Origin of the sequence: Humidesulfovibrio sp., from assembly GCF_030689645.1 — a bacterium.
Taxonomy (GTDB): domain Bacteria; phylum Desulfobacterota; class Desulfovibrionia; order Desulfovibrionales; family Desulfovibrionaceae; genus Humidesulfovibrio.
This window is the reverse complement of the sequence record NZ_JAUYFU010000099.1, coordinates 1-54,583: the sequence shown is the minus strand read 5'-3', so window position 1 is coordinate 54,583 and position 54,583 is coordinate 1. Positions and strand designations below refer to the sequence as shown.

Genomic DNA, 54,583 nt, shown 5'->3' with positions numbered 1-54,583 from the left:
AAGAGGCCCTTTTCGTCAAAGAGGGTGTATTGCTTTTCCTTGGCGGCAGCGTTCTTTATGGCGGCGTCGGTGAGCTTCATTGGTATCTCCATCCGTCGTTTGGCGGGTGTCTCGGAGCGAGATACCAACGGAGATACCACTTTTATAGCGGATGTCAACGGACCTTACGGGAACCATAGGGAGGCATAAGCAACAAAAAACCCCGCGTTTGCGGGGCTTTGTGGGACTCTTGGGACTCTCTGGGAAGTTCTTCTGGTGGAGGCGGAGGGAATCGAACCCTCGTCCGAGAATGCTTTGCGCGCGGCGTCTACAGGTTTAGAACAGGTACAATTCTCGTCGTCTCATTGGCCCCTGTTCAGGCACGAAACGACACGTCTGCCTTGTGCCGCGTGCATACGGCAGACACCATTTGCACGCCGTCCCGATGAGGTTTTGTCGATCCTAAGGACGTATCGGACGTCGGTCAGAAGGATCGTGACTGGTTATTAAGCAGCCAGAGCGTAATCGTAGTCGTTGGCACTTGAGTGCTTGCCGCTTTTTACGAGGCCAGCGGCGCCTCGACCTGCAACCACGGCATCGACTGTCCCCGTCGAAACCGGTGCGCCCCCATCTCAATGATCAATCTAGACTCTTTAGAGATAAGTCTGGTTAACTGCTTGGCAAGGGGTGTCCCATCCAAGATTCTGTAATCTTGCCCTTGGGCTGGACGGGTGTCAAGGACGGATGCGTCTAATGTAAAGCACGGGACTGGTCGGACTCCACGCGATTGCGGCCTGATTCTTTAGCCCGGTAAAGTGCTTCATCTGCGCGGCGCACCAGGAGATGGATATCGTCGCCCTCCTGAGTGGCTGTAACGCCAAAGCTTGAAGTCACTTGGCCCACTGCGCCGAAATCGCTGCGCTCCATCTCAATGCGGTAGCGTTCGGCCAGGGCCGTTACCACCAGCAGGGTGGTTTCTGGGCAGATGACGAGAAACTCCTCACCGCCCCACCGGCCTACGATGTCCGTTTCCCTGGCGTTGCGGCGCAAAAGATCGGCAAGATGCTTTAGAACCTCATCGCCCGCCTGGTGCCCGTGGGTGTCGTTGACGGCTTTGAAGCGGTCCACATCGAGCATGATGATGGAGAAAGTCTTGCCGTACCGGCGGGCTCGCAGGAGCTCTGATTGGAGTGAGGCCTCAAGCTTGCGGCGATTTGCTAGCCCGGTGAGCCTGTCGGTTACGGACAGGATCTCCAGGGCTTGGTTCTTCTCGTCCAGTTCAATGACCAGCGTTTCAAGGCGGTCTCGGGTATCGGTGAGTTCCGCCGTGCGCATCTGTACCATGTGTTCGAGGTTGCCCACCAACTGTTTCATGCGGCTGGCCATCTCGTTGAAGCTTGCGCCCAACACCCCCACCTCGTCGCGGGCTTCGGTTTCTACTCTGGCGTCCAGATGCCCGGCGCGCATCTGCTCCGCAGAGCGAGTAAGCGCTACAAGTTTGCGGGTCACGCTGGCGTGAATGATGGCGGCCACCAAAAGGACAAAGCACAATCCGGTTAAGGCCGTGGCTACGATGATGGCGGTGGAGACTCTGCTGGCTATGGCGATTCTTGCGCGGGCCCTGTTCACCTCATCGGTGGCCAGGGTCTTGAGATTTGCGGAAATGGGGTCAACGGCCCTGGCTTGCAAATTGAAATCGTTGAGTTTGCTACGGATGGCCACGTCGATGTCTGGAATCTGTCGCGCCACTTCCACGTACTGCGCAAGGAGCATCGATACGTTTTCTTTGTCTGCGTTGGCTTGTCCACCCTGGGCTGTGAGCGCGGAGCGCAGTTCCAGGCAGGAGTTCATGGCTGACTGCATGAAGGGCCGTTGTCGGGTGACCATGTACTGGCGTTGGTGCAGCGCCATTTGACGGAATGCTAAAAGGGTTGCTGGAGATTGTTTGGAATGCTTTTCAAGTTTTGCTTCCAACTCGTTCAATTGGCTTTCCAGTCCAGTGGCTGGCGCGGCCAGCACCGTGACCAGGGAAACGAGTTCCCGGAATATGTCAGAAAACCGCCGTGCCGTGGTCAGGTAAAGGGTCAGGTCATTGTTGCGTTCGCGCAGGGCGTTGCTAACCTGGGAGCCTTCGATAAGACGTTTGAGTTCCTCACTGGAGGCCACCACATTGCTTATGATTTCCGTTGATGGCTTGAAGTAGAGCTCCTGCGCGGCCATGAAGCCTATGTGCGGGTATTGCAGGAAGAAATCACGATGAAGTCGGCGCGCCTTTTCCAGTTGACCGTCCATTTCGAAGACCCGTTGCCGGATCTCAACACTGGTCAGGATGACGGCTTCCGCTTGGCGCACATCTCCCAGGGCCAATAGGCTCACAGCAGCCTCGACCAGTATCATGCTGAAAAGCAGTGTGAAGGACAAAGCAAACTTGGCGGTGACGCCGAGGTTCTGCCAAGAGCGGATCACACGGCCAAGGATGTTCATGGCACAGGGCTGTAAGTGAATTTGACGTTGGATTTAAGCCCTTCAACTCCAGCGGCGGGGTCCATGAGTTGAAGCACGTTGAATTTCGGCGAGGCGCAGTCGCCAAATTCGTCACAGCTGATGCGCCCGGTTATGCCTTCATGGTTGCGCGTGGCGTAAAGCGCATCGCGCAAGGCCTTTCTGCCGATATGCACAGTGCCGTCTGGAGCCGGTTGTCCAGCTTTCTCAATGGCGGCGAAGAGAATCTCTGCCGCATCGAAGGCGCTGGTGTAATAGTAGGTTGCAGGTGGTGTCTGAAAGCGCGCCAGGCACTCGCTTCTCAGTTTGTCCAGGGCGGGGCCATTTTGCGGCGGCGTGGGGCCAACAAAGTACATACCCACGGCATCGTCTTTCATGGCTTCGATGAAGCTCTGCTCAATCAGGGAACCGTCGCTCATAAGCACCGTCTTTTTCAAAGCCGGGTCGCGGCGCGCCTGAAGCAGGACATGGTTTCCCTCGGGCTGGAACAGGGGGAAGAATATCAGGTCAGCCTTTGCGTGCTTCACTGCGGTGAGCACTGGTCCCATATTGGTGTCCTGCTTGCTCACAGTCGCGTTCAATACGACCTGTCCGCCAAGTTCCTTGAACCGTTTGGCGAACCCATCAGTAAGACCTCTTGTGTAGATGTCGCCATCGTTGATGGTGGCGGCCTTGCGGATGCCGAGCTTTTGGTAGGCGTAGGTGGCTGCTGCTGGTCCGGATGACTCTTCGTTGGGCGCTGTGCGGAAGTAGCCCTCCTGCCACCTTGGTGCTCGCTGTCCGCCGATGGCTGTAAGGAATGGGGCAGAATTGTTGCCGGAAATCATTGTGAGCCCGGCCTTTGTCATTACTTCCGCGGCGGTTGCCGCATCGCTTGAGCAGGTGGTGCCGAAGATGGCGACCACTTTGGGGTCGGCCACGACCTTGAGCGCCGCGTTGGCCCCGCCCTCGGGCTGGCAGCCTGTGTCCTCCACTTGGAGGGCGACCTTGTGCCCCAGCACTTTGTCGCCTCTGCGTGCCAGGGCCAATTCAAACCCGCGCACCTGCTCTTGTCCAAGCGCAGCGATTTTTCCGCTTAAGGATTGAATGACCCCAAGCTTCAACTCTTCCTTGGGAGCGATGTCTACGCACCCTAGCGGGTCCGTGCAGGTTTTAGGGCTTGTGTCACGTGAACAGGCAGAGCATAATATAGTTAAGCATGCCAGGGTGATAAACGTTGAGTGGCGGCTCGGTGTGCGCATGGTTCCCTACAGGAAGAGTCTGGCTAGGTTGCGCTCTCTATCGGGGGGGGAGAGAGCAGGGAGTTTAATCATTAGATAAGTTTTCAAATCAAAGCCTGTTCACAGTAACCTGTTGAACGTGTGCAGTCAAAGGAGATGGTGAAGAAAAACTAATGAACGGGTGACAATCTTGCGTACCGGAAGGTGGCGGGGGGAATAAAAAAACCCCTGCCTAAGCAGGGGTTTAATTTCTGGTAGCGAGGGAGGGAATTGAACCCCCGACACTGCGGATATGAGCCGCATGCTCTGACCGACTGAGCTACCTCGCCAGGTTTCCCTCAACGGGAAGGGCCTTATAGCTATTCTCTGGTGGCTTGGCAATAGCTCTGTAGGGGTGACGGCTAGAGAATTTCGACTTTTTTTCGATCTTGGCTCTGGGGCATGACCTTCGTTGCCAGTCTGACGTCAGTGGTGTAGGAATTGCAAAGACATTCCGGTCCACTGAACAGCAAGGAGACGGATATGGCCACTGTAGTTCCACAAAGCGAATTGGTCCGCCGGGCCGTTGATTGGATCACCGAGAGGCTTGGGCAGGGCGAAACCTCGCAGGAATTGTCCCGACTGGTCGAGTCGGCTGCTATGCGCTTCAACCTCGGGCCTTTAGAGGTTGAATTTTTGGAACGATTTTATAACAAAAACACCACGGGTGAGAAGCAGTCTTGAAGATCATTCATCGACAGATCCTGAAGGAACACATACATTTGTTCCTGCTCATTGGTTCTTGCCTCCTGGGACTTATTCTGGTGGGACGCATGCTCCAATTGCGGGAAATGCTGTTGTCTCAGAATCTGGGCGTGCTCGATATCTTACGCCTTTTCGTTTATTTAAGCCCTTTTTTCATGCTGCTGCTTACGCCTATTGCCTGCATGTTGAGTGTTTTTTTGACCTTCCTTCGCATGTCGGCGGATCGCGAGCTTACTGCTCTCAAGGCCAGCGGTGTGAGCCTGTACCAGCTTCTGCCCGCGCCAATCGTGTTTTGCAGCCTGTGTACGCTATTTAGTCTGTACATCTCGCTCTTTGGCGTGGCCTGGGGCATGGAGCACTTCAAGCTCTCGCTCATGGAGTTTGCGCGCACAAAAACCAAACTTTCATTACAAGCGGGCGTCTTTAATCAAGAATTTCCTGGTCTGACCATTTATGCCCAGCAGGTTGACCTGGACTCAGGTGATATTCGTTTTGTATTTGTACAGGACAAGACCAGCAAGAATTTCACCACCACAGTTGTCGCGCCTGAAGGCTCCGTCACCACGGATCCCGTGAAGGAGCAGATCAAGGTTGTGTTCAAAAATGGCAAAATCTTCAGGCGTGAGGGGGAGAAGCTCGACGTTCTGCACTTTGGCAGCTATGCTGTGAGGTTGCCACTAGGGAATATGCTCCGAAAAATGGGGTTTGAGCGTATTTCGCCCAAGGAGTTGTCTTTTGAAAGGCTGCTTGAGTTCGATAACAACCAGCAACTCATGCGCGAGACCTTTGACTTGGACCGCGAGCGAAAGATCAAGGTGGAGATACAAAAGCGCTTGGCTCTGCCTTTGGCCTGCGTGGTTTTGGGGCTCTTTTCCGTGCCCATCGCCTGCGTGTTCCGTGCGCTGAAGCAGCAGCACGGCCTTGTGCTGGCCCTCGGTGTGTTCCTTGTATACTACTCCATGCTTTCCGTGGCCGAGAGCATGGGGGAATCACGCCTCGTGCCGCCAGTGATTGGCATCTGGGTTCCAAACATCTTGTTCTCCGTCATGGGATTTGTCTTTCTGCGACAGGCCGTGCGCGAGCGTGTGCCTTCTGGGGTGCTGTGGGTGCTTCAGAAGCTTCAGAAAAGGAGCCCGGCATGACCTGGTCCTGGCCTCGCCTTGGCGCGTTGAGCGGCTATCTTGTGCGCCAGAATCTGTTTCTTATGGCCACCTGCCTTGGGGCTGGCGTATTCATTTATCTGCTCACAGATCTCTCTGACCGGCTGGAGGCTTTTCTGGACGCCGGTCTTGGCGCGCGGCAGATTCTTACCTATTTCATGGTGAAGATGCCGCTGATTTTTTCGCAGATTCTTCCCGCTGTGTTCTTGCTGGCCGTGGTCATTCAGGTGGGGCTCATGGTGCGCAACCGCGAGATGATGGCCTTGCGTGCTGGCGGCATGTCCATGGGCTGGTTCATCCGCTTTTTTGTGGTCTACGCCTTGGTGTGGAGCCTTGGGCAGCTGGTGTTTTCCCAGTTTGTCGCCTCATATGGTGAGCAGGAGGCCTCGCGCATCTGGCGCGAGGAAGTCCGCAAACGCCAGTTGGACAAGCGCGTGGTGAAGAACCTCTGGTTTCGCGAGGGAGCGTACATCGTCCATGCCACCGAGGCCCAGCCGACTCAGAGCCGCGTCAATGATGTGACGGTGTATGAGTTCGACCGTGACTCCATGCGCCTGGAGCGCATCATGACGGCCAAAAAAGGGTTGGTGGACGAACACGGCTGGGGGCTGCTCGACGTATGGGAGATTGAGACCAAGGATTTCATGTCCAGCAAGCTGCTGACGCACTTCATCCCGCTGCGTCAGGACATGCGAAGCTTCCTGAACGCCGATGTGGCGGACCGGTCTGATCTGCCTCTGTGGCACCTGGCCCAGGTCATCGACGAGCTTAGGGAGTCGGGGTCTAATGTTGAGCGGTTGCGTACGGCCTGGCACGGCAAGTGGTCGTACGCCTTTTCCATAGTCACCATGGCCTTGCTTGCCTTGGCTCTGTGCTCGTTTTTCGAGAACATGTACATCAATTTGGTGTTGAGCCTGCTTGTGATCTTCAGCTATTACGGGCTATACGTGTTGGGCATCACCGCTGGTCAAAAGGCGATTCTATCTCCCATGCTCGGTGCTTGGCTTGCCAATGCTGTCTTCAGCGGTCTGGCGGCTATGCGATTGGCTTGGATTACCGCCCCCAGGTTCACGGCGCGGGTGCACCGCTGGCGTGCTGGGTTGGCGCGAAGTTTCACTCGTTCTGAAGCATAGGCTCCTGGGGCGCGCCTGCGCACTCGTCAAGTGCTGCCCAGAGGGCGTCACGGCCCTGTTTTGTCACGCTGGAGAAGCAGATGGGCATGGTGCCACCGCCGAGCAAATCGCGCCATTCGCGCTGCCGGGCCGCTTGTTCACGCTGATTCACCTTGTCACATTTGGTAAGTACCGGCAGGATGGGGATGTTCCCGTGCCGCAGCCAGCTCACCATTTCCAGGTCGCTCTGCTGCGGGGTGATGCGGACATCGATGAGCACAGCCACAGCCTTGAGCCCTGGATTGTTCTTCAGGAAGTGCTCGATGAGCTGCCCCCATTTGGCGCGCTCGGTCTGGGAGCGGCGAGCGTATCCGTAGCCTGGCAGGTCCACCAGGGTGTACCCGCCGGGATTGATGCGGAAGTAGTTCACGCTCTGGGTTTTGCCCGGCGTGGAACTGATTTTTGCCAGCCCTTTGTGGTTGGCCAGGCAGTTGATAAGCGAGCTTTTGCCCACGTTGGAGCGGCCTGCAAGAGCCACCTGCGGCTCTTCCGAAGTTGTAATCTGGCTGAGCACATAGGCGGTTTTGACTAAGTCGAAGCTTCGATTCATAATGCTCCAGGGCGGGTTTTCGCGCACTGCGTGTGCGGCGCCTCCATTGATGTTGGCTTTTGGCCCCCGCGTCAAGCCTCACCCGTGACCTTAAACATATAGGTGGCAGCCATGAGCACCCGCAAGTACCTGATCCTGAACGGTCCCAACCTCGGGCACATCGGTTCGCGCCAGCCAGAAATTTATGGAAGCGAAGGCCTGGACAGCCTGCCAGCTCTGCTGAAACCCATGCTGGGAGATGCTGGGGACGAGGTCGAGCTGCTTTTTCACCAGTCTAATTTTGAGGGCAATCTCATTGACCGCCTGGAAAAAGCCCGGCACGAGGAGCTGGACGGCGTGGCCTTCAACGCCGGGGCGCTTACGCACACAAGTCTCGCTATTGCCGATTGCTTGGCCTGGATCGGTGTTCCTTGCGTGGAAGTCCACCTTTCGAACATATTCTCCCGCACGGACGAACCCCTGCGCCAGAAGAGCCTCATGGGGAAAAGCTGCATCGGAGTTGTTGCCGGTTTCGGCATTCTCGGGTATGCGTTGGCCGTCCTGGCGCTGGAACGACATGCCGCAAAGCTTCAGGATAAAAAATAATTAGGCGCGACAGTGAGTTGTTCGCCAGTATGCCCCGGAGGTTGAATGTATTCCACGTCTGATTTCCGTCGCGGTCTTAAGATCGAGATGGATGGCAAGCCTTACGAAATTGTCGAGTTCCAGCACGTGAAGCCCGGCAAGGGCGGAGCTTTTGTCCGCACCAAGCTGAAGCACATCCTCACAGGTCGCGTCCTTGACGAAACCTTCCGCTCCGGCGAAAAGGTAGGAAAGCCCGACATCGCAGTTCAGGACATGCAGTTCCTGTATCGCGAGGGAACGGACTTCGTATTCATGGATCTTGAGAGCTACGAGCAGAAGAATATTCCGGCTTTGCAGGTGGGCGAGAAGGGCGGCTACATTAAGGAAGGCGAAACCATCAAGGTGCTGCTGTACAACGGCGAACTTTTCGACATGGATCTGCCAGCCTCTGTGGTCATGGAGGTTGTGGAGACTGAGCCCGGCGTCCAGGGCGACCGCGTCACCGGCGCCTCCAAACCCGCCAAACTCGAAACCGGCATTATGGTCAATGTGCCTCTGTTCATCACTCAGGGCGAGCGCATCAAGGTGGACACCCGCACGGGCGAATACCTGAGCCGCGAGTGATCGTTTAGGCGACTGACGGAACATGTCCGAATCTCAGAAGCCCGCCCCCAAGCGGGGCGGGCGCAATGCCAAGGCGAAAGCCAGGGCGGAGGGTAGACCAACGGACACCGTAAAATTCCGCATGGAGATTCGAGGGCTGGCATACCTCTTTGTTGCAGCCTTTCTCTTTCTGTGCGTCTTTTCCTTTGATCCGCTGGACCCCACCTTCAACCAGGCCGTGAGCGTGGCCCGCAAGACAACCAACCTTGCAGGGGCCGTTGGTTCGTATACGGCTGGCATCCTGGTAGAACTCTTCGGCATCGGCGCGCTGGCCTGGCCCCTTGTGCTGGCCTACATCGGTTTTGCCCAGTTTGCGGAACGCCTGCGCCTGGGCCTTTTCCGCTGGTTCGGCGTCGGCGTGATGGTGCTCTGCGTCATGGCTTGGGCCGCCAAGCCTTGGGCACTGCCTGTCAGCGGACAGGCCCCAACCCTTGCAGGGGGCGGAGCGCTCGGCAAGCTGGCCGTGAGCACCTCCTTCACGCTGCTGAATCCCTGGGGCTCGGCGCTGTGCTGGCTGTTCCTCACCGCCGTATCTTTGCAGGTTGGCTTCCAGGTGAGCTGGGGCGCCATCTTCAAACGATTCCGTTCATTTCTTTATGACCAGTGGTGCAAATATCGCGAGCGCTCTCTGCGCCGCAAGGGCGTCGAGAACAGCAAGGCTGCCCAGCAAAGCGATCCCGCCCCATCCCGGCCATCCATTCGCCTGCTGGAGCGCTTGAGCGAACGCTTGAGCGACCGCGCCGACAAGGCTCAACAAGGCAGCGCCAATTCTTCCGCCTCCGGCTCTTCCGGTGCTGCAGGCAAAACCGTGACCTTCGAACCGGGCTCCACTTCCGGCACCGATCTGGTTCTCAAGCCTTTCGAGGCTCCTGCGCCACCCAAGAAGCCGACGGTGAAGCATGAGCCCAGCGCCGATCTTCCCGGTGCGGAGCTGCTGCGCGAGGCGCCTCCCCAGCAGGCCACCTCAGATCCCAAGACGCTGCAGGCCAAGGCCCGGCAGCTTACTTCATGCCTGGCGGACTTCAACATTCAGGGCGAGATCCAGCAGGTCATCCCCGGCCCTGTGGTCACAATGTTTGAATTCAAGCCTGCTCCCGGCGTCAAGATCAGCACCATCGCCGCTCGCCACGACGACATCGCCTTGTCCCTCAAGGCGCTGGCAGTGCGCATCGAGGCTCCCATACCGGGAAAGGACTCCATCGGGGTTGAGATTCCCAACGAGCGCCGCCAGACGGTGTCCCTGCGGGAGATCATCGAGCACCCGGTGTTCACCATGGCGAGATCGCCGCTGACTCTCGCGCTAGGCAAGGATATTCAGGGAGCTCCCCAGATCGCCGACCTTGCCACCATGCCGCACATTTTAGTGGCCGGCGCCACGGGCGCGGGCAAGAGCGTGTGCCTGAACGGTTTCCTTGTGTCGATTTTGTTCAAAGCTTCGCCGGAAAAGGTAAAGCTGCTGCTGATCGACCCCAAGCGCATCGAGCTGGCCATCTATTCTGATTTGCCGCACCTGGTGCACCCGGTGGTGACGGACATGAGCCTCGCCAAGAGCGCCCTGGAATGGGCCATGTGCGAAATGGACTCCCGCTACGAGATTCTGGCGCGCATCGGCGTGCGCAACATCGAGGGCTACAACCAGAAGCTGGCCGAGATGGGCGACAAGCGCCCGGACGAACTGGCTGATCTTGCACCCCTGCCGTATCTCGTCATCGTCATTGACGAGCTTGCGGACCTGATGATGACTGCGGCCAAGGATGTGGAGACCTGCATCGTGCGCCTGGCGCAGCTTGCGCGCGCGGCTGGCATCCATATGATTCTGGCCACCCAGCGCCCCAGCGTTGATGTCGTCACGGGCCTCATTAAGGCGAACTTTCCCACGCGAATTTCCTTCCAGGTGACCAGCCGCCACGACTCGCGCACCATTCTGGACACCGTCGGCGCTGAACGCCTGCTGGGCAAGGGCGACATGCTCTACAAGTCCGGCGGGTCCAAGCTGCGCCGTCTGCACGGCGCCTATGTTGACGAGACCGAGATCGAGGCTGTGGTGGCTTACTGGAAGGCCCGCCAGCCTCAGCAGTTCGACCTGGACTTCAGCGAATGGCGCAAGGAAGGCGAGGCCGCGCCTGGTTCCGGCGGCGGCGAGGGCGGTGGCAACGGCGTGGCCGACGATCCCATGTACGCCGAGGCTCTTGAATTCGTCACCGGCCAGGGAAGGGCGTCCATATCCCTTATCCAGAGACGTTTCCGCATCGGGTTCAACCGCGCAGCCCGATACATCGAGCAGATGGAGGCCGACGGCCTGCTGGGCTCGGCTGACGGCAGCAAGCCCCGCGTGGTCATCAAGGGCCGCGACTAACGGATTTCCTTCACCGCTCCAAAGAATAAAAGCCCCCGCGACGCATCGCGGGGGCTTTTTTTTCTTGGACGAAACGACGTTGTGTCGCTATTTCACCTTGGCCATTGTCAGCGGTTTGGCGCTGTTCTGGGCCGACTGCTCGACCACATTATCAGACCACCCGCCGCCCAGGGCCTTGTACAGGGTCATGGTGTTGGCCAGGCGCGAAAGCCGTGTGGCGATGAGTCCCTGGCGAGAGGTGGCATAAGAACGCTGTGCGTCGAGCTTGGACAGGTAGGAGTCCACACCGGACTCGTAGCGCAGGGTGGAGAGTTCGTAGCTTTTGCCAGACGCCTTGACCAGCGAGGTCTGGGCCGCCACCTGGCCTTCCAGGGACGCGCTCTGGGCCAGACAGTCCGACACCTCGCGGAAGGCGGTCTGCACGGCTTTCTCGTACTGCGCGAGCATGATGTCGCGCTCGGCCTCTGAGGCCTTGACCCCGGCTCGAATGGCTCCGGCGTGGAAGATGGGCAGGGTGAGCTGTGGCGAGAACGCCCACATTCCAGAAGCCGCCTTGAACAGGTCGTTGACCTCGTTGCTGGCGAACCCATAGTTGGCGGTGATGCCGATGGACGGGAAGTAGCGGGCGCGGGCTGCGCCGATGTCGGCGTTGGCGGCCTTGAGCTGGTGCTCTGCGGCGAGCACGTCGGGCCTGCGGGTCAGCACTTCGGAGGGCAGACCAGCAGGCACGGGGTTCAGCGGGGCCACATCTGCAAGGGATTTGGCTGGCAACAGCTCCGCAGAAAGCGGCATTCCAACCAGCACCGACAGCAGGTTCTCGTCCTGCGTCACCTGAGAGGCATACTTGGCCATCTGGACCTTGGCGGTGTCCACTGTGGTTTGGGCGCGGCTCAAATCCAGTTCGTTGGCCACGCCGAAGCTGAAGCGCTGCTGGACTATTTCCAGGGAAGCCAGTTCGGTTTCAAGAATCTCTTTGGCCAATGAAAGCTGTTCCCGGTCCGCCGCCAGGGTCAGATAGGCCGTGGCCACTTCGGCAACCAGGCTCAGCTCAATGCTCCTGCGCGACGCCTCGGTAGCCAGGAACTTCTCCAGAGCTTCGTCCTTCAGACTTTGGATGCGGCCGAAGAGGTCGAGCTCAAAGGCGCTGAAGCCGAGGCCCACGCTGTACGTGTGGCTGGTGGACGCCTTGCCGGTGCTGGAGAGCTTGGCCGGTGTACGTTGATTGTTTGCTCCAGCCGTTGCGTCGATTTTTGGGAACAGATCGGCGCGCTGGATCTGATACTGGGCCTGCGCCTTTTCGATTTTGAGGGCCGCCACGCGCAGGTCGCGGTTGTTGATCAGGGCCAATTCCACCAGCCGCTTCATGGGTTCGTCCGCAAGGATCTGCCGCCAGTCCTGGGTCTTTGCGCCGGGCGTTGATTTCATGACGCCGCCGCTGGTCCATTCCGCTGGCAGTGGCGGCGCGGGCTGGGTGTATTTGGGGGCCATGGTGCAGCCCCCCGCGAACACTGGAAGCAGTGCGGCCACAAAGGCTGCGGCCAGGGCGTGTTGTTTGGAGCGCATTACTTTACCTCGGGGGTGTTATCGGTGCCAGTCCCGGCGTCCTGAGCCGCAGGAATGGACTGATTCTCTTCTGTTGCGGCGGTTGCATCGGCCTGGGCCAGGGGCTTGTTCTTTCCGCGCATGGCGAGGCGGTACACGATGACGAAGAACACCGGCACGAAGTAGATGCCGAGCACCGTGGCGGCAGTCATGCCGCCTATGACGCCGGTGCCGATGGCTTTCTGGCTGCCGGAGCCCGCGCCTGTGCTGATGGCCAGGGGCAGCACGCCAAGGATGAAGGCCAGGGAGGTCATGAGGATTGGGCGTAGGCGCAGGCGCGAAGCCTCAATGGTCGCCTCCAGCAGGCCATGGCCCTTTTCCACCAAGTCTTTGGCGAACTCCACGATGAGAATGGCGTTTTTTGCTGCCAGCCCGATGGTGGTGAGCAGACCCACCTGGAAGTACACGTCGTTGGTGAGCCCTCGCGCTAGGGTGGCCAGCACTGCGCCGATGACGCCCAGGGGCACCACAAGCATGACCGCTGTGGGTACGGACCAGGATTCATAGAGCGCCGCCAGGCACAGAAACACCACCAGGATTGAGATGACATAGAGGATCGGCGCCTGGGAGCCGCTCATGCGTTCCTGGTAAGACAAGCCGGTCCACTCGATGCCGATGCCAGGGGGGAGCTTGGCAGCTATTTCTTCCATGGCCTTCATGGCCTCGCCCGAGCTTTTGCCAGGGGCGGGCATGCCGAGAATTTCCACCGAAGGCATGCCGTTGTACCGCTCAAGGCGCGGCGAACCGTAGGTCCAGCGTCCTGATGAGAAGGCCGAGAAGGGCACCATGTCGCCCTGTTTGTTGCGGACATACCAGCGGTTGATGTCCTCAGGCATCATGCGGTAGGGCGCATCGCCTTGCACAAAGACCTTCTTCACGCGGCCACGGTCCAGGAAGTCGTTGACGTAGGAGCCGCCCAACGCAGTGGACATGGTGTTGTTTACTTCAGCCATGGACAGGCCGAGCGCTCCGGCCTTGGCCTGGTCGATGTCGATCTGGTACTGCGGGGTGTCCTCCTGTCCGTTGGGGCGAACGGCCATGAGCGAGGGATGCTTGGAGGCCATGCCCAGCATCTGGTTGCGCGCCTGCATGAGAGCCTCGTGGCCCAGGCCCGCGCGGTCCTGCAGGAACAGGTCGAAGCCCGAGGCGTTGCCCAGCTCCATGACCGCAGGCGGCGTAAAGGCGAAGACCATGGCGCTCTTTATCTTGCTGAAGGCGCCCATGGCGCGGTTGGCTATGGCGCCTGCGCGCGAGGCTTCACCCTTGCGCTCGTCCCAGGGCTTTAGCTGTACAAAGGCCAGGCCAGCGTTCTGCCCGCTTCCCGCAAAGCTGAAGCCGGCCACGGTGTAGATGGAGCTGACCGTAGCCTTCTCCGTCTCCATGAAGTGCTGCTCCACCTGCTTCAGCACCTCGATTGTGCGCTCCTGGGGAGCGCCTGCGGGCAACTGAACTAGGCCGAAGATGATTCCCTGGTCTTCCTCTGGCAGAAACGAGGACGGCAGGCGCAGGAACAGTACGCCCAGGGCCACGAGGATGGCCACGTACACGGCCATGACCCGCTTGGGCCGACCCAGCAGGCCGGTGACGTTGCTCTTGTACTTGTGGCTGCTCTTGTCGAAGGCTCGGTTGAACCAGCCGAAGAAGCCGTGCTGCGTATGGGTGTGGTGCTCGCCCTTGCGGATGGGCTTGAGGAAAGTGGCGCACAGTGCCGGTGTGAGCACGATGGCCACAAGCACCGAGAGCGCCATGGCGGAGACGATGGTCAGGGAGAACTGACGGTAGATGACGCCGGAGGAACCGCTGATGAAGGCCATGGGGATGAACACTGCAGAGAGCACCAGGGCGATGCCCACCAATGCGCCGGTAATCTGGCTCATTGATTTTTTGGTTGCCTCCTTGGGTGACAGGCCTTCCTCGGTCATTATTCGCTCCACGTTTTCAACCACCACGATGGCGTCGTCCACGAGAAGCCCGATTGCCAGGACCACGCCGAACATCGTCAGCGTGTTGATTGAGAATCCGAACGCGGCCATGACTCCGAAGGTGCCCAGGAGAACCACGGGCACGGCGATTGTCGGAATGATGGTTGCGCGCATGTTCTGCAGAAACAGATACATGACCAGGAAGACCAGGATGATGGCCTCTATGAGCGTCTTGACAACTTCCTCGACGCTGACGCGCACAAAGGGGGTTGTGTCGTAGGGGAACACCACGCTCATTCCCTTGGGGAAGGTCGAGGACAGCGAGGTCATGGCCTTCTGGACGTTCTTCACTGTGTCGAGGGCGTTGGCCCCGGTCGCCAGCTTGATGGCCAGGCCGGTTGCGGCCTTGCCATTGAAGCGCGTCAGGGCTTCGTAGGACTCGCTGCCCAGCTCGCAGCGCGCAACGTCGGACAAGCGCACGACGGAGCCATCGGTGTTGACGCGCAGCAGGATTTTTTCGAACTGCTCCGCCGTCTCCAGGCGGGCCTGAGAGAGGATGGTGAAGCTCATCTGCTGGCCGGGAACCGAGGGAGTGCCGCCGATTTGTCCTGCGGAGATCTGCGCGTTCTGCGCCAGAATTGCGCTCGAAACGTCAGCCGGAGTGAGCTTGTAGTTGTTCAGCTTGTCCGGATCCAGCCAGATGCGCATGGCGTACTGCGATCCGAAGATGGTGGCCTCGCCCACGCCGTTCACGCGGCTGATGGGGTCCAGCACGTAGGCTGCGGCGTAGTCGCTCAGGTCCCTGCCTGTCATGGCGCCGTCTTCGGACACGAAGCCGATGATCATGAGGAAGTTCTTGGCGGTCTTGGCCACGGTGATGCCCTGGCGCTGAACCTCAAGGGGGAGAAGCGGAGTCGCCAGCGCGAGCTTGTTCTGCACCTGCACCTGGGCGATGTCCGGGTTGGTGGACGAATCGAAGGTCAGGGTGATGACCGCCGCGCCGGTGGTGTCGCTGGTTGAGGACATGTACTGCAGGTTGTCTATGCCCTTCATCTTCTGCTCAATAACCTGGGTGACTGTGTCCTCCAGGGTCTTGGGCGAGGCTCCGGGATAGGCGGCGGTGATGCTGATGGCCGTGGGCGCGATGGCCGGGTACTGCGAAATTGGCAGCTTCAGGATGGAAAGCACGCCGCAAAGCATGATGATGATGGCGATCACCCAGGCGAAGACCGGGCGATCGATGAAGAACTTGGCCATGATATGTGCTCCCGGTCCCTGTTACTGTTCGGACTTGGGTTCAGAATTGTTGCCGGGTGCTGCGGAGCCCGTGGAGCCGGGCCAGGGTTGATCCTTGGGCGGCGAATAGACGATGCTTCTCTTGTCGTTCTGGACTTTGGCCGTTGGCGCGTCCTTCATGACTTCCTTCATGATCTCTTTCATAGAGCCTTTGGCCGATGCGGGCTTGTCGGACTGGGGGGCCATCTGCGGGGCTTCGCTCTTGGGCGTAGCTGTCGCGGAAGGATTCGCGTCCTTGGGCTTTTCAGTCTTGGGGGCTGTTTCCACCTTGGGCGCGGCCTCGGTTTTGGTGACGGGTTGATCCGCAGCGGCAGGAGCCGGGGCGGTGGCGTTTGCTTCTGGCGTGGCGGCTGGCTGCGAGGCCTGTCCGGCTTCCACGGCCTTGGCCTTGCCGCCCGGCCTCACCTTCTGCAGTCCGTCCACGACGACGCGATCGCCTGCGGCGAGGCCGGATGACACCAGCCATTTGTCGCCCACGACTCGGCTCACCCCGATGGGGCGCATCTCAACCACGCCATCGGCCTTGACCACAAGGACCTGGGCCGCGCCCTTGCTGTTGCGGCTCACAGCTGCCTGCGGCACCAGAATGGCATTTTCCTCCACGCCCTCCTCGAGCACCGTGCGAACATAAAGCCCGGGAAGCAGATCCTGGTGCGGATTGGGGAACAGGGCGCGCAAGGTGATGACGCCGGTGTTCTGGTCAACGGTGATGTCTGAGAACTGAAGCGAGCCCTCAAGGGGGTAGGGGGTGCCGTCCTCGAACAGGAGTTTCACTTTTGCTCCGCCTGCGCCAGCTTTCTTGAGCTTGCCGCTGGCAAGGTCGCGCTTCAGTCGCAGCACTTCGCCGCTGGACTGGGTGACGTCCACATACATTGGGTCGGTCTGTTGCACAGTAGCCAGGGCGTTCGTCTGGCTTGCCGTAACCAGCGCGCCTGGAGTGACGCTGGACTTTCCAATGCGGCCGCCGATAGGCGAGGTGACGTGGGTGTATGAAAGGTTGATGCGGGCTGTTTCAAGCGCAGCACGAGCGGAGACGACCTCTGCCTCGGCCTGGAGGTGCAAAGCCTGGGCATCGTCGTTGTCCTGCTGGCTCACGGCGTTGACCTTGGACAGGTTGCCGTAGCGGTCGCCTTTGAGGCGAGCGGGCAGGGCGTTGGCCTCAGCCTTTGAGAGCGTAGCCTTGGCGTTGTTGTAAGCGGCCTGATACGTGGAAGGGTCAATCTGGTAGAGTACTTCGCCAGCCTTGACGTCGGACCCCTCCCTGAACAGGCGTTTCTGTATGATGCCGCCCACCTGGGGCCGCACGTCTGAAACCTGATAGGCCGAAGTGCGCCCGGCAAGAGTTGTCGTTAGTATGACTTTTTCTGGCGCGATGGTGTGAACCGTGACCTCCGGCTCGCCGGCCTGGGGCGGCCCGCCTGCCTGTTGATTTTGTCCACAGCCGGAAAGGGCCGTCAGAAGAACGCCTACGAGAAGCAGAGAACCTGGAAGGAATTTAGCAATGCGCATGTGTGTGTCCTGACCTGTTTATATGTGAGCTGATGGCAAGGGACGGCTAATGCTGGTGAGCCAAGCGAATGCGCTCTATGCCGCCCAAGGAAAATTGCATGATGAACTCGGTGATGTGTTCGATGTTGCTGGCCTTGAGCGTCAATTCTGGGTTCATGCGGGTGAGGGCCTCTTTGGCGAAATCGAACAGTACGCATTGGCCGATGATGCTTGAGCCGCAGCGCGACACCACCACTTCCTCAACTCCAGGTAGCATGTGACGTAGAATGTCGAGCAAGTACGAGTGTTTCGGCCTGCAGTTGCGCTCGAAAATCTCGCCAAAATGAGGAGAGGGCTCAATAAACTCCTGCTTGAGCAATTTTCCCAGACGTTCATTTTCTGCGGTTCCATCCCCGAGGGTTTGCGCTAAGAAGCTTTGCACGTAGGCACGCAGACGGTCTTCCGAAGGGCTGTCCTTCGTCACGTTGAGGTCGTGCGGGTGCCGCTTGGCCTCACGCTCCATGTAGTCCTGGAGTACCGCCACATAGAGTTTGTCCTTGCCGCCGAAATGATAGTTCACAGAGGCGACGTTGGCCCCCGCGAGGCTGCAAATGTCTCGAACTGTGGCGTTCTTGATTCCTTGCTCCGCGAAGACCTTGCGGCCTGCTTGCAATAGCCGGGCCTTAGTGCCGGTTTCCGAGGGTGCTGACATCATGTGCTCCTGAAGACGAAACAATGTTTGCAATATAAATTTAAACAGCATTTAAATTCTTGTTTTGCAGTTGTCAAGCCCCTTGTGACTTGATTGTCAAACAAACGTTTTAACGATGGTGTTGCAGACGGTTATGATCCATCTGGTGCAGTGCGAACAACGCGCAAGGGGTGCTGCAAGGATGAGGTCGAGGGGATACGGATGGAGTATGCTGCGGAGTATCAGTCTCAAATTGATGAAAGAATTTTTTGAAGAGAACTCTTTGCACATTTTTCAACCAGGGAGATCATTTCCTGGGCGTGTTGCTGGCGGCGCATGATGGCTTCGCAAGCAGCTTCATCGTGTGCGAAGTGGTCCAGCTTCTCCTGGAATCGCTGTGCGACACCAACGAGCTGAGGCCCGCGCACGAGTTTGTCTGCCAAGTATACCAGTTCGCGTTCCGTGGGCCGCGTCAGGCCTGCGGGATCAATGTCCCGGTGTGCGGCAATAATTGCCGCCTGATGCGGGTACCCTAGCTCGTACAGTAACGCACCGCCAATTTTTTCATGTTCCGAATGGCCCTTGGCGATGTCGTGAAGCAGCGCCGCAGACTCCATGAGCTCCAGGTCGAGGCCGTATCCGCAGGCGTTGAGCGCGCGCCCCAAGGCCAGGGCGACATCGGCGACACCGCGTGCGTGTGCATGGCCGCGTTCACCTGCGTCATGCAGATCAAGCAGGGCGAGCGCTTCGGCCGGCGTCGCAACATCCTGTCGCGTGACGCGGGTCATTGCCTCGGCAAAGGCGGCATCATCGTCCACATCAAAGAGAATATGCCTGTCGGCTACTGGAACCTCCTCATAATCAATGGCGGTTAAGGCGCCAGCCAGCCCGTTTTCTCCCTTCCAGTCCCTGATGCGAGGCAGCGCCATTGTTCGCAGGAGCGGCGGATGCCCTGGCTTGGTGTGGAAGGTGGGAATGAGCGCCTGCGCCTGGGTGTGGCGCATCCGTTCCGCCAAAGCGCGAACTGTTTCCGTCCGGAGCAGCGGCATATCCACGGGCAGGACGAAGACGGCGTCCGTGTCCAGGGGCAGGGCCGCCAAGCCGGCCAGCACGGAGGAGAGCATGCCGTCCTCGTAGTGTGGATTGAGCACTGGGCGAATCCCATTTCGCAAAGCTTCGTCTTTGACCTCGTCGGCACGGTAGCCTGTGACGGCAATTATATCATTCACGTTGGCTGTTCTGAATAAATTGGCTGCCCGGGCCAGCATGGTCATTCCGTCTAGAGGCAAGAGCGGTTTGAAGCCTGGCAGGCGTGAAGACCGGCCTGCGGACAGGATGATCGCCGACAGCTGCATCAGCAAGGCACCTTTGTGTGAGAGAGCAAGGTTGCTAGTTCTGCTGCAGGCATAGGCGGGAAGTTTAGGGCGCGCAGAAGGGGAGTGGGCGTGGAGAACTCAAGGGCGCTTAGGCCCGCGTAGTCCTGCCCTATGCTGAAGATATTGCTTAGGGGCAGGCCGAGGGCTTGGCAGATGAGGGCCCGGTTGATGCCGGCATGGGCCACCACCAGCGCCAGGGCGTTGTTCAGCCCGGCGGTCTGCGCGAGTATGCCGCTGAGGGCGATCCAGGCGCGGCGCTGGGCTTGTGCGAAGCTTTCACCTCCGGCTGGGGCCACGTTGGCAAGGTCTGATCCACGTCGCTCGAACTCGCCAGGATAACGCTGGCGTACCTCAGCCTCGCTTAACCCTTCCCATTTTCCTAGGCTGATTTCGCGCAGGCCGTCCAGGGGCAATGCCTGGATCGGCTGTTTGGACAGAGCCAGTTCCGCCGTCTCGCGACAACGCGAAAGACTGGAGCACCAAGCTCCGACCAGCGGTAGTCCGGACAGGGGCTCGGACCAGCTGACGGCTTGGCGGCGGCCCCGGTCCGTGAGCGGCAGGTCGCTTTGCCCCACGAACCGCCGTGGGCTGGATTGGGTGATCTCTCCGTGGCGGAGCAACAGCACTGTGGTCATGCGGTAGTGTAGGATCAACCTGTCCGGTCTGTCGAGTGGGATGAAGTCGAAACTCTCGTCAGGGGGGCGCGCTGTGTTTTGTCGACAGGCAATGCAGTGAAACGAAAAAGGGCTTACGGTTTACGCCGTAAGCCCTTATCATGTACTGGTCGGGATGAGAGGATTTGAACCTCCGGTCTCCGCGTCCCGAACGCGGCGCTCTACCAGACTGAGCCACATCCCGTTGTTGAGACGTCGGCTTTTAGCTGAATCGAAAATAAAAGGCAAGCGTTTGAGTAGTCCTTGTCCCATTTAGGGGGAACTCCCGCGCAAGTCCTTCTGGTTGGACAACTATAAGAAAATATGCGAATCTCACTTAGGTTTGGTACGATGAAGTCGGACTTTTTTTAACGTCCCTGTTCATCATGTAAAGGAGTGTTTTGTGATCAAGGTTGTAGTTGTCGACGACTCTGCGTTCATGCGCAAGGCCATCAGCACCATGCTGGCAAAGGACCCGGAGATCGACGTGGTGGCCACGGCTCGTGATGGCGTGGAGGGGCTTGAGCTCATACGCAAGCACAACCCGGACGTCGTCACTCTGGATATCGAGATGCCCCGGATGGACGGCCTCACGACTTTGCGCCACATAATGATGGAGATGCCCAGGCCCGTTCTCATGGTGAGCTCCCTCACCAACGAGGGCGCAGAAGCTACCCTCAAGGCCTTGGAGCTCGGCGCCGTTGACTTCATCCCCAAGCAGCTCTCCAAGGTCTCTCTCGATATTGTCAAGATCGAGGCCAGCCTCATCTCCAAGGTAAAGATCGTTGCTTCGCGCAAGCTCATGCATACTCGCCCGCGTGCGGCAAGCATAGCGCGGCCAACTGCGCCGGTCACCACTCCCCTTGCGGCTCGCGCCATCGCCAGGCCCGCCAGCAACGGCACGACGGCCGCCATGGTAACCCCCAACGGATCCGCCAAGCGAGACGTGGTCGTGATCGGCGTTTCCACTGGCGGACCACCTGCTGTGCAGAAGGTGCTTTCGGCACTTCCCGCCGACTTTCCCGCCAGCATCATCATCGCCCAGCATATGCCGCAGGCTTTCACCGGTCCCTTCGCCAAACGATTGGACGGGTTGTGCAAGATCAGCGTGAAGGAGGCGGAGCCCGGAGATAGGCTTAAGCCCGGCTGCGCCTTCATCGCCCCCGGCGGCAAGCACCTGCTGCTGAAGCAGATGGTGAGCCGTGTTGATTTGGAGATCAGCGCCGAGCCTGTCAGCGCTTTGTACAAGCCTTCAGCCAACGTGCTCATCACCAGCGCCGCAGAAGCCGTGGGCCGACGCGCCCTGGGCGTTATCCTCACCGGCATGGGCAATGACGGTATGGAAGGCATCCGCGCTCTTAAGTTGAAGGGGGGCCGTGCTTTGGCGCAAAGCGACGCCAGCTGTGTTGTGTATGGAATGCCTAAAGCAATCGTTGACGCTGGACTTTCAGACGAGATTGTGGATATTGATGAAATGGCCCAAGCCATCATGAATAACCTGTATTTGTAAGCTGCGCGGAGCGCGGCGGATGGAATGCCTGCCGTTACCACTGGTTGGACAAGACCCTGGAGGGGTTCAAGCCGATGACAGACTGCAAAGAAATCCTGGCGATGCTCAAAAGTGCCGAGACGGATGTGCTGCGCGAGGGGGCCTATCTGGCCGGCGAAGAGCATTGTGAAGACGCGGTGCCCTTTCTTGTGGGGATGCTCAAGAGCAGCAATATTGGTGTTCAGGAGTCCGCAGATAATGCGCTCCGGAAGATTGGCGGCAAAGAGGCCGTTACTGGAGTCATACCGCTGTTGAGCTCTGATGAAGCCCCCGTGCGCAATGGGGCCATGGACATACTGCGTACCTTGGGCAGTCAGGAGCTCCAGTCCATTATCCCGCTTTTGAAGGAGGAAGATGTGGATATCCGCATCTTCGCCACAGATATTTTGGGCTCCGCAGGCAATGTCATGGCTGTTGCGCCTTTGTGCGAGGCCCTCTTGAAGGACCCCGAGGTCAACGTGCGCTATCAGGCCGCTGTGAGCTTGGGCAGCCTTGGGCTGCCCGAGGCCGCCAAGTGCCTGAATCAGGCCATGCGCGACGAGGAGTGGGTTCAGTACTCGGTCATCGAGGCCTTGGCGAAAATTCGCCACTCCAGTTCCGTTGACGCCATGGTCAAGGCCATGAGCCACTCTTCTGAGCTTGTGGTCTCCATGATTATCGACGCTCTGGGTGAAATGGGCAACGTCAAGGCCGTTTCGCTTCTGCTCAGCCGCATGGAGTCATCGCCCACGGCCCTTCGTAATAAAATCGTCAAAGCCATCGTAAAGATCCTTGGCGCCAAGCTGGTAAACCTGCTGCCCAAAGACGCGCGTGAGAACTTTCGCGACTATCTTCTTGTGGCACTTGAGGACGAAGAAGAAGAGGTTCAGGACGCCGCCATACTCGGTTTGGCGGTTATGGGCGGCGACGATGCCGCAGCCGGTGTTTTCGCCATCGCCCTGAAGCTTGATCCGGGCAAGGACCAGGACCGTCTGGACAGCATTCTCGCAAGCCTTTCCCAGATGGGGGTCACTGCGGTTCTGAAGAATGCGCTTCGCAATGATGACGTTCACAGCGCATTGCTGGCCGTCGAAACCCTCGCGCGCATCTCCGATCCCGAGGTGGAGAACGTTCTGGTCAACTCCTTTTGGCAAGGCTACATCACGGTGCAGCGCGCCATCGTGGTCGTTCTTGCGCGCATCGCCGGACCGGGCAGCGTCGATTTCTTCATGGATCTTTTGCACAAGCACAACGATGGCAAGGTGCTGAAGTCCGCCGCCAATTTCCTTGGGCAGAAGCTGAAGCATCCTCCTGCCGCTGAAGCACTCTTCGACCTCTTGGACCACCAGTACGACGACGTTAAGGAAGCCGCCCTGGACGCCTGCGTGGCCATTGGTGGCGCAGAGATGCAGGAGCGTTTTAAGGCGTTGTTTTCGGGGGAGGATCAGGTCAAGCGCCTTATGGCTGTATACGCCTTGGGCCGCATTGATGCAGCCGCCAACCTTGAACTACTCAAAACCGCTCTTGAGGACGCCAGCCCAGACATCCGCAAGCATGCGCTGGAGGCCATCAGCTCCCTTTGTTATCAAAATGACGTGTGGGTTGAGCTGCTTGCTCCGCGCCTGCTGGATGAGAATCGCGATGTGCGCCAAACAGTGGTCGAGATTATGGGCAAGTGCTTTTCGCAGCAGCTTGTCCCCCATTTGTTGCACGCTTTGAACGACGACGATGACTGGGTGAAGGTGCGCGCCCTTGAGGTGCTGGGCCAGCACCGTGTGGTGGAATCCATTCCTGGGGTTATGAACCTTCTGGAGTACCAGAACAAGCTGGTCGCCATCCGGGCCATTGAATGTCTTGGCAGCATTGGCGGCACCGCTGCTTTCCAGGCCCTGCTGTCCATCTCGAACAGCGAGGACTACGAGTTGATGGAGGCCGCCGAAGCCGCCATCTCCAGGATTCAGGAAGAACAGGAAAGGGAACTGTAAATGGCTGCGCTTTTTTCTCCATCTGGGGCCGTCGGGGCAGAGCTGAAGATCAGCGACGCCGAATTCGTTCAGCTTCGTGACTTCATCTATGCTCAATGTGGCATCTATGTTGCTGATAACCGGAAGTATCTCGTTGAGAATCGTCTTGCTAACCGCTTGAAGCTGCTGAGTTTGAAGAATTTTGGAGAATACTACCACTATCTCCAATACGACTCCAACAAGAAGACCGAGCTCACGAAGCTTTTCGAGGTCATCACAACCAACGAGACCAGTTTCTACCGCAATCCCCCGCAGTTGAAGGTGTTCCAAGAGAACATCCTGGCCGAGGTCATCGCCGAGCTGAAAAAGAAAGGCGACAAGCGGCTCAGGATTTGGTCTGCTGGCTGTTCCACAGGTGAAGAGCCATACACCATCGCCATCATAGTGGCCGAGGTGCTTCGGGGCGAACTTCCGGCCTGGGACGTGCGCATCACCGCCAGCGATCTTTCGGAGCGCGTGCTTGAAACAGCGCGCAAGGGCATATACAATGAGTACACCCTGCGCACTACGCCCAAGGAGATAGTCGCCCGTTATTTTGAGAAAGATGGCGAAAACTTTCGTGTAAAGCCCGAGCTCAAGCGTCTTATCTCCTTTGGACAGCTTAACCTTTCCGACCGCGTGGCCCTCAAACGGGTGGAGCGTTCGCAAATAGTGCTCTGCCGAAACGTCATCATTTACTTTGACGATGAGATGAAGCGCAAGGTCATTGGGGCCTTCTACGACAACCTTATGCCGAGCGGCTACTTGCTTATCGGGCACTCTGAGTCTCTGCACAACATCACGCGCTCCTTCAAGCCCATCCACTATCCAGGGGCCATTATGTATAAGAAGGAGGCCTGATGCGCCGGAGAACGGGTTCGTACGGCCAACGGTTCGGGTGATTTTTTGAGTACGAGGGTCATCGCCATTGCGAACCAGAAGGGCGGGGTGGGCAAGACCACCACAGCGCTGAATCTGGCGGCCGCCCTGGCTCGGTTGAACAAGCGGGTGCTGGTCATCGACCTTGACCCCCATGCCAACGCCTCGGTACACCTATCTTTTTTTCCGGAGACCCTTGAGGCCACAGCGTACGATCTTTTCCAAGCAGAGACTGCGGACGGCGCGCTCTTTACGAGGATCCTGAAAACAGGGCTTTCCAGCGGGTTTGATTTTGTTCCTGGCCACATTCGGCTCTCAGAGTTGGAGGTGGACCTCAAGGAGCGGCGGAATAAAGGGCTCATCCTCACGGACGTTTTGGCAGACAGGCGCGAGGACTACGACTACGTGCTTGTGGACTGCCCGCCGCATGTGGGGATTTTGTTGGTCAACGCCATCGTGGCCTCTGACATGGTGCTCATCCCCATACAGACGGATTTTCTGGCCTTGTACGGGATACGATTGTTATTTGACACCATCCGGCTTCTCAATCGGGTGCTGCCCCGAAGCGTGCGCTACATGGCCCTTGCCACCATGTATGATCAGCGCACTGCGGCATGTCGGCGCATTTTGCGCCTTATGCGCGACAAGCTGGGCGAACGGGTTTTTGAGACCGTGATTCATTTTGACACCAAATTTCGGGAATCGAGCGCAGGTGGCAAGGTTATTTTTGAGGTGGACCCGAGGGCTCGTGGAGCTGTGGAATACATGCAACTGGCAAAAGAGATAGACGCACATGAAAACGCCTGAGCAATATTTCGTCGATGATGTCCGCCTGCCGGACGTAGACGACGCGGGCCGTGCCCTCACAAGCGCGGAGCAGGCCTTCCTGGACAAGTACCTTGGCGCCGAGCGCGAGAAGGTTCTGGCCCAGGCCGCACGGCTTGATCCCCGCAGCGAGGACGTGGTGTCCGGCATCGTCGGCACCGAATCTGGCGGCTCTGCTGAAGAGCACTCCGACGAGAAGATGCGCAGCCAGTTGGAAATCCGATTGGTGAGCTTTTCGCTTCTGGAGCGTGAATATGCGCTGCCCATTACGGTAATCCAGGAGGTCATTCGCTACGTCAAACCGACGAAGCTGCCCACGGCTCCCGCCTGCATTGCTGGGATCATCAACCTGCGCGGACGGGTGACGCCGCTGGTGAGTTTGCGCACGCTGCTCGGCATTCCAGGTGAGCAGGATGACCGCTTCATCGTCGTTTGCCGCCATCGGGGCCTTCAGATCGGGCTCATGATCGGCGCAGTTTCCACGATGTACAAGGCCGGCGGGGACGATCTCGAGTGGAACGTAGAAGGTAACATCGGCGTCAGCGCACACCTGCTCATGGGGCTCTATAAGTCTGGCGAAAAGCTCATCAGTATCCTGTCCATCGACAACCTAGTCCAGGTAGTGCTGCAAGGGGGAAGGACGCATGCCTAAACATATTCTGATTGTGGACGATTCTAAGACTGTAAGGAATCTTGTCGCCTTCATCATGAAGAAGGAAGGCTTCAAGGTCACCACAGCTGAGGATGGGCTCGACGGCCTGGAAAAGCTCTACGCTGCGGAACAGGTGGATCTCATCGTGAGCGACGTGAACATGCCGCGCATGGATGGGTTCACCTTCATCAAGAACGTCCGCGAGCAAGAGGCCTATCGGGATATACCGATCATCGTCCTTTCCACCGAAGGCCAGGACAAGGACATTGAAACCGGGCTGACCCTGGGTGCGAACCTTTACATGGTCAAGCCCGCACAGCCCGAAAAGATGGTACGAAACGTCAAAATGCTTTTGGGGTGATTCCGCAGTGCGCGGGATCTGGTTTTATCCACCCCGCATGATGGTTGTCGGGCGGCGGAAACACGAGAGCAGGCAGGTAACTGAATGAGCCAGGATTACCTTGATCCAGAAATCCTCACTGACTTCTTTGTGGAAGCCAAGGAGCATCTGGAGACCATCGAGCCCAATCTGCTCCAGTTGGAGAAAAGCCCGGACAATCTTGGGCTTTTGAACGAGATCTTCCGGCCCATGCACTCCCTCAAAGGAGCGTCTGGCTTTCTTGGGCTGCACAAAATCAACGGGTTGGCCCATAAGGCCGAGAATATTCTGGACGAGTTGCGCCAGGGGGCCATGGGCGTTAATTCCGGCATCATGGACATCATTCTGGCCGCCACCGATGCCCTGCGCACTATGGTGGAGAACCTGGAGACAACGGGGCAAGAAGGCGACGTCGATACTTCTGGTATTATCGCGCGTATCGAGAACGCTTTGGCTGGCGAATACGCCACGTCACCCGCTGATGCTTCTGATGCTCCTTCCATTGAGCCGGAGCCTCTTGTTGAACTGGGGCCTGAGCCCGTGGCCGAGACTTACGCCGACCTTGTGGATGAGGCGTCTGTTCCTCTCGCCGGGCCGCTAACCATCCGCTGGCAGAACGTTGTCTACGAACCCAGCCCAGATTTTGACGCCACGCCATACGTTTTGACAACCGTGGGTGAAGGCCACTTGAATGACTTTCTCGAGGAAGCCCGCGATTTGGTGGGAAACCTCAATCAGGGCCTGCTGGAGTTGGAGAAGAATCCTGACGGCAGCAGCGAACTCGTTAATGATATCTTCCGCTATTTCCACAACATTAAAGGCAATAGCGGCATCATCGGCTATCGTGAGCTCAACGCCCTGACCCATGAGGCGGAGACTCTGCTGAACCGCGTGCGCAAGGGCGAGATGCACACCAGCCGGGGCACCATTGATCTGCTCTTGGCGGTTGTAGATCTTATCGAAGAGCTCCTCAGCCGCATCGACCTTGAAAGCGGCAAGGCGACGCCCAAGGACATCATCATGATGGCCGCCGTGCTGCAGGCCACCACCGAGGCTGGTGAACTCTCCGTGCCACCGCAGTATCTCCCTGTGCTGGCTCCAGAATTCGAGGGTTTGGCTTCTCCGGTTGCGTCTTTGGGGCAGTCCGAGTCTGAAGTGCTCGTTACCGAGGATGTTTCTTGGGAGGCCGATCCGGAGACCGCTTCCGCTCCTGAGTCCGAAATCGCGGCTCCGGCTGCTCCTGTCGCCTCAGCACCTCCATCCTCCGACTTCGATCCCGAGGATGTGTCGATCTTTGAAGATACCGCCCTGCATCAGCACAAGAGTCTTGATATGGCCATTGAGATGCTGCGCAAGGATCCTGATCAGCGCGATCTCATCGATGGGCTGTTCCGCAGTCTGACCACGTTGCAGAACTCCTGCGGCTACATGGGCCTTGCCGATGTGAAGGGCTATGCCGAACGCACCGCAGGTCTCGTTGATCAGGCCCGAAAGTCTGGCGTTGGCTTTGAGCTCATGCTCGACATTTTGTCCCAGGAGATTTCCATCCTGAAGGACATGGTCCTTGCTGCATTGGCCCGCATCAAGGGTGAATCGCCAACCGGAGCGGCTTCCGCGCCAGCAACAGAGCAGCAGCCTGCCCCAGCGCCAGAGCCTACGCCATCGACCAAGCCGATGGCGGCTTCTGCTCCGAAGCCGGAACCTGCGCCCAGGGTAGAAGCAAAGCCCCAGCCCGAAGCGCCCAAGGTCGAGGCCGCAAAGCCAGTTCCAGACCCAAAGCCGGCACCTAAGGCCGAGGCTCCGAAGCCCGCCCCAGCGCCCAAGCCTGCTGTTGTTACGCCAGCTCCGCCGACGGCGGCGCAGGCGGCTTTTGAGGCCGGCCAGGCTCCTCCGCAGAAGGGTGCAACCACCATACGAGTCGACCATGAAAAGCTCGACCATCTGATGAATCTCATCGGCGAGCTGATCATCAACCGCAATCGCTACTCCATGATTGCCCGCGCCCTGGCCGAGGGGCAGGACAATGTGCCCGATGTGGCCCAGCAGTTGACTGAGACCACCTACGCCATGGCTCGCATCTCCGATGACCTGCAGGACACCATCATGAAGGTGCGCATGGTCCCCGTTCACACTGTTTTCTCGCGCTTCCCACGCCTGGTGCGCGACCTTTCGCGCAAGAGCGGCAAGCAGGTGGAGCTCATCACCGAGGGTGAGGAGACCGAACTGGACAAGAGCGTGGGCGAGGAAATTGGCGATCCGCTGGTCCACCTTATCCGCAATTCATTGGACCACGGGCTTGAACCTGAGGATGAGCGCGTTGCATCAGGCAAGAACCCCAAGGGCAACGTTTGGCTGCGCGCGTATCATAAGGGAAATTCCGTCGCCATTGAGGTTGAGGACGATGGCCGCGGCATCGACCCGGAAAAGATGCGTCAGGTCGGCGTAAAGAAGGGGCTGGTCACGGCTGAGGAAGCCAAGCTTCTGGATGACCGTCAGGCCATTGATCTGATCTTTGCTCCGGGCTTTTCCTCTGCTGAAAAGATCACCGATGTGTCTGGACGCGGCGTCGGCATGGACGTAGTCAAAACGAACATCAAGAATCTCAAGGGCAATATTCAAATCAATTCCGAGGTGGGGCGCGGCACGCGTTTCACCCTGACTTTGCCGTTGACCCTGGCCATCATCGACGCTCTCATGGTTCAGGTTGGCAAGGACGTCTATGCAATCCCTCTCGATGCTGTAAGCGAAACCACAAAGATCGAGGTGGAGCGCTTAAGCGAGGTGAACCATCGCAAGGCCCTCACTTTGCGCGGAGAAGTTCTTGGAATCATTGAACTCTCCGAGCTCCTTGACCTTCCGCCGAACCCGGTTGAGCGCGAGATTCTGCCCGTTGTCATCATTCACGACAATGACCGCAGGCTGGGCATTGTCGTGGACCGTCTGCTGGAACGCCAGGAGATAGTCATCAAGCCGCTGGGGCAGTACCTCAACACCTTCGAGATTCGCGGCATTTCCGGGGCAACCATCATGGGCGACGGCAGTGTGGTGCTGATCCTCGATCCCCATGAGGTCTATCGTCTGGCTACCGCGACGACCAAGCAGGGAACGCTTGATTAGATACTGGTTGTGAATTGATCATTCGAGGCGGTCTGCGGGCCGCCTTTTTTTTGGGCAAGGGGGGGACGGGGTTATGCGGCGTAGAAGTTGAACAGCACGATGCTGAGCAGGGCCGTAAGCCCCATCCAGAGGGCTAGAAATTCCAGATGGATTGCCAACGAGTTGGCCCAGGGCCTGCTGCTTCGTGTTACCATTCCGGCGCAGAAGCACAAAGCAATCGAGCAGGCGCCAGCGACGACGAGCAATAACTGTGCGGAGCTGTGAACACCTGGCTGGGCCGATATTTTTGCCAGGTGCAACCAGATCATTGGCAAAAAGGCCATTGCAAGCAGTGTGGAGCGTAGGGTGCTGCGGCTCGCTATCCGCAGCATCTGGGCCAGGGCTTCGCGCCCAAAGGGGTCGCGGTCACGAAGCATGAGTATATACTCTTGGCTCATGACGCTTGCGCAGGCTATGCACAGGGGCACGAGGGCAGCGAGGGCTGCCCAGATAAACGGGGGGAGGGCGGAAGCGTCCGGGGGGATGAGGGGAGCAACGCTGATACCACCCGCTGTGGGGGCTTGAAGCACTGCTTGAGCCTGCTCCATCAAGCCAATAGTCAGGGCTAGGCTCAGACAGAGTATGATTATGGCGAGGAGTGACAGGATGAAGGCTTGGGTCAGGGGGGAGCTTTGCCGCCCGTGCCGAGCCGCTGGACGAGACTGGCGCAAGGTCAGTAGAGACGCGAAGAAGGCCAGGGCGGACACGACGAAAAGCCCAGGGCCAAGTGGTGCTGAGTGGACCCAGTCCACCATCCATGGGGCCTTTCGGGCTGCAAGGGCGGTTGCCACGGCAAATGCCAACAATGCAGGCAGAGCTGCGGTGAGCGCCATGCGCAGGAGCCGTCTTGCATAGGCTTCGATGTATTGCGTGCTGCGAAGCTGGCTGACCGCAAGGCACAACATGGCGAGCAACGGTGACCCGAGAGAGGCCAGCGCGAAGATCAGGAAGAAAGCCGGGGCGCTTAATGCTCCGGCAATGAGCAGCATTTCGGCTAAGGGCATAGAGGGAAGCCTCGCCTTTGCGGTTTGAATACTCTTTTTGTGTGCCGTATTTATGTAACGATGGCAAGGTTCTTGTCGTTGATCCACAGCTAGGGTATTGTTGCAAAATTACTCGCAGTAGCCTAATGAGATGCGAACAGGGAGTCTCTGATGCGAAAGCCCGGAATCATCATTGCGTTGTGCGCGTTTGCCCTTGCTGGTTGCGCGGGCAAGATGGACGCCCAGCGCGGCTTGAGTGAGGAATGGCGCTTGCGCAGCCTGGAGGAGAACTTTCTTAACTTTAAGGAATCACAGCGGGAACAGGAAGAGAAAGCTCGGGATCAACAGCGCAAGCTGTTGGACCGTGTGCGTGCTGTGGAAGATTCCCTGGCTCGCATGCATGAGCAGTTGGGCGTTGGAGTTGTAAAGCCTTCCGCCGCCCTGGCCTCTGCCCCACCTATCGCGTACGCCTCCCCGGTTGCACCCGCTGACCCGTCTACTCAGTCTTCCATGCCGCAGCATAGTCCCGCGCCAACCGCTGCTCTTGTCCCGCAGCCGAGCGCCTCCGCCAACGCTGGAAAAGGTCTCTACGAACAGGGCATGACCCTTGTGCGCGCCGAAAAGGGTGTTGAAGGACGCGCGATTTTGAACCAGTTCCTTGAGACGGATCCTCAGAGCGGCCTGGTTCCCAACGCCATTTACTGGATAGGCGAGAGCCACTACCTGGACAAAAATTACCCTCAGGCTATCCTTACCTTCAAGGACGTGACCCGTCGCTTCCCCAAGCATCATAAAGCCGCAGCAGCCCTGCTCAAAATCGCCATGTGCTACCAGATGATGGGTGAAAAGGACAACGCCACCCTGTATCTGCGCGCCCTTTTGAAGAGCCACCCCAAGTCCGAACCCGCTCCGGCAGCGCGCAAGCTCCTTGTGGAGCTGGGCGGTTAGCCCCCCGCCGCAGGGACGCCCATGAGCCTGGATGCGGCCAAGGAATTTTTCTCCTGTCTGGCCCTGCGGCATACGCCTGGTCTTGGCCCACGTTCCTGGAAGAGCATACTCTCCGCCTATGAAAGCGCCTTTGAAGCCGTAAGCGACGCCCGCAACTGGGCGGGGCGCAAGGTCTTGCCTCGAAATCGCGTCGATGTGTTCATGCAGGAGCCCTGGCGTCCCGCGGCTGAGGCTGAGTATCGCGCTGCCCGCGCGGCAAAACTGCGAGTCCTCACCTGGTTTGATCCCCGTTTCCCCAAACGTCTGCGCGAGATACCGGACCCTCCAATCCTGCTTTATTTTTGCGGCGACATGAGCCTGCTCAAAAATCCGGCTGTGGCGGTGGTCGGGGCAAGGGAGTGTACGCTGTTGGGGCTGCGGAGTGTGGAGCGCATCAGCGCTGATCTTTCTCGCTTCGGCGTTACGGTTGTTTCCGGCCTGGCGGCAGGCATTGACCGGCAGGCGCACCAGTCGGCCCTGACCGGCATAGGCAGCTCCATCGCCGTGCTGGGGGCCGGGCTTGATATCCACTACCCGCCTGAGAATGAGGATTTGCGTCGCGCCCTGGAGGCGCAAGGCTTGGTGGTGACGGAATTTGGCCCTGGCACACGGCCAGAAGCACGCAATTTTCCCTTTCGCAACCGTATCATAAGCGGTTTGTCACTGGGCGTTCTGGTGGCCGAGGCTGCATCGCGCAGTGGCAGCCTTATCACCGCGCGCCTGGCCACGGAGCATGGCCGTGAGGTTTTTGCACTACCGGGTCCGCTGGGGCAACCCACTTTTGCCGGGTGTCACAAGCTCATCAAGCAAGGCGCTGCGCTGGTGGAAAACGCTGAGGACATCATTCGCACCCTGCGCTACCAGTTCGCTGCGGAACTCTCCGCCGTACCTTCGGCCCTGCCAGTGCAGGAGGTTCCGCAGACGCCGTTGCGCGCGACCTCTGTGCGCCCCCTGCCGACGGTTTCTCCGCAGCAGGTCGTACGTGAGTTGCCAGCCAATCTCACCGATGACGAGCGCATGCTTCTCTCGTCCCTTTCTGCCGATGGCAAGCTGCACATCGACAGTCTTATTCAGACCCTGGACGCTGACTGTGCCGCTGTCAGCAGGCGGCTTTTGGTGCTGGAACTGCATGGGCTTGTCCGCCAGTGGCCGGGCATGTACTATAGCCTCGCGTAGTTGATTTCCCCCCTCCAACGTACAGGACGCCACATGCAAAAGATTCCCCTTTCCTTGGCCAAGCCGGGCATGAAACTGGCCAAGCCCATCACTAAATCCAACGGCATGCCCATCATCGCCGCAGGCGTGGAGCTCTCCGACTCGCTCATCTCCCGGCTTGACGGTATGGGCATCGACAAAATCCATGTGGTCGGCGACGCAGTGGCCGCCAGTCAGAACCCGTCTGAGCGCGTCACCCGGCTGGACCAATTGTTCCGCCGCCTGGAGGGGGAGCCTTTTCAGGGAAAGGTGAAGGGCTATCTTCGGGAATACTTTACAATCAAGGCCGCTGCAGACGCTGCTTCAGGTTCTGCGTCCGCATCAGCGGAATGCAAGGGGTAGCTTGTGGAAGAGGATCTCAAAACCAGCGCCAAGGGACAGATTCTGTCCATCCGCGACCTGCCCACCCTGCCAAAGGTGCTGGACGAAGTATCAAGGCTTGTTCAGAATCCGAACACCTCCATCGAAGCCATCGCTAAAGTCATTTCGCGCGATCAAGTGCTTTCGGCCAAGGTGCTCAAGATGGTCAATTCGCCGGTGTACGGCTTTCCCGGCCGCATCAGCTCCATCCAGCACTCCCTTGTGCTTCTTGGCTTCAATGTCATCCGTGGCGTCATCATTTCCACAAGCGTGTTCGACATCATGAGCAAGGCCATGGAAGGGTTGTGGGAGCACAGCGTGGGTTGCGCCCTGGCCACGGGCCTTGTGGCCAGGCAAGCCAAGCTCAAGGATCCGGAAGAATTTAGCGTGTGCGGGCTGTTGCATGACCTGGGCAAGGTGGTTGCGGCAGTGCAGCTGCCGGAACTGCACAAGGCCGTGGGCGAAGCCGTGCGGACTCAGGATCTGCGTTGGTTCGAGGCCGAGAAGGCCGTGCTGGGATTCGGGCATGACCGCATCAACGCCTGGCTGGCTCAGCACTGGCACCTGCCCCCCACCATTAAAGAGGCCATGAGTTCGCACCACAACCCGGAGCGGGCCCAGTTTTATCCGCAGCATGCAGCCGCAACCCATGTTGGCGACTTCATCGTGCGTGTTTTCGAGTACGGCAATGGGGGCGATGACCAGGCTGTTCCGCTCTCCGAGTCGGCTCTGAAAATCCTGGGGCTCAAGCTCACAGACCTTGACTGCATCCTGGACGGCTTTTCCGACAACCTGGGCGAGGTTTCGGGCGTCAACTTTGCCCCCGAAGACGCAGCGCCGGGCAAAGGCAAAGGGAACTAACCGAGGCGCAATGTGGATCTGAAACTCTTCTCTCGACAACAGCGCGGCATCCTGCTTACGCCGGACACCGAGTTGGCTGCTCTTTTTAAAAGTCTGTGGAATCCACAGGAGATAGAGTGGACCGTCATCGCCCAGGGGCGGCGAGCCATGGAAATCATTTTCAACGAGCCGCCAGACATTCTGGTGGTGGACAACCGCCTGGAAGACATTCCCAGCGCTGAAGTTGCGACCATAGTGAAGAGCGAGAACGTGTACCGGCAGTTGCCGGTGATTCTTTGCCTGGATAACCACGACTTGGAGCGCGACTGGGATTGGAATGAAATCGAGGCAGACGACTTTCTGGTGCGCCCCTTCTCCACGCGGGAAGCCAGGGAGCGCGTTCACCTGACCTTGTGCCGCGCATCGCGCGCCATGGATGCCAACCCTCTGACGAAATTACCGGGAAACACCAGCATTATCCAGCGCATTCAGGATCTCATTGACCGCAAGGATGATTTTGCGCTGGCATACTGCGACCTGGACCATTTCAAGTCCTTCAATGATAAATATGGCTTCTCGCGCGGGGATGAGGTTCTCATGATGTCTGCGCGGGTCATCGTCAACACCATCCGCAGTTTTCCGGGCGTGCGCAGCTTTGTGGGGCACGTTGGCGGAGATGACTTCGTGTTCATTGTTCCAGCCGATATCGCTGAGGAGGCCTGCAAGCGCGTTGTCGCCGCCTTTGACGACATTGTGCCGCACTTCTATGACGGCGGAGACCGCGAGAAGGGCTGCATCATCTCCACCGACCGCCAGGGCGAGGTGCGCACCTTCCCGCTCATGGCCGTTTCCATTGCCGTTGTCTTCAACACCGGCGGGCGTCTCAAGCACTATGGCGAAGCATCGGCCATCGCCATGGGCCTGAAGAAAAAGGCCAAGGAAAACCCCAAGAGCAGTTATGTCCTCGACAGGCGCACTGAGTAACAGTCAAAGGTCCGGGCCGGAGCCAGGCGGCTCATTGCCCGAGGTCTGCCGGGGTTTTTTGGGGTTTCTGGCAGTGGAAAAGGGCTACAGCCCAGCCACTGCTCGCGCCTACGCCGCAGATTTGGATCAGGTTGAGGCGTTCCTTCATCGCCGGGGCAAGACTCTTGGCGCCTTCGAAGCCATCAGCCGTGAGGACGCCACAGGGTTTTTGGCCGAACTGCACCGCCAGCGCCAGAAGAAATCAAGCATGGCGCGCAAGTTGTCGACTTTGCGTTCGTTTTTCCGCTACCTCATTCGTCACCGGATGCTGGCGCAGAGTCCTTTGGCTGGCCTGCGCAACCCCAAGCAGGAGAGCCGGCAGCCTCGAGCCCTTAATGTGGACCAGGCCACGGCGCTCATGGATGCGCCTGCCCGTCCTGGCCCTGAGGGCATCCGCGACCTTGCGCTTGCCGAGCTTTTGTACGGCTCGGGCCTGCGCATCAGCGAAGCGCTTTCCCTTACTGTGGATGATGTGCGTGCGGACCGCGGCTTTGTTCGGGTGCGCGGCAAGGGGGGCAAGGATCGTCTGGCTCCTTTGAGCGAGGCTGCACGGCACCGTTTGAAGGAATATCTTGACGAGCGTTTTGCCCTGCCGCACGCTGAGGCTGAGCAAGCGCTGTTCCTGGGCGTGCGGGGGGGACCCCTCTCTCGGCGCGAATCCCAGCGCATCATTTCTCGCCTTGCCTTGCTGGCCGGTGTCAGCCAGAGTGTACATCCTCACACCCTGCGCCATAGCTTCGCCTCGCACCTGCTTCAGGCTGGCGCGGATTTACGCAGCGTGCAGGAGTTGCTCGGACATTCGCGCCTATCCACCACTGAGCGCTATACTCACCTGGATTTGCGGCGCATCATGGAAGTGTATGACCGGGCGCACCCCTACTCGGAAAAGACAGGCAAAACCGCACAGGGCGAGGGCGAAGCCGAGATTCTGCCTGATGGCGGCAAGGACCGCAGAAGCCCAAAGGCAAAGTAGCGGGCATGGACCGCTGTTGGCTGATCACGGCGCTTGCCTTCGCCTTCGTGGTCATCAGGGGCTCGGGAGCTCCCACGGGAGAGTGAACACTTCATGAGCGCACAAAAAAACGGCGCGCCCCAGGTTGGGACGCGCCGCGTTTCTTTGGTCTTCAGCGACGCTAGGCTTCGAAGCGGCGGATGCTGATGATGGTGATGGGGTCGGAGGGCACGTCGCCGTGGCCAAGATAGTTCTTGGTCTTGACGTTGCTGAGTTTCATCGCCACGTCCTGGCCCTCGGTGACCTTGCCGAACACGGCATAGCCGTAGCCCTGGGCGGTGGGAGCGGTGAAGTTCAGAAAGGCGTTGTCCTTCACGTTGATGAAGAACTGGCTGGTGGCGCTGTGGGGGTCCATGGTGCGCGCCATGGCCAGGGTGTATACCTCATTGGGCGTATCGGCCCGGGCCTCGTTCTTGATGGGCGCCTTGTTCTTCTTTTCGCGCATCATCATATCCATGCCGCCGCCCTGAACCATGAAGTTCTTGATGACGCGGTGGAAGATCAGCCCATCGTAGAATTCCTCGTCCACGTAGGCGAGGAAGTTGGCGACAGTCTCCGGGGCTTTGTCGGGCCAGAGTTCCACAAGCATCTCGCCCATGGGGGTCTCGATCAGAACAGTGGGATTGCTCATTCTTTCTCCTGATTGCGCCGGTTTGACGGCCTATTTATTAGCGAATTGGGCCATTTTTTGCGCCCAGAATTCGTCGAATTCCTGCTTAAGTCCGCCAACGAGCTCTTTTACGCTCATGATCTTGTCCACGCGCCAGACATTCTCTCCGCAGAAGGCGAAGCCGTGCTTCATGATGCCCTTCTTGGCGCTTACCAATGCCTGGGAGATGCAGTAGGGCGTGTTGGTGATGTCGCAGGACTTGATGCAGTGGAACGGGCACTTGAAGGGCTTTTTGCGGCCCTCGCGCACGGCCAGGAGGAAGTCGTTGAAGATTGCGCGGCCAGGCATGCCGACCGGGCTCTTGATGACGGTGACATCCTCGCGACGGGCGTTGACGAATGCTTCTTTGAACGCCTGATTCGCATCGCACTCGTGGGTGGCTACGAAGCGGGTGCCCATCTGCACGCCGGAAGCGCCCATTTCAAGATATTTTGCGATATCCGCTCCGGTGTAGATGCCGCCAGCGGCGATGACCGGAATGCGCCGACCGCTTTCAAGTTCAAAGGGCTTCACTGCCTCGACAACTTCGGGCAGGATTTTCTCAAGCTGGAACTCCGGGTCGTCGATTTCCTCAGGCTTGAAGCCAAGGTGTCCGCCAGCCTTGGGGCCTTCCACCACGAAACCGTCAGGAAGGTAGTCGTAGCGTGACAGCCACTTTTTGCACAGCACGCCGGCAGCACGGCCAGAGGACACTATGGGCACCAGCTTGGTGCGCGCCTTGTCGGCCAGCTCGCCGGGGAACTCCTCGCGCAGGTACTTGGGCAGATCAAGGGGAAGCCCGGCGCCAGAGAAAATGACGTCAGCTCCCTCGCGGATGGAGGTGCGCACAAGATCTGTGAAGTTGGTGAGGGCCACCATGATGTTGACGCCGAGCAGACCTTGCGTCATGCGCTCTTTGGCTTTGCGGATTTCATCGCGCAGGGCGCGCATATTGGCTTCGGTAGGGTTCTTGCCCACATCGGACTCGTCCATCCCGATCATGGCGGCGGCAATTACGCCAACTCCGCCCTCATTGGCCACAGCCGAAGCCAGGCCGGAGAGGGAAATGCCAACGCCCATGCCACCCTGGATGATGGGCAACGTGGCGATCTGATCGCCGAAGCGAAGTTCTGGAAGTTTCATCGAGAGACCTCTCATTTTTGTTGACGCCTTGTTTCGCGTTTTACCACTCTTGTCAAGACGTCCGCAAGGGGACGACTACTAGAGCTTGGCGAGCTTCGGCGCAATATACTTCTTGAACAACATCTCTGAGAAGAAAAGAGAGCTTGTGAAGGCGGGAGAGATGGAGTTCAGCACATGCACACTATTATAAGTACCCTCTATGACGAAGTCCATGACCAGCTCGTTTTTCTTTATATCCACGAGCTGGGGCCGGATTCCTGCCTTGGGTGTGGCCTCGATGTCATCGGGTGAGAGATCCTTGACCAGTCTTTTGGCATCATTGAAGAAGTAAGTGAAGGAGTACTTGCGGGGCTCCTCAAGGGCCACCTCACGGAATTTTTTGTTGCGGAAGAACAGCACCGCATCGCGAAGCAGGATGGAGAAGGCCTCGGAATCGATGCCCGACAAAATGCCGTAATTTTCACGGCCAAGAGCCGGGATGGCAGTGGGGCCGAGGTAGACATCGCCGTGCGCTCCGCGTGTGAAGTGAACCCCGAGGAATGGGTTCTTGATGTTCGGCACCGGGTAGATGCTGCCCCGGATGGTGTGAGCCTTCTCTTTCTTGAGTTTCTTGTAGATGCCCTTGAAGGGGATGAGTTGGTAGTCCTGTCCCAGTCCAAAGCTGTGGGCCACTACGTCGCCGTAAGCCCCGGCAGCATTGAGAAAGAAGGCGCAGGAGATTGGCCCGGCGGTGGTCTGCACGAGCAGACGCTTGCCTTCCTGCTTTCCCAGGCCGGTGAAGCGCGCTCCGAAATGAATCTTCACTTTGCCTGTGGCGAGCAGCTCGGCCTGAATGCTTCTAAGGATGGCCTTTGGGTCCACCACCGCAGTGTAGTGGGAGTAAAGGGCCTGCCCCGCGCTCTTGGCGTTGGGCTCGATCTCGGCCAACTGCTTGTCATCGATGAGGTCCACCTTGGCGCCGTTTTGGGTTGCGCGGGTGTAGAGCTCGTTCAAGGTGGGCAGTTCGGATTCGTCGCGGGCCACGATGACCTTGCCGGTTTTGAGCATGGGCAGGCTGCGTTCTTCGCAATACTGCTTCATGCGGAAGTTGCCCTGGAGGCAGGACTGGGCGCGCAGGGAGCCCGGGGCATAGTAGATGCCCGCATGAAGCACGCCGCTGTTGCGGCCGGAAGCGTGCATGCCGGCCTCCGGTTCTTTGTCAATGATAAGGATGTCATCGTAACCTGCGGCGACGAGGTCGCGGGCGACGGTGAGGCCTACGATGCCTGCGCCGCAGATGAGAATGCTTGCTGTGGTCATTATGGCTTCCTGATGGTTATTTCGGGGCGAGCAGCTCAAAGCCCGTGGCTGCATCGCGCTTGCGTACAAGGTCCAGACCGGTGAGTTCAATAAGGACAAATTCGCCTATGGTCCAGATGTCGATGCCGGGCCGGATGCAGCCGGTTTTGACCTCGTCGCCCCTGCCAAAGGTGGCGTGCATGTGCAGTTTGGGTTGACCAGATTCATTAGGGAACAGGGTGCCCACGGCTGCGGCCTCGTGCGCGCCAAGAAGTTCTGTAAGCACTGGCACCGGTGGCATGGCGGACGCGTCTTCAGGTCCGACCACTATGCGGCCGGAGCCCACGCCGCCGACAAAAGCGCAGAATCCTTGGGCCACGCCTCGGCTGGCCGCGAAGGCCTCGACGCAGTCAGGAAGACGGTCGCCGTCCTCAAGTCGAAGCACGAAAACCCGGCCTATACGGCCTTCCGCAACCTTCATTTTAAGATCTCCGTGAAATGTTCTGTTTGATGCTTCACGCGCTGCATGGACCCTGGAAATCGCACCACTGGCAGTGTTTGCCGCTGCGCGCTGGCAGCGCCTCTGCCGCCAGCATGTGCTCCAGCACGAAGCGCACAAGGTCTGGGGCGCGTTGTCGGATCACTTCGGTTCGCTGGTCTGGCTCGACCTTGGCCGAGAACAGAGGCATCTCGTCCCCGCTGTTCTCGAGCTCCACCCAGGCCGCATTGTCCGGCCTGTAGTCGTTGTCCGAGCCCAGCAAGTGCAGATAGAGCGGCAGCTGCACATCGAGGCCGGTGTTTGCGAGCTCCTGGAAAAGCTCTGCCGCCATCGGAGTGCCGGGGCGGTCAATGTCCGCGCTGCCGGAAAGGCATTCAGACATGCGGGCGAACAGGGACTCGTCCAGCCAGCCTTCCGCTCCGCCGGTTTTGATGCCGCCGGTTTTGTAATCCAGCACCATGTGCGCGCCTCCGCGCTCGTCCACTCGGTCGATGCGCCCCTGCACGTTCACGTCCAGCACCGCGTCATCAATGCCCCTGAGAGTCAACTGGGTCAAGACCGGAAGCTCCAGGGCCCGCACTGTGGTCGTTGGCAGGCTGTACACAAAGCGGGTCATGCGTTCGCGGCCAGCGGCCAGCAGCGCAACGCGGCCGTCGTAGGGCATCTGGAGAGCAAAGGATTCCTCGGCCAGGGCGAGTTCAAAGGCAGCAGCCAGCGCCAGGGGGTCCAGCATCTCGCCCGAAATGGGCTTTCCCAGGTGCGGGGTCAGGAACTCCTTGAGCACGCGGTGCACGATTTCTCCGAAGCGGGCGCGGTCCCCGTTCTCCGCCACCTTTTGCATGGGGCGCAGACCAAGAACCTGGGAGAAGAACGCCTTTTTGGAGCAGGTGAGCCAGACCTCCAGACCGGAGGGCGTGATGCCTTTGGCCTTGAGTCGTTGAGCCAGTTTGGCGCGCAGAGCAGGGGTCAGGGTCACGTCGGGTCTGCGGAGCAGAATGGGGCACACCGGGAAGCTGACCGCTTTGAGCGGCGCTTCGACAACGGAAGACGGCTGCGGTTTGACGAGGACGCCTTGGCGCTGCTCCAGTTCCCAGAGCATCTGCTCCACGTAGCGGCTGCGCTCGCTCTTGCCTTCCAGTGCCCCGGGCCGCACTCCGGCCTGGTAGAGCACCGTAACCTCCCGCGCGCCCATGAGCAGGCGGAAGAAGTTGTGGGCGGCCACGCTGTCGCGTTCGCGCCTGCCGGGCAGGTTCAAGGCCTGGCGCAGGGGATCGGGCAGGAGGGGGTCCGGCGGATTTGCGCCTGGCAGTTTGTCCTCCGTGGCGTCAAGGATGAACAGGCGTACGAAGGTTAGGAGGCGCGTCTCAAGCATGCCGAGCACCTGCATCCCGGCCAGCGGCTCGGGTTCGAAGGATACCCGTTCGGCATCGATGAGGTGGCGCAGGATGAGAAATAGGAGGCCTTGGTCATACTCTTCGTCGGCCAGGATGCTGCCAGTGAGTTCCGGCACTACGGATTGCCACAGGCGCAGCAAACATTCCGCGTCGATGAGGTTGCGATGCCAGGTGTCGCCGCCGCGGCGGCGCAGCAGCTCGCAAAGAGCGTCCAGGGCTTGTCCGGCCTGTCTCAGGGTGGTGATGCCTCTGAAATTGCGGAAGCAGACTGAGAGCACCTCGGAGTGCAGGACGAGAATCTCCGATTCAGAGGCTGTCGTCTCCTCGGCGTTGTAGGCGAAAAGCCATTCCTCCGGGGCCTGGAAGGCTCCATTGGCGCGGATGTGCCGCTCCCAGGCCACGTAGGCGCTGCGCAGCGGCATTTCGTCGTTTTCGCCCGCGCGGAGCATGCGCAGCAGAGGGTGTCGGACCAGGGCCACCAGATCGCGCCACGCATAGCGTCCAGCGCTGTCTGTATTCTCGTGCAGGGTCAGCACCGTCTCAACCAGCTGGGCCAGGGCCGAGCGCCCCAGAGGGTAGCCCATGCTGATGTTGGCCTCAACAGCGGGCAGATGGTGCATCACAGGCACCAGCGCGCCTGGGTCGGGCAGCACGATGGCCGTGGACCCGGTATCCGGCAGGGCGGCCAGTTTGCGCTCCAGCACTGAGAGCTGGGAGTGCAGGTCGAAGCCCTCATAGAAGCGGCGGATCTGCGGGCCGGATGCGGGGACATCCTGAGTGAGCACGGCGCGTGCGCGCCAGCGCGTGAGCCAGCGCCGATGCTCCTGCGCTGCCCAGGAGGATTGACCGCCAAGGGCCAGGGCCGGGTCGGTGTGCCAGAATATCTCCGCACCCTCCTGCCATAGTCTGCGCAGAATGGGCTCCTCTGTGCCGCTCAGTGCGTGGAACCCTGCAAAGAAGATCTGCTGGCCGGACAATTCTTCCGCCACCTTGTCCAGCCTGTCCGCGAGCCACAGGCTGTCGAGCCCCGGCGTTGTCCAGCCGCGCTCGTTCAGGGCCGTGTGGTAGGCTTCGCCGATGGCGTCCAGCTGGCCCAGCAAGGCTTCAGCCCAGGGGCTCACTTCTCCGGAAAGATTGTGGATGGAGGCCGGGCGCACTCCTTGACCGGCCATTTCCTCCAGCAGGCCGGCCAGCCGGGCACCCCAGGGGAAGAATTCCCTGGCAGATCCGCCAAGGGATTCCAAGGGGCCGCCGACGAGGCCCAGGCCGCGCACAATGCCATGCAGCACGCCGATGCGGTCCAGTTTCCCCGCGCGCAGGGTGGCCACAGGCGCGAGATCCTGACGCAAGGTGCGCAGGAAGTCGTCCAGGGACTGCATGCGCGGCAGCAGGCAGGGCTTTGGCAGGTCTGGGTGTTCGGCCAGTGCGGCACGCAGATGCCTGGCAGGGCGGTTGTGGGGAAAGATCAGGCGCGTGCGAGCCAGATCCGACTGGTTGCGGACGAGGTGTCGAGCCAGCGCGCTGATGAAATCCGTGTTCCAGGGAACGATGTTGATTATTTGCGCGGCCTTCATGCCGGGACTCCCTTAGCGAGCGTCACCGGCTCGACCACGCGGCGGTCAAGGTACACAAGATAGCCCTGAGTTTGCTTCGGTTCGCCACGCCTCGCGCTGATGGCTTGCGCCAGGGCGAGGTAGGCGCGAAGCTGCTTGGAATGGTCTGGCGAGGCCTGGCCGGTTTTGAATTCCAGCACCACGGGCCCGCTGGGGGAAAAATGCAGCAGGTCCGGCCGCAGGAACCCGCCGTCCTCGGCCAGGATGGTCAGTTCCGAACCGGCATGCCCCAGGTGTGGACGGGCCTCTGGCTGGGATAAAAGCCAATGCAACATTTCTTCAATCTGGACTTGAAGTTCCGCTCTTCGCTCAACTGTAAGTGCACGAAGTTCTGTGAATTCTCCAATGGAAAGCCTTGCAGCTCGCAGGGCGTCGGCCTGGTCGTCTCCACTTGGGCGCAGCAGCTCAACGGCCTTGTGCGCCAGCTTGCCGCGGGTGCGCTCGTCAAAGCCTGCGTCCTCCACGGCGTGACGAAAAACGCGCAGACGGGGCAGCCAGGCCTGGAATTCCGGCGAAGTGTCGCTCGGGGGGACTTCGCATGTCGCAACGTCTGTCAGCTGCGTCTTGCCGTGGACGGTTGTAGCCGAGCAGGCCGGAGCGCGGCCCAGGTCGAGCCCAGCGTCCTCCGGCGGGATGTCGAGCAAGTGATGCAGCATCACAGGCACAGGGCCCAGGCGCTGTTTTTCCCCAGTGCCGGGAACAAAGGCGTACAGCTCTTCCTCGGCGCGGGTCCAAGCCACATAGAGCAGGTTGGCCTGTTCCATGAGCCCCTCGGCCTGATTCTCGAAATACGGGCGGCCCAGGACTTTCTTGAGGCTTGTGAGCACGCGGTGGCCGTGAATCTCCACCACCCCGAGTTCGCCCTTGGGACCGGCGGACCAGTTGTGGAATGGGATGATGCACACAGGGAACTGCAGCCCCTTGGACTTGTGGATGGTCAGGATGCGGATGGCGTCGGCTGCTTCTGGCAGGGGCACCTTCTCCTCCATGCCGGTCTCGTCCCAGAATTCCAGAAAGCGCGGCAGGGAGCCCATGCCCTGGGTTTCGGCCAGGTGCACGACCTCAAGGAAGCGGCGCACGTACAGTTCGGATTCCGGGTGCCGGGTCAGCACTTGGAAGGTGTCCAGCGCTGCGCGCACAAGGTCGTAAGGCCGCATGAGCCCTGTCTGGCGCAGGAATGGGGCTAGCAGCCGGGCATGGACTTCGGGGAAGTCGTCGCGGAAGCGCGAGAGCAGGCCGCCTTTGCGTCCGCCGTCGCGAGAGCCAGCGGCCCAATCCAGCACCTGGCCGAGTTCCAGGCCGGATTCGGCCAGGAACAGCTCGCCCCCGCAAAGGAAGGTCAGGAAGCTCACGTCGTCCGGCGGAGCGTCGAGCAGACGCAGCAGGGCGATGAGTTGCCGCACGATGGGGTGCCGGGCAAGCTGGAGGCTGTTTTCGGTGATGATAGGCAGGCCCTCGCGCACAAGGCGCTCGCACACCAGGTCCGAGTGCGCTCCTGTGCGCACCAGTACAGCCACATCGCCAGGGCTGCGGCGCAGCAGCAGATCGTTTTTCAGGGTGTCAACCAGGGCGTCCAGGCCTGATTCAAGGATCTCCTCCGCCTTTCCTTGGGGCAGCAGACGTACTTGCACCCGACCTGGCTCCTGGACGCCCTCGCGCGTTGGCACCTCCTGGCGCGAATCGGCAAAGGCACTCGTGATCCGCAGAACGAAGGCGTCCACGATGTCCTCCGGCGCGTCTTTGAGCAGGGCCGCAGCGATGTCGCGCGCGGTGTTCTCCTGGCCCAAGCGGCCAAAGACCTCGTTGTTGAAGCTGATGATTTCCGGACTGCTGCGCCAGTTGTGTGGCAGGGTCTCCTGGGCAAGTCCGCCGGACATGGCAAGCAGTTCGCCGTTGTCCGCCACTTCGTCGAAGAGCCGGGCGTCGCCGCCGCGCCAGCCGTAGATGGCCTGCTTCACGTCGCCCACATAGAACAGGCTGCCGCCCTTGGACAGGCACTCCGAGGCCAGGGGCAGGGTTGCGGTCCATTGGGCGCGGCTGGTATCCTGGAACTCGTCCACCAGCAGGTGGTGCAGGCGATCGCCCAAACGGCAGAAGGCGTCGGGCACGCCGAAGTCGCCGTCCAGCACCTCGCCCACGATGCCCGCCATTTGCGAGCCGAAAAGGAAACCTTTTTCACGCTGCACCGCGTCGAGATCACGCAGCAGCGTCCGGGCGATCTCAGCGCAGGGTGCCAGGGAATAGGCGGTGGAAAGAATGGCATGGCAGCGGATGTGCTCGGCCGCTGCGGCCTTGAACTGCTCATAAGCCCGGCTGGCGGCTGCGGAGCACTTCCCGCGCGACTTGGCGAGCAGGCACTCATCCAGGGTGTCCTTGGTCAGGTAGGCGGAATCCACCGGGAGTTTGCCGAAGAGCTCAACCTCGTCGCATTTCCGCAAGAGCGTGCTGAAATGAGCCTGGCAGGCCAGTTCCTCGCCGGAAATGGCCTGAGTCAGCGTGTCCAGGGCAAGGCGCAGTTCGCCGAAGGAGAGCGCCAGCAGGTCGGCCATGCGGCTTTGGTCTGTGGTGAGGGGGCCGGGCAGTGTGGGCAGCAGGTGCAAGAGGTGGCGCGTCAGGCTCACCAGCCGCTCGCGCAGGGCGTCCTGCAGCCAGAAGCCGACCTTGTCCTCGTGCTTGATGAGCGTTCGCACGGCCTGCTCGTATAGCGCCTCCTCTGGGCCGCCCGCTTGGCAACGCGCCAGGAAGCGGTCCAACAGGCCGTCAATCGCCTGGCCTTCGTCGAAGACTGTATCGAAGTCGGGCTTAAGGCCCCGGTCCAAGGCGAAGAGCCGAACCAGGAGCGAGAGCAGGCTGTCGATGGTGCGGATGCCCAGGTGCTGCGTGTGGCGAAGTATTTCCAGCAGCAGACGACCAGCCTTGTCTTGGTCGAGGCCACGGCCTGGGCCGTCGGCATCGCCCAGGGCGCGTTCCTTGAGGGCGCGCAGGACCCGTTCGCGCATCTCGGCTGCGGCCTTGTTGGTGAAGGTGACGGCCAGGATCTCCGGCCAGCTGTAGTGTCGTTGCGGGCCTCCCATTGCCTCTGGCCCGGCGACGCATGCAAAGCCTCGATGCGCTGGGGCGGTCGCATTGTCTTCGACGCAGGATGCATCTTCAGCGCAGCCAGCCAGCAGGTCAAGGAAGCGCAAAGTAAGGGCGTAGGTCTTGCCCGACCCGGCGGAAGCCTTCACCTGGCGGAAGGGCGCGCCCATCAAATTGTCGCCTCCCGTCCGCTCTTTCGGCTGCCGCCAAGGATGGTGCACAGCACTGCGGCGAGAATCAGCGCGCTGCCGGCGTAGCCCATGAGGTCAAAGCGCTCATCCCACCAGACATAAGCCAGTCCTGCGGCCAGAACAGGCTCCAGAGTCGCCACGATGGCCGTGCGAGTGGCCGAAAGCCGCCGCAAGCCCGCGTAATACACGCTGTAGGCGCCATAAGTGGTTGTGACGGCGAGGAGCGTAAGGAAGAGCCAAGCCTCCTCCGACTTGGGCGTGAAGGTGACGAATGGCAGAAGTCCCAGGCAGCCCACGGGCAGGGCGTAGAGAAACAGGGTGGGCGTTGCGTAGCGGCCCAGGTAGCGTTTGCCGAAGATGTAATAGGTTGCGTAACTGAACCCCGACAGGAGCCCAAGCAGGATGCCCGGCAAGTTCACCGCGCCCAGGCCCTGGCCGGAGACGATGGCCGGGCCAAGGCTTACGCAGGCCACGCCCAGCAGAGTCATGCACAGGGCGATGAGCTTGTGGGCGTGCATCTGCTCGCCCAGTGTGAGCCAGGCCAGCACCGCAACCCAGGCCGGAGCCGTGTACAGCAGCACAGACGCCATGGCCGCGCCCACCATGCTGATGGACAGGATGTATGCGCCGAAGAGTGTCGACACGCCGATGATGCCGAAGGAGGCGATTGCCGGGGCGTCCTTGCGCTCAAGCCGCCACGCCCCGGTGGACAGGGCGTGTACGGCGAAGAAGCTCCAGCCGATGGCCGAACGCCAGAATGCCGCTTCCAGCGGGGCCACGCCAAGGGCGATGACCTGCTTGGAGAGCGGGCCGATGAGCGCCCAGAGGGCGGCCGCGCAGAGGACGTAGAGGTAGCCGGTTGAACGCATGGTGGCTACAACTGCACCCAGGCGCCGATCTTCTGTTCAAGCGCCTTCTTGTAGATGAGGTGCCCGGTCATGACGTCATCCAGGGCGATGCCCATGAGTACGGCGCTGCGGCGGCCCTCGCGGATGCCGCATTTATTGCCCGCGCAGATTTCGCCAAGGTCGGAGTGCAGGCCAGCCTTCGTTGGATAGCCGTTCTGGAAGTAGGTCCCGTGGTCCTGGGTCCACAGGTACTGGCTCTCGCTGTCTGTTGTGAAGCTGGCGGCCTTGCTCATGGTCTCGGCGTCAAAGGCGGAGTCGTAGTCCACGGCGATGGCCAGAACTTCGGGCTTCAGCCACTCGGACAAAATGAAGCGCTCCGGCTTTTCCATGATGGGCGAGCAGGTGATGACCACATCTGCGTTGGCAACGGCCTCCCTGGGGGTGTCGCAGTCTACAAAACGGGCATTGGGCAGAAGCGGCTGCATGCTTGTCTGGAAGCGGGCGGCCTGGGCGGTGACGGGATCGAACATGCGCACTTCTTCGATGTCTGGAAAGACCTCGATCATTGCCCGCAGGTTCATGTGTCCCTGCACGCCGAGGCCGATGATGCTGATGCTTTTGGTGTCCGGGCTGCCGAAGTGCCGGGCGTATACGCCGGAGGCCGCGCCCGTGCGCCATGCAGTTATCCAGGCCGCATCCATCACCGAGCGCACAAGGCCGGTCTCGGGGTCCAGAAGCGCCCAGATGCCGGTGATGTAGGGAAGGCCCTTGGCCTGGTTCGGCGGGTAGCCGGACACGACTTTCACTCCGGCCATGTCCAGGTCACCGCCCACATAGCAGGGCATGGAGTGGTTGAAACAGTCCTTGCGGGTGTGGATGCCGATTTTTGCGGGCATTTCCACCTCGCCGCGTCCCATGGCTGCGAAGCCTTCCTCCACAACATCCATGATTTCGCGCATGGTAAGACCCAAGGAATCGATGTCCGCGCGGGACAGCCAGAGCACGTCGAAGGGCATGGGGGAACTCCTGATGTGTAGGATTTATGAGGCGTTTTTTCACTAGGCTGTTTCGCCAGCTTCGTCAAAAGCAGGTGCCCGCCTTATGGTTGCAGAGCCCCGCCCCAGCGCGTAGAGTAGCACTATGACATGGCAGACAGACGCGGGACAATCGCGTGAAATTTTAGTTGATGCGGCGCTTGAGGGCACCCGGCTGGACCGGGTTCTTGAGACTTTGCTTCCTGGCTCAGGGCTTCGCCTGCGCCGGAGGCTCATCGAAAACGGCAGGGTGCTGATTGAGGGCCGACCAGCCCCGGCCAGCCTCAAGCTGCGCGCTGGACAGCGGCTCAGCCTGCTTCCGGAAAGCGCCAAAGGCGGCACGGAACCAAGCTCAAACGTTGCGGACAATGAAACGCCGGAAGGATTCGGTCATGAAGCTGCTGAATCCACACGTCCAGCGGCGCGCCCGGTAATTCGCATTGTCGAGCGCACCAAGGACTACGCCGCACTGGACAAGCCTGCGGGCCTGCACAGTGCAGCCCTGGCCGGGGGCGGCGGGCAGAGCCTGGAAGCCATGCTGCCGGAACTCTTTCCGGGCATCACGCCGCGCCTGCTGAATCGCCTGGACTATCTGACTTCCGGCCTGGTGCTCGTGTCATTGAACGGACGTGCCGCCAAGGTTTTTGCGGCCCTGAAGCCGAAAGATGTGGTGAAGGAATACATGGCCGTGGTGAACGGCGCACTCGACGAGCCCTTGCAGCTCAAGCGCAAGCTGGACACCGACGACCGCAAGCGCACCCGCGTGTTGGGACGCATGGAGAACGATGCGCGCGGCTGGACGCTGGTGTGGCCTGAAGCGCGGCTGGCCGGGGGAAGAACCCTTGTGCGCGTGCGCATCCAGGCCGGGGCCAGACATCAGATCCGTGCCCACTTGGCCGCAGCCAACCTGCCCATCCTCGGCGACCCGCTCTATGGTGAACCCGGCGCGGAAAAGGAGACCGGGGGGCGGCTGTATCTGCATCACAGGCGGCTGGAATTCCAGGGCTTCAAAGCGTTTCGGCAGCCGCCATGGCTGAAGGAATTAAAACGGCTTGAGACGGCGCGGGCAGAGGGCGCCGAAACCGAACTGGACTAAGGAGCAAACATGAAACGGAGCCTCATCGCCATCGCCGCCTGCGCGTTCCTGACCTGCGCGAGCCTGCCTGCCCTGGCAGAAATGTCCAAGGGCCAGGCCTTGTACGTTCCCTGTTCCTCGCACATCTATCATGGGATCAAAACGCGGCCCTTTGACCTCGCAATCACCCTCACAGTGCGCAATACCGACCCGAAGCGCACCATGCGGCTCATCAGCGTGGACTACCACGGCAGCGACGGAAGGCTGCTCAAGCGGCATGTGGCTGCCGAAATGGTGATGCCGCCGCTGAGCACGCGCGAATTCACTGTGGAACAGAACGACACGTCCGGCGGAGCCGGGGCGTCGTTTCTTGTGCGCTGGCGTGCGGATGCGGCCATGAACCCACCCGTGGTTGAGTCTGTCATGATCGGCACCGCCAACAGCCAGGGCATCTCCTTCACCAGCCGTGGGGTGGTGATTCAGGAATAATTTACTCCGTAGGGGGCATGCAGATTGGCAGAACCGATTTGGAGATCGCCGTTGATCAGGGCGTTCTCTCTCAGGAGCAGGCCGACAAGTTGCTGGCCCTTGCCGCTAAACGCCAGACTGACTGGCCCAGGCTGACGTTTGAGCATTTGACGTATTTTCTTGGCGGGCTTGTGGTCATTGCCGCCATGGGCTGGTTTTTGACCGAAGCCTGGAACGGCATGGGCGGCGTGGGGTTTCTCCTGGCAGCCGTCTGCTACGCGGGCTCATTTCTTTGGGCAGGATTAATCATGTGGGACAGGCCCGGCGGGCGCGTGCCGGGCGGTGTGCTGGTGACTGTGGCCGTGTGCATGACTCCCCCTGGGCGTCTACGGTCTGGAGTTGATGACTGGCTTTTGGCCGCAAGGCCCCCCGGCCTCCTCTCCCCTATTCTTCACACGGATTAAGAGCTTCTGGCTTTTCATGGAGCTGGCCACGGTCCTCGTCGGTCTGCTGGCTCTGCGCCGCTTTCGCTTCCCGTTCCTCGCCGCGCCCTTGTCTGTGGCACTGTGGTTTCTTTCCATGGACCTGATGCTGCTGCTTTTCGGGCAGGCGGATGTCACCTGGGTTCAGCGACGCCTTGTGTCAATCTGGTTCGGCTTGGCCATGCTGGCGGCGACGTTCTGGCTGGACCGCCGCACGCGTGAGGATTTCGCTTTCTGGGGGGCTTGTCGCTTATGGAGAGCACAAGCGAACTGGGGCGTCAGGCCTATCTCGGCATCAATCTTGTGCTGCTTCTTGCGGCTATTGTGCTGCAGCGCCGGGCCTTTTTGGCTTTCGGCGGGACCGGGGTCGGTCTGTATTTAGGAGAGCTCGCGCACCGCCTGTTCAAGGATTCCATTCTGTTTCCCCTGGTGTTGCGCGCCCTGGGCCTTGGCATTATGGGCCTGGGCTGGGCGTACCGGCGGCACTGTGCAGCCCTGGACGCGGCAGTGATGCGCAGGCTGCCGGATTGGCTGTGCCGCTCACTGCCGAGAAACAGGGCGATGTAGCCCCTGTTGGAGCTTATTCGCCCAGCAGGGCTTTGGCGAAGTCCTCGCCCACAAAGGGCCGCAGGTCTTCCATTTTCTCACCCAGGCCCACGAAACTGATGGGCAGCTTGTGAGTGATAGCCACGCCCACCATGACGCCGCCCTTTGCCGTGCCGTCCAGTTTGGTCAGCACAATCTCATCCACACCGATGGCCTCATGGAACAGCTTGGTCTGGGACAGGGCGTTCTGGCCCGTGGTTGCGTCGATGACCAGCACGCTTTTGTGCGGCGCGCCGGGATGCTTCTTTTCGAGCACGCGCTTGATCTTGCGCAGCTCCTCCATGAGATTCACCTTGGTGTGCAGGCGGCCCGCCGTGTCGAGCAGTACGAGGTCGTAACCCTCCTTGAGGGCCAGATCCACGGCCTCGTATGCCACGGCTGCCGGATCGGAGCCTTCGGACTTGGCGAAGATGCCTGCGCCAACGCGTCCGGCCCAGATCTCCAGCTGGCCGATGGCTGCGGCCCGGAAGGTATCGCCCGCAGCGATGAGCACCTTGCGGCCCTGCAGGCGCGCGCGGTAGGCCAGTTTGGCGATGGTGGTGGTCTTGCCCACGCCGTTAACGCCGATCATCATGACGACTTCCGGCGGCGCGGCGACCTTGGGTTTCTTTGGCAAGGGGAACAGCTCGTCCAGTTCACGGCCCAGAACCTCGCGGAAGCGGGCCGACTCGGTGACGCCCATGCTGCGGGCGCGGCTGCGCAGGTTTGAAAGGAGCTTGCGAGTGGCTTCCGAGCCCACGTCAGCCGTGATGAACAGTTCTTCAAGTTCTTCCCAGAAGGCCTCGTCCAGTTCGCCCTTTCGGCCAAACAGCGCGCCCAGGCCTGCGGCCATGCGCTCACGCGTTTTGGCCAGGCCTTTGGTGAGCTTCTGGAACACGTTCTTGCGCTCCTCCTCCTCCTGCTCCAGGTCAAGGGAAAGGATGAGGCGATAGCGCAGTTCGGAACGGAAATCTTCAACCTTGGTGAGGTTCATGGCCTTGGACCAAGCTTTGAACTCGTTGATGAAAGCTTCGGCCTCTGCTTCCGGTGCGCCGAGCGTGGCGAACAGGAAGCGCAGGCGCAGCCACAGGGCCTCGTCGGCGGCGTCCAGGCCGGAAAGCAAGAGCCCCAGCCACTCGGAGATGCGAGCCCGCGAACCTCGCAGGGATGCGGCCAGCTCGGTCTTCCACTGCTCTGTCAAAACCGGGGCGCTGGGTGCTTGTTCCAATGTGCTTGAGGGAGCGGCGTCTTGGACTGGCGTGAGGTCCGGTGCCAAGTCCGGCGTTTGGGCGGGCGTTTGGCTGGGCGTTTGATCAGGAACGGAATCCCCGCCCCAAAGCTTCTTGACCTTGCTGAAAAATCCCATGCGCAAGCGCCCCCTCTAAATGATGTGTGCGCCGCTTCTACCCCAGGTGCGAAACTGACGCAACTCTGTTGAAATCCGAAGCCGGAGGCACTAGAACCATCCTGGCTCAAGGAGGGCTTCCATGCAGCGCACACGCATTGTCGAGTTATTGGACAGAGGGGAGGGCGGCCCGGTGCTGCTCAAAGGCTGGGTGCGCACCAGGCGCGACGCCAAGGGGTTCTCGTTCCTGGAGGTCAATGATGGCTCCTGCCTGGCCAATGTGCAGGTGGTGGCGGACCACACGCCGGAGCTGCTTCCGGCCCTCGAAGGCATGAACACTGGAGCCGCTGTGGCGGTCACAGGCGAGCTGGTGGAGTCTCCGGCCAGCGGGCAGCGCTGGGAGGTTCGGGCGTCGGGCCTCATCCTATATGGCGGCGCAGACCCTGAAGCCTTTCCGCTTCAGAAGAAACGGCACTCGGACGAGTTTCTGCGCACCATCGCGCACCTGAGGCCGCGCACCAACAAGTACGGGGCCATGCTGCGCGTGCGTTCGGAAATGGCCTTTGCCGTGCACGACTTCTTCCGTCAACGCGGATTCTTCCACGTGCATGCGCCCATTCTCACCGGATCCGACTGCGAGGGCGCTGGCGAGATGTTTCGTGTGAGCAATCTTGAGCCTGAGAAGGCGGTCATCCTTGACCCCAGGGCCAGGGCCGAGGCTGAGTTCTTCGGACGCCCGGCTGGGCTCACCGTGTCCGGCCAGCTGGAGGCCGAGCTCATGGCGCTCGCCCTGGGCAGCGTGTACACCTTTGGCCCCACTTTCCGGGCCGAGAATTCCAATACCCCGAAGCACGCTGCCGAGTTCTGGATGGTTGAGCCGGAAGTGGCGTTTGCTGATCTCAAGGACGACATGGATCTGGCCGAGGATCTCGTGCGCCATCTGGTGCGTCACGCCCTAAGCTCTTGCTCGTCGGACCTGGCGCTCTTCGCCAGCTTTGTGGACAAGAGCCTCATGCCCACCCTGGAAGGCATGCTTTCCGCGCCCTTTGCGCGTCTGACCCACGCCGAAGCAATCCGTGTGTTGCAGGCCTCGGGCCGGAGCTTCGAGTTTCCGGTGCATGGGAAGTCCGACTTGCAGACCGAGCATGAGCGCTTCCTTTGCGAAGAGCACTTCAAGCGTCCGGTTATTGTTTACGATTACCCTAAGGAGATTAAAGCGTTCTACATGCGCCTTAACGATGATGAGGAGACCGTGGCGGCAATGGACCTGCTGGTGCCGCGCATCGGCGAGCTGTGTGGCGGCAGCCAGCGCGAGGAACGCATGGATGTGCTGGTCCGGCGCATGGCCGAGGCGGGGCTGCCGGAAGATCCTTATTGGTGGTATCTGGATACGCGGCGCTTTGGCACCGCGCCCCACGCCGGATTCGGCCTTGGATTTGAGCGCCTGCTTATGCTGGTCACGGGCATCGCCAACATCCGCGATGTCATCGCGTACCCGCGAACGCCAGGACACCTTGAGTTCTAATGAAAAGGGCGCTCCGTTAGGGGCGCCCTTTAGCGTTACTTCAGCGGGATGTGGATGTCGGTGATGAGCTGGGCCGGCGGAGTGGTGCTTGGGTCGTTTCGGTAGACCTCAAACCAGGGAGTGTCTCGGAACTCGCGCTCGCTTGTGGGGAGCCACTGGCCCATGATGGTTTTGTAAACCTCTTCCAGGCCCTCATACGGGCCTTGGTGCGTGAAGATGGCGTACTCTCCGCCGGGCAGCGCCCCAAGGGTCACAGGCGGCTCCACTGCGATGTCAACTTCGAGCGAGATCGCCGCGTCGTAGCGGATCTCCTCTGGCGGGGTGGCTTGCGGGTCATCGTGACTGATGCCGATGATCATGGTTCTTGGGGTAAAGAGCCCTTTGGGCGCGCCCCAACCGCAAAGGATCTTCCAGGCGCGCTCTGCTGACTCCATATATGGGCCGGTCTGGCGCACGCTGGCGATGCGAATGTCTGGCAATGTCTCAATGCGGACGTTCATGTACGCTGCTCCTGTCTCGTTGAGGATGAACTCCACGATCTCGCCTGTGCTGTAGTGCACGCCGGAAGGCGCTTCGGGGAAGAGCATGGTCCAGCCCTGCTTGCGGCACTCAGTGGGCGAGAGTCCAAAGGTCTTGCGGAAGACGCGGCAGAAAGCCTCGAGAGAGTCATACCCGGCCGCGAAGCCAATCTCGGTTACGGTATCGCTCGTGTGGGCGAGTCTTGCATAGGCCCGTTCCAGGCGGATACGTCGAAGGTGGTCCATGATGGTCTCCCCAAGCATGCCCTTGAACACACGGTGGAAGTGGGAGACGGAAAAATGGGCCAGGCCAGCTAAGCACTCCAGGTTGAGCTGTTCGTCCAGGTTGCGCTGGATGTGGTTCAACACTTTCAGCATGCGTGCGGCATAGGTGTTCTTGGTGTCGAGTTTCATCGAGTGTCTTCCATGCGCATGAATAGTAGAGTTCTCGTCGTGGTGCTTGATCAATAATCTCATATTCTTCAGATATTCGAGTCGTTATGGCGTCAGAACATGGCATGGAGCCGACACCTTGGACAAGGTCCTAGTTCACGGACGCTCGCATCAGGTCAGCCGCAGTCCAGCATGTAGCGCCTGGCCAAGGTGGCTGGGCAGATCTTGTCTCCAACCGTGGTGTGTTCATTCAGTGCTATCGTGTGTTTTTGCAGTTGCTTCCGTCACTTTTTGCTGCCCTCCCCAGTGTCACTTCGGGACGTAGTGGACGGAGCGGTGCGTGTTAGCGGTCCGTAGGCTGATGCCGAGCAAGGCATTTGTGGTCAAGCTGAGGTATCATATATAATAGGAACGCATGGTCGTCCACACGGCCTCTTAGGGGATCACGGCGACACAGAAGCAAGAGGTTGCAGGCGACAAGAATTGCGAGCATGGTATAACGTGCTGTTATTGCATGCTAATGCTAAAAGTTCATCCACCCACCCCAGAAACGTGTTGACTCTTGGCAGCGGTTCCCCTAGAAACGCCCCTCGCCGCTTGAGACAGCCGGAAGGCGTTTGACCGGGCAGCGAGGGTTTTTTGAAAAGGTTGAAGAAAAGGGTTGACGAGAGGACGCGGTTCACCT

At 60.0% G+C, this 54,583-nt stretch carries 44 protein-coding genes, 2 tRNA genes and 1 other RNA gene; 24 read left to right on the top strand and 23 right to left on the bottom strand.

Annotated features, from left to right (window positions below; translation table 11 throughout):
* Positions 1–253: 253 nt before the first annotated feature.
* The 4 genes from ssrA to Q8O35_RS13275 form a co-directional block, all read right to left on the bottom strand.
* Positions 254–608, bottom strand: a transfer-messenger RNA (tmRNA) gene (ssrA, locus tag Q8O35_RS13290).
* Positions 609–729: 121 nt separating this feature from the next.
* The gene (locus Q8O35_RS13285) at positions 730–2,463 is read right to left on the bottom strand and encodes a diguanylate cyclase (protein WP_305574119.1); all 1,734 of its coding nucleotides are present in this window, start codon (positions 2,461–2,463) and stop codon (positions 730–732) included.
* On the bottom strand, positions 2,460–3,722 hold the full coding sequence (locus tag Q8O35_RS13280; protein ID WP_305574117.1) for a branched-chain amino acid ABC transporter substrate-binding protein: 1,263 nt from the start codon (positions 3,720–3,722) through the stop codon (positions 2,460–2,462). Before Q8O35_RS13280 ends, Q8O35_RS13285 begins: the two co-directional genes overlap by 4 nt.
* A gap of 231 nt (positions 3,723–3,953) precedes the next feature.
* Positions 3,954–4,030 (bottom strand) — tRNA-Met (locus Q8O35_RS13275).
* 193 nt (positions 4,031–4,223) lie between these two features.
* On the opposite strand from Q8O35_RS13275, the gene Q8O35_RS13270 reads away from it, so the two are divergent.
* Genes Q8O35_RS13270 through Q8O35_RS13260 form a run of 3 tightly spaced genes read left to right on the top strand, consistent with a single transcriptional unit; the run spans position 4,224 to position 6,738 of the window.
* Positions 4,224–4,424, top strand: a complete 201-nt coding sequence (locus Q8O35_RS13270) for a hypothetical protein (RefSeq protein WP_305574115.1) — start codon at positions 4,224–4,226, stop codon at positions 4,422–4,424.
* On the top strand, positions 4,421–5,587 hold the full coding sequence (gene lptF, locus Q8O35_RS13265) for an LPS export ABC transporter permease LptF (protein WP_305574113.1): 1,167 nt from the start codon (positions 4,421–4,423) through the stop codon (positions 5,585–5,587). The genes Q8O35_RS13270 and lptF overlap by 4 nt, the downstream gene beginning before the upstream one ends.
* Complete coding sequence (locus tag Q8O35_RS13260; RefSeq protein ID WP_305574111.1) at positions 5,584–6,738, top strand: LptF/LptG family permease; 1,155 nt, start codon at positions 5,584–5,586, stop codon at positions 6,736–6,738. Before lptF ends, Q8O35_RS13260 begins: the two co-directional genes overlap by 4 nt.
* Here Q8O35_RS13260 and yihA read toward each other — a convergent pair.
* Entirely contained in the window at positions 6,719–7,327 is a 609-nt protein-coding gene (yihA, locus tag Q8O35_RS13255) for a ribosome biogenesis GTP-binding protein YihA/YsxC (RefSeq protein ID WP_305574109.1), read from the bottom strand. The two genes, Q8O35_RS13260 and yihA, sit on opposite strands and share 20 nt — an antisense overlap.
* A 111-nt stretch (positions 7,328–7,438) precedes the next feature.
* On the opposite strand from yihA, the gene Q8O35_RS13250 reads away from it, so the two are divergent.
* From Q8O35_RS13250 to Q8O35_RS13240, 3 genes are read left to right on the top strand one after another with little or no spacing between them, the layout of a single operon-like run.
* Positions 7,439–7,912: a type II 3-dehydroquinate dehydratase gene (locus Q8O35_RS13250; protein WP_305574106.1), complete on the top strand. Its 474-nt coding sequence runs from the start codon at positions 7,439–7,441 to the stop codon at positions 7,910–7,912.
* Positions 7,913–7,957: 45 nt separating this feature from the next.
* Complete coding sequence (gene efp / locus Q8O35_RS13245; RefSeq protein WP_305574104.1) at positions 7,958–8,515, top strand: elongation factor P; 558 nt, start codon at positions 7,958–7,960, stop codon at positions 8,513–8,515.
* A gap of 22 nt (positions 8,516–8,537) precedes the next feature.
* The gene (locus Q8O35_RS13240) at positions 8,538–10,910 is read left to right on the top strand and encodes a DNA translocase FtsK (protein WP_305574102.1); all 2,373 of its coding nucleotides are present in this window, start codon (positions 8,538–8,540) and stop codon (positions 10,908–10,910) included.
* Positions 10,911–10,997: 87 nt separating this feature from the next.
* Here Q8O35_RS13240 and Q8O35_RS13235 read toward each other — a convergent pair whose 3' ends face one another.
* From Q8O35_RS13235 to Q8O35_RS13205, 7 genes are all read right to left on the bottom strand, one after another.
* Entirely contained in the window at positions 10,998–12,473 is a 1,476-nt protein-coding gene (locus Q8O35_RS13235) for an efflux transporter outer membrane subunit (protein WP_305574100.1), read from the bottom strand.
* The gene (locus Q8O35_RS13230) at positions 12,473–15,691 is read right to left on the bottom strand and encodes an efflux RND transporter permease subunit (protein WP_305574098.1); all 3,219 of its coding nucleotides are present in this window, start codon (positions 15,689–15,691) and stop codon (positions 12,473–12,475) included. Before Q8O35_RS13230 ends, Q8O35_RS13235 begins: the two co-directional genes overlap by 1 nt.
* 21 nt (positions 15,692–15,712) lie before the next feature.
* The gene (locus Q8O35_RS13225) at positions 15,713–17,239 is read right to left on the bottom strand and encodes an efflux RND transporter periplasmic adaptor subunit (protein WP_305574096.1); all 1,527 of its coding nucleotides are present in this window, start codon (positions 17,237–17,239) and stop codon (positions 15,713–15,715) included.
* Between the two features lie 46 nt (positions 17,240–17,285).
* On the bottom strand, positions 17,286–17,981 hold the full coding sequence (locus tag Q8O35_RS13220) for a TetR/AcrR family transcriptional regulator (RefSeq protein ID WP_305574094.1): 696 nt from the start codon (positions 17,979–17,981) through the stop codon (positions 17,286–17,288).
* A gap of 176 nt (positions 17,982–18,157) precedes the next feature.
* Positions 18,158–19,264, bottom strand: a complete 1,107-nt coding sequence (locus tag Q8O35_RS13215) for a DVU_1551 family NTP transferase (RefSeq protein WP_305574121.1) — start codon at positions 19,262–19,264, stop codon at positions 18,158–18,160.
* Entirely contained in the window at positions 19,264–19,920 is a 657-nt protein-coding gene (locus tag Q8O35_RS13210; RefSeq protein WP_305574092.1) for a histidine phosphatase family protein, read from the bottom strand. The genes Q8O35_RS13215 and Q8O35_RS13210 overlap by 1 nt, the downstream gene beginning before the upstream one ends.
* Before the next feature lie 146 nt (positions 19,921–20,066).
* A tRNA-Pro gene (locus Q8O35_RS13205) sits at positions 20,067–20,143 on the bottom strand.
* Between the two features lie 198 nt (positions 20,144–20,341).
* Here Q8O35_RS13205 and Q8O35_RS13200 point away from each other — a divergent pair.
* The 7 genes from Q8O35_RS13200 to Q8O35_RS13170 all read left to right on the top strand — a co-directional run bounded on the left by Q8O35_RS13200 (position 20,342) and on the right by Q8O35_RS13170 (position 29,321).
* Positions 20,342–21,448 carry a chemotaxis response regulator protein-glutamate methylesterase gene (locus tag Q8O35_RS13200; RefSeq protein ID WP_305574090.1) on the top strand — a complete coding sequence of 369 codons (1,107 nt, stop codon included), beginning with the start codon at positions 20,342–20,344 and terminating at the stop codon, positions 21,446–21,448.
* Positions 21,449–21,522: 74 nt separating this feature from the next.
* Positions 21,523–23,451: a HEAT repeat domain-containing protein gene (locus Q8O35_RS13195; RefSeq protein ID WP_305574088.1), complete on the top strand. Its 1,929-nt coding sequence runs from the start codon at positions 21,523–21,525 to the stop codon at positions 23,449–23,451.
* Complete coding sequence (locus Q8O35_RS13190) at positions 23,452–24,330, top strand: protein-glutamate O-methyltransferase CheR (RefSeq protein WP_305574086.1); 879 nt, start codon at positions 23,452–23,454, stop codon at positions 24,328–24,330. It begins immediately after the preceding gene.
* 45 nt (positions 24,331–24,375) lie between these two features.
* On the top strand, positions 24,376–25,155 hold the full coding sequence (locus Q8O35_RS13185; RefSeq protein WP_305574084.1) for a ParA family protein: 780 nt from the start codon (positions 24,376–24,378) through the stop codon (positions 25,153–25,155).
* Positions 25,142–25,825, top strand: a complete 684-nt coding sequence (locus tag Q8O35_RS13180; RefSeq protein ID WP_305574082.1) for a chemotaxis protein CheW — start codon at positions 25,142–25,144, stop codon at positions 25,823–25,825. Before Q8O35_RS13185 ends, Q8O35_RS13180 begins: the two co-directional genes overlap by 14 nt.
* Positions 25,818–26,186 carry a response regulator gene (locus tag Q8O35_RS13175; RefSeq protein WP_305574079.1) on the top strand — a complete coding sequence of 123 codons (369 nt, stop codon included), beginning with the start codon at positions 25,818–25,820 and terminating at the stop codon, positions 26,184–26,186. Before Q8O35_RS13180 ends, Q8O35_RS13175 begins: the two co-directional genes overlap by 8 nt.
* A gap of 84 nt (positions 26,187–26,270) precedes the next feature.
* A complete protein-coding gene (locus tag Q8O35_RS13170; RefSeq protein ID WP_305574077.1) occupies positions 26,271–29,321 on the top strand; it encodes a chemotaxis protein CheA in 3,051 nt (1,016 codons plus the stop codon).
* A gap of 71 nt (positions 29,322–29,392) precedes the next feature.
* On the opposite strand, the gene Q8O35_RS13165 is transcribed toward Q8O35_RS13170, so the two are convergent.
* Entirely contained in the window at positions 29,393–30,364 is a 972-nt protein-coding gene (locus Q8O35_RS13165) for a hypothetical protein (protein ID WP_305574075.1), read from the bottom strand.
* A gap of 150 nt (positions 30,365–30,514) precedes the next feature.
* On the opposite strand from Q8O35_RS13165, the gene Q8O35_RS13160 reads away from it, so the two are divergent.
* From Q8O35_RS13160 to Q8O35_RS13135, 6 genes are read left to right on the top strand one after another with little or no spacing between them, the layout of a single operon-like run.
* The gene (locus Q8O35_RS13160; RefSeq protein ID WP_305574073.1) at positions 30,515–31,291 is read left to right on the top strand and encodes a tetratricopeptide repeat protein; all 777 of its coding nucleotides are present in this window, start codon (positions 30,515–30,517) and stop codon (positions 31,289–31,291) included.
* Between the two features lie 21 nt (positions 31,292–31,312).
* Positions 31,313–32,506, top strand: a complete 1,194-nt coding sequence (gene dprA / locus Q8O35_RS13155; protein ID WP_305574071.1) for a DNA-processing protein DprA — start codon at positions 31,313–31,315, stop codon at positions 32,504–32,506.
* 33 nt (positions 32,507–32,539) lie between these two features.
* On the top strand, positions 32,540–32,887 hold the full coding sequence (locus tag Q8O35_RS13150; protein WP_305574069.1) for a hypothetical protein: 348 nt from the start codon (positions 32,540–32,542) through the stop codon (positions 32,885–32,887).
* Positions 32,888–32,890: 3 nt separating this feature from the next.
* Positions 32,891–33,766 (top strand): HDOD domain-containing protein, encoded by an 876-nt coding sequence (locus Q8O35_RS13145; protein ID WP_305574067.1) that lies wholly within the window; start codon positions 32,891–32,893, stop codon positions 33,764–33,766.
* 12 nt (positions 33,767–33,778) lie between these two features.
* Positions 33,779–34,729, top strand: a complete 951-nt coding sequence (locus Q8O35_RS13140; RefSeq protein WP_305574065.1) for a diguanylate cyclase domain-containing protein — start codon at positions 33,779–33,781, stop codon at positions 34,727–34,729.
* The gene (locus Q8O35_RS13135; protein ID WP_305574062.1) at positions 34,704–35,741 is read left to right on the top strand and encodes a tyrosine recombinase XerC; all 1,038 of its coding nucleotides are present in this window, start codon (positions 34,704–34,706) and stop codon (positions 35,739–35,741) included. The genes Q8O35_RS13140 and Q8O35_RS13135 overlap by 26 nt, the downstream gene beginning before the upstream one ends.
* Positions 35,742–35,901: 160 nt before the next feature.
* Here Q8O35_RS13135 and Q8O35_RS13130 read toward each other — a convergent pair whose 3' ends face one another.
* The 8 genes from Q8O35_RS13130 to Q8O35_RS13095 all read right to left on the bottom strand — a co-directional run bounded on the left by Q8O35_RS13130 (position 35,902) and on the right by Q8O35_RS13095 (position 47,489).
* Positions 35,902–36,411 carry a peptidylprolyl isomerase gene (locus Q8O35_RS13130; protein ID WP_305574060.1) on the bottom strand — a complete coding sequence of 170 codons (510 nt, stop codon included), beginning with the start codon at positions 36,409–36,411 and terminating at the stop codon, positions 35,902–35,904.
* A gap of 30 nt (positions 36,412–36,441) precedes the next feature.
* Entirely contained in the window at positions 36,442–37,572 is a 1,131-nt protein-coding gene (locus tag Q8O35_RS13125; RefSeq protein WP_305574058.1) for a nitronate monooxygenase family protein, read from the bottom strand.
* 78 nt (positions 37,573–37,650) lie between these two features.
* On the bottom strand, positions 37,651–38,871 hold the full coding sequence (gene lhgO / locus Q8O35_RS13120; RefSeq protein WP_305574056.1) for an L-2-hydroxyglutarate oxidase: 1,221 nt from the start codon (positions 38,869–38,871) through the stop codon (positions 37,651–37,653).
* 16 nt (positions 38,872–38,887) lie between these two features.
* Positions 38,888–39,331: a PPC domain-containing DNA-binding protein gene (locus tag Q8O35_RS13115; protein WP_305574054.1), complete on the bottom strand. Its 444-nt coding sequence runs from the start codon at positions 39,329–39,331 to the stop codon at positions 38,888–38,890.
* A 34-nt stretch (positions 39,332–39,365) separates the two neighbouring features.
* Positions 39,366–42,317, bottom strand: coding sequence for a PD-(D/E)XK nuclease family protein (locus Q8O35_RS13110; protein WP_305574052.1), 2,952 nt, complete (start codon positions 42,315–42,317; stop codon positions 39,366–39,368).
* Positions 42,314–45,604, bottom strand: a complete 3,291-nt coding sequence (locus Q8O35_RS13105; protein WP_305574050.1) for an exodeoxyribonuclease V subunit beta — start codon at positions 45,602–45,604, stop codon at positions 42,314–42,316. The genes Q8O35_RS13110 and Q8O35_RS13105 overlap by 4 nt, the downstream gene beginning before the upstream one ends.
* Positions 45,604–46,494, bottom strand: a complete 891-nt coding sequence (locus tag Q8O35_RS13100) for a DMT family transporter (protein WP_305574048.1) — start codon at positions 46,492–46,494, stop codon at positions 45,604–45,606. The genes Q8O35_RS13105 and Q8O35_RS13100 overlap by 1 nt, the downstream gene beginning before the upstream one ends.
* Before the next feature lie 5 nt (positions 46,495–46,499).
* Positions 46,500–47,489, bottom strand: a complete 990-nt coding sequence (locus tag Q8O35_RS13095) for an ornithine cyclodeaminase family protein (RefSeq protein ID WP_305574046.1) — start codon at positions 47,487–47,489, stop codon at positions 46,500–46,502.
* 124 nt (positions 47,490–47,613) lie between these two features.
* Between Q8O35_RS13095 and Q8O35_RS13090 the strand changes: the two genes are divergently transcribed.
* From Q8O35_RS13090 to Q8O35_RS13075, 4 genes are all read left to right on the top strand, one after another.
* Positions 47,614–48,603 (top strand): RluA family pseudouridine synthase, encoded by a 990-nt coding sequence (locus Q8O35_RS13090; RefSeq protein ID WP_305574044.1) that lies wholly within the window; start codon positions 47,614–47,616, stop codon positions 48,601–48,603.
* Positions 48,604–48,612: 9 nt separating this feature from the next.
* Positions 48,613–49,071 (top strand): DUF3124 domain-containing protein, encoded by a 459-nt coding sequence (locus Q8O35_RS13085; protein WP_305574042.1) that lies wholly within the window; start codon positions 48,613–48,615, stop codon positions 49,069–49,071.
* A 17-nt stretch (positions 49,072–49,088) separates the two neighbouring features.
* The gene (locus Q8O35_RS13080) at positions 49,089–49,514 is read left to right on the top strand and encodes a DUF2157 domain-containing protein (protein ID WP_305574040.1); all 426 of its coding nucleotides are present in this window, start codon (positions 49,089–49,091) and stop codon (positions 49,512–49,514) included.
* A gap of 270 nt (positions 49,515–49,784) precedes the next feature.
* Entirely contained in the window at positions 49,785–50,099 is a 315-nt protein-coding gene (locus Q8O35_RS13075; protein WP_305574038.1) for a hypothetical protein, read from the top strand.
* Between the two features lie 13 nt (positions 50,100–50,112).
* Here Q8O35_RS13075 and ftsY read toward each other — a convergent pair whose 3' ends face one another.
* A complete protein-coding gene (gene ftsY, locus Q8O35_RS13070; protein WP_305574036.1) occupies positions 50,113–51,483 on the bottom strand; it encodes a signal recognition particle-docking protein FtsY in 1,371 nt (456 codons plus the stop codon).
* 121 nt (positions 51,484–51,604) lie between these two features.
* Here ftsY and asnS point away from each other — a divergent pair, with 121 nt between their 5' ends.
* A complete protein-coding gene (asnS, locus tag Q8O35_RS13065) occupies positions 51,605–52,987 on the top strand; it encodes an asparagine--tRNA ligase (RefSeq protein WP_305574034.1) in 1,383 nt (460 codons plus the stop codon).
* Positions 52,988–53,022: 35 nt separating this feature from the next.
* Here asnS and Q8O35_RS13060 read toward each other — a convergent pair whose 3' ends face one another.
* Complete coding sequence (locus Q8O35_RS13060) at positions 53,023–53,919, bottom strand: GyrI-like domain-containing protein (protein WP_305574031.1); 897 nt, start codon at positions 53,917–53,919, stop codon at positions 53,023–53,025.
* Positions 53,920–54,583: the final 664 nt, after the last annotated feature.

Excerpts from the sequence above, each read along its gene's own strand:
- Q8O35_RS13080 (WP_305574040.1), top strand. The coding sequence starts at position 49,089 with ATGCAGATTGGCAGAACCGATTTGGAGATCGCCGTTGATCAGGGCGTT.
- Q8O35_RS13215 (WP_305574121.1), bottom strand. The coding sequence starts at position 19,264 with ATGCAGCTGTCGGCGATCATCCTGTCCGCAGGCCGGTCTTCACGCCTG.
- Q8O35_RS13075 (WP_305574038.1), top strand. The coding sequence starts at position 49,785 with ATGGAGAGCACAAGCGAACTGGGGCGTCAGGCCTATCTCGGCATCAAT.
- Q8O35_RS13270 (WP_305574115.1), top strand. The coding sequence starts at position 4,224 with ATGGCCACTGTAGTTCCACAAAGCGAATTGGTCCGCCGGGCCGTTGAT.
- Q8O35_RS13220 (WP_305574094.1), bottom strand. The coding sequence starts at position 17,981 with ATGCTGTTTAAATTTATATTGCAAACATTGTTTCGTCTTCAGGAGCAC.
- Q8O35_RS13125 (WP_305574058.1), bottom strand. The coding sequence starts at position 37,572 with ATGAAACTTCCAGAACTTCGCTTCGGCGATCAGATCGCCACGTTGCCC.
- Q8O35_RS13165 (WP_305574075.1), bottom strand. The coding sequence starts at position 30,364 with ATGCCCTTAGCCGAAATGCTGCTCATTGCCGGAGCATTAAGCGCCCCG.
- Q8O35_RS13135 (WP_305574062.1), top strand. The coding sequence starts at position 34,704 with ATGTCCTCGACAGGCGCACTGAGTAACAGTCAAAGGTCCGGGCCGGAG.
- dprA (WP_305574071.1), top strand. The coding sequence starts at position 31,313 with ATGAGCCTGGATGCGGCCAAGGAATTTTTCTCCTGTCTGGCCCTGCGG.
- Q8O35_RS13060 (WP_305574031.1), bottom strand. The coding sequence starts at position 53,919 with ATGAAACTCGACACCAAGAACACCTATGCCGCACGCATGCTGAAAGTG.
- Q8O35_RS13280 (WP_305574117.1), bottom strand. The coding sequence starts at position 3,722 with ATGCGCACACCGAGCCGCCACTCAACGTTTATCACCCTGGCATGCTTA.
- Q8O35_RS13230 (WP_305574098.1), bottom strand. The coding sequence starts at position 15,691 with ATGGCCAAGTTCTTCATCGATCGCCCGGTCTTCGCCTGGGTGATCGCC.
- Q8O35_RS13110 (WP_305574052.1), bottom strand. The coding sequence starts at position 42,317 with ATGAAGGCCGCGCAAATAATCAACATCGTTCCCTGGAACACGGATTTC.
- Q8O35_RS13225 (WP_305574096.1), bottom strand. The coding sequence starts at position 17,239 with ATGCGCATTGCTAAATTCCTTCCAGGTTCTCTGCTTCTCGTAGGCGTT.
- Q8O35_RS13090 (WP_305574044.1), top strand. The coding sequence starts at position 47,614 with ATGACATGGCAGACAGACGCGGGACAATCGCGTGAAATTTTAGTTGAT.
- ftsY (WP_305574036.1), bottom strand. The coding sequence starts at position 51,483 with ATGGGATTTTTCAGCAAGGTCAAGAAGCTTTGGGGCGGGGATTCCGTT.
- Q8O35_RS13115 (WP_305574054.1), bottom strand. The coding sequence starts at position 39,331 with ATGAAGGTTGCGGAAGGCCGTATAGGCCGGGTTTTCGTGCTTCGACTT.
- efp (WP_305574104.1), top strand. The coding sequence starts at position 7,958 with ATGTATTCCACGTCTGATTTCCGTCGCGGTCTTAAGATCGAGATGGAT.
- yihA (WP_305574109.1), bottom strand. The coding sequence starts at position 7,327 with ATGAATCGAAGCTTCGACTTAGTCAAAACCGCCTATGTGCTCAGCCAG.
- Q8O35_RS13180 (WP_305574082.1), top strand. The coding sequence starts at position 25,142 with ATGAAAACGCCTGAGCAATATTTCGTCGATGATGTCCGCCTGCCGGAC.
- Q8O35_RS13095 (WP_305574046.1), bottom strand. The coding sequence starts at position 47,489 with ATGCCCTTCGACGTGCTCTGGCTGTCCCGCGCGGACATCGATTCCTTG.
- Q8O35_RS13190 (WP_305574086.1), top strand. The coding sequence starts at position 23,452 with ATGGCTGCGCTTTTTTCTCCATCTGGGGCCGTCGGGGCAGAGCTGAAG.
- Q8O35_RS13195 (WP_305574088.1), top strand. The coding sequence starts at position 21,523 with ATGACAGACTGCAAAGAAATCCTGGCGATGCTCAAAAGTGCCGAGACG.
- Q8O35_RS13150 (WP_305574069.1), top strand. The coding sequence starts at position 32,540 with ATGCAAAAGATTCCCCTTTCCTTGGCCAAGCCGGGCATGAAACTGGCC.
- Q8O35_RS13100 (WP_305574048.1), bottom strand. The coding sequence starts at position 46,494 with ATGCGTTCAACCGGCTACCTCTACGTCCTCTGCGCGGCCGCCCTCTGG.
- lhgO (WP_305574056.1), bottom strand. The coding sequence starts at position 38,871 with ATGACCACAGCAAGCATTCTCATCTGCGGCGCAGGCATCGTAGGCCTC.
- Q8O35_RS13235 (WP_305574100.1), bottom strand. The coding sequence starts at position 12,473 with ATGCGCTCCAAACAACACGCCCTGGCCGCAGCCTTTGTGGCCGCACTG.
- Q8O35_RS13240 (WP_305574102.1), top strand. The coding sequence starts at position 8,538 with ATGTCCGAATCTCAGAAGCCCGCCCCCAAGCGGGGCGGGCGCAATGCC.
- Q8O35_RS13130 (WP_305574060.1), bottom strand. The coding sequence starts at position 36,411 with ATGAGCAATCCCACTGTTCTGATCGAGACCCCCATGGGCGAGATGCTT.
- Q8O35_RS13260 (WP_305574111.1), top strand. The coding sequence starts at position 5,584 with ATGACCTGGTCCTGGCCTCGCCTTGGCGCGTTGAGCGGCTATCTTGTG.
- asnS (WP_305574034.1), top strand. The coding sequence starts at position 51,605 with ATGCAGCGCACACGCATTGTCGAGTTATTGGACAGAGGGGAGGGCGGC.
- Q8O35_RS13105 (WP_305574050.1), bottom strand. The coding sequence starts at position 45,604 with ATGGGCGCGCCCTTCCGCCAGGTGAAGGCTTCCGCCGGGTCGGGCAAG.
- Q8O35_RS13160 (WP_305574073.1), top strand. The coding sequence starts at position 30,515 with ATGCGAAAGCCCGGAATCATCATTGCGTTGTGCGCGTTTGCCCTTGCT.
- Q8O35_RS13085 (WP_305574042.1), top strand. The coding sequence starts at position 48,613 with ATGAAACGGAGCCTCATCGCCATCGCCGCCTGCGCGTTCCTGACCTGC.
- Q8O35_RS13285 (WP_305574119.1), bottom strand. The coding sequence starts at position 2,463 with ATGAACATCCTTGGCCGTGTGATCCGCTCTTGGCAGAACCTCGGCGTC.
- Q8O35_RS13170 (WP_305574077.1), top strand. The coding sequence starts at position 26,271 with ATGAGCCAGGATTACCTTGATCCAGAAATCCTCACTGACTTCTTTGTG.
- Q8O35_RS13250 (WP_305574106.1), top strand. The coding sequence starts at position 7,439 with ATGAGCACCCGCAAGTACCTGATCCTGAACGGTCCCAACCTCGGGCAC.
- Q8O35_RS13210 (WP_305574092.1), bottom strand. The coding sequence starts at position 19,920 with ATGACCACAGTGCTGTTGCTCCGCCACGGAGAGATCACCCAATCCAGC.
- Q8O35_RS13175 (WP_305574079.1), top strand. The coding sequence starts at position 25,818 with ATGCCTAAACATATTCTGATTGTGGACGATTCTAAGACTGTAAGGAAT.